Source organism: Cupriavidus sp. SK-4 (assembly GCF_000611125.1).
GTDB lineage: Bacteria > Pseudomonadota > Gammaproteobacteria > Burkholderiales > Burkholderiaceae > Cupriavidus > Cupriavidus necator.
The window spans coordinates 1-55,450 of sequence record NZ_JFJW01000081.1; the positions used below are offsets into that span (position 1 = coordinate 1).

General features: G+C 67.9%; 56 protein-coding genes, 1 tRNA gene and 1 riboswitch. Of the genes, 31 read left to right on the forward strand and 26 right to left on the reverse strand.

Annotated elements, in window-relative coordinates; genetic code table 11:
- The 4 genes from CF68_RS17395 to CF68_RS17410 all read left to right on the forward strand — a co-directional run.
- Positions 1–641: acetate--CoA ligase family protein (locus CF68_RS17395; protein WP_035821011.1), on the forward strand; the 641-nt coding region annotated here is incomplete at its 5' end.
- 8 nt (positions 642–649) lie between these two features.
- Positions 650–1,651 carry a tripartite tricarboxylate transporter substrate binding protein gene (locus CF68_RS17400; RefSeq protein ID WP_235205799.1) on the forward strand — a complete coding sequence of 334 codons (1,002 nt, stop codon included), beginning with the start codon at positions 650–652 and terminating at the stop codon, positions 1,649–1,651.
- A gap of 14 nt (positions 1,652–1,665) precedes the next feature.
- Complete coding sequence (locus tag CF68_RS17405; protein ID WP_035821123.1) at positions 1,666–2,550, forward strand: SDR family oxidoreductase; 885 nt, start codon at positions 1,666–1,668, stop codon at positions 2,548–2,550.
- 8 nt (positions 2,551–2,558) lie between these two features.
- Positions 2,559–3,710: an acyl-CoA dehydrogenase family protein gene (locus CF68_RS17410; protein ID WP_035821014.1), complete on the forward strand. Its 1,152-nt coding sequence runs from the start codon at positions 2,559–2,561 to the stop codon at positions 3,708–3,710.
- A 47-nt stretch (positions 3,711–3,757) separates the two neighbouring features.
- On the opposite strand, the gene CF68_RS17415 is transcribed toward CF68_RS17410, so the two are convergent.
- Genes CF68_RS17415 through CF68_RS17440 form a run of 6 tightly spaced genes read right to left on the reverse strand, consistent with a single transcriptional unit; the run spans position 3,758 to position 12,382 of the window.
- Positions 3,758–4,768, reverse strand: a complete 1,011-nt coding sequence (locus CF68_RS17415) for a tripartite tricarboxylate transporter substrate binding protein (RefSeq protein WP_035821016.1) — start codon at positions 4,766–4,768, stop codon at positions 3,758–3,760.
- A gap of 53 nt (positions 4,769–4,821) precedes the next feature.
- Complete coding sequence (locus CF68_RS17420; RefSeq protein ID WP_051591568.1) at positions 4,822–6,627, reverse strand: acyclic terpene utilization AtuA family protein; 1,806 nt, start codon at positions 6,625–6,627, stop codon at positions 4,822–4,824.
- On the reverse strand, positions 6,624–8,627 hold the full coding sequence (locus CF68_RS17425) for an acetyl-CoA carboxylase biotin carboxylase subunit (protein ID WP_035821017.1): 2,004 nt from the start codon (positions 8,625–8,627) through the stop codon (positions 6,624–6,626). The genes CF68_RS17420 and CF68_RS17425 overlap by 4 nt, the downstream gene beginning before the upstream one ends.
- A gap of 41 nt (positions 8,628–8,668) precedes the next feature.
- Entirely contained in the window at positions 8,669–9,514 is an 846-nt protein-coding gene (locus CF68_RS17430; RefSeq protein ID WP_035821019.1) for an enoyl-CoA hydratase/isomerase family protein, read from the reverse strand.
- A 34-nt stretch (positions 9,515–9,548) separates the two neighbouring features.
- Positions 9,549–10,709 (reverse strand): acyl-CoA dehydrogenase family protein, encoded by a 1,161-nt coding sequence (locus CF68_RS17435; RefSeq protein WP_035821021.1) that lies wholly within the window; start codon positions 10,707–10,709, stop codon positions 9,549–9,551.
- Positions 10,710–10,762: 53 nt separating this feature from the next.
- The gene (locus CF68_RS17440; RefSeq protein WP_035821023.1) at positions 10,763–12,382 is read right to left on the reverse strand and encodes an acyl-CoA carboxylase subunit beta; all 1,620 of its coding nucleotides are present in this window, start codon (positions 12,380–12,382) and stop codon (positions 10,763–10,765) included.
- Between the two features lie 159 nt (positions 12,383–12,541).
- Here CF68_RS17440 and CF68_RS17445 point away from each other — a divergent pair, with 159 nt between their 5' ends.
- The gene (locus tag CF68_RS17445; RefSeq protein ID WP_035821025.1) at positions 12,542–13,288 is read left to right on the forward strand and encodes an IclR family transcriptional regulator; all 747 of its coding nucleotides are present in this window, start codon (positions 12,542–12,544) and stop codon (positions 13,286–13,288) included.
- A gap of 35 nt (positions 13,289–13,323) precedes the next feature.
- Here the strand turns inward: CF68_RS17445 and msrA are convergent, their stop codons facing one another.
- From msrA to CF68_RS17470, 5 genes are all read right to left on the reverse strand, one after another.
- Positions 13,324–13,866, reverse strand: coding sequence for a peptide-methionine (S)-S-oxide reductase MsrA (gene msrA / locus CF68_RS17450; RefSeq protein ID WP_035821027.1), 543 nt, complete (start codon positions 13,864–13,866; stop codon positions 13,324–13,326).
- Between the two features lie 78 nt (positions 13,867–13,944).
- Positions 13,945–15,480 carry a class I adenylate-forming enzyme family protein gene (locus tag CF68_RS17455; protein ID WP_051591569.1) on the reverse strand — a complete coding sequence of 512 codons (1,536 nt, stop codon included), beginning with the start codon at positions 15,478–15,480 and terminating at the stop codon, positions 13,945–13,947.
- Positions 15,477–16,730, reverse strand: coding sequence for an acyl-CoA dehydrogenase family protein (locus CF68_RS17460; protein WP_035821028.1), 1,254 nt, complete (start codon positions 16,728–16,730; stop codon positions 15,477–15,479). The genes CF68_RS17455 and CF68_RS17460 overlap by 4 nt, the downstream gene beginning before the upstream one ends.
- 88 nt (positions 16,731–16,818) lie before the next feature.
- On the reverse strand, positions 16,819–17,640 hold the full coding sequence (locus CF68_RS17465) for an alpha/beta fold hydrolase (RefSeq protein ID WP_035821030.1): 822 nt from the start codon (positions 17,638–17,640) through the stop codon (positions 16,819–16,821).
- Entirely contained in the window at positions 17,637–18,707 is a 1,071-nt protein-coding gene (locus CF68_RS17470; protein WP_035821033.1) for a hypothetical protein, read from the reverse strand. The genes CF68_RS17465 and CF68_RS17470 overlap by 4 nt, the downstream gene beginning before the upstream one ends.
- A gap of 169 nt (positions 18,708–18,876) precedes the next feature.
- On the opposite strand from CF68_RS17470, the gene CF68_RS17475 reads away from it, so the two are divergent.
- Both CF68_RS17475 and CF68_RS17480 read left to right on the forward strand, forming a co-directional pair.
- Positions 18,877–19,434, forward strand: coding sequence for a flavin reductase family protein (locus CF68_RS17475; protein ID WP_035821035.1), 558 nt, complete (start codon positions 18,877–18,879; stop codon positions 19,432–19,434).
- Between the two features lie 17 nt (positions 19,435–19,451).
- Positions 19,452–19,907, forward strand: coding sequence for a MarR family winged helix-turn-helix transcriptional regulator (locus CF68_RS17480; RefSeq protein ID WP_035821036.1), 456 nt, complete (start codon positions 19,452–19,454; stop codon positions 19,905–19,907).
- 1 nt (position 19,908) lies between these two features.
- Here CF68_RS17480 and CF68_RS17485 read toward each other — a convergent pair whose 3' ends face one another.
- A complete protein-coding gene (locus CF68_RS17485; protein WP_013957609.1) occupies positions 19,909–20,394 on the reverse strand; it encodes an Lrp/AsnC family transcriptional regulator in 486 nt (161 codons plus the stop codon).
- A gap of 158 nt (positions 20,395–20,552) precedes the next feature.
- Between CF68_RS17485 and kynB the strand changes: the two genes are divergently transcribed.
- The 3 genes from kynB to kynA are packed head-to-tail and all read left to right on the forward strand — an operon-like array spanning position 20,553 to position 23,393.
- Entirely contained in the window at positions 20,553–21,203 is a 651-nt protein-coding gene (kynB, locus tag CF68_RS17490; protein WP_035821038.1) for an arylformamidase, read from the forward strand.
- 35 nt (positions 21,204–21,238) lie between these two features.
- Positions 21,239–22,495 (forward strand): kynureninase, encoded by a 1,257-nt coding sequence (kynU, locus tag CF68_RS17495; protein ID WP_035821041.1) that lies wholly within the window; start codon positions 21,239–21,241, stop codon positions 22,493–22,495.
- Positions 22,496–22,508: 13 nt separating this feature from the next.
- On the forward strand, positions 22,509–23,393 hold the full coding sequence (gene kynA, locus CF68_RS17500) for a tryptophan 2,3-dioxygenase (RefSeq protein ID WP_035821043.1): 885 nt from the start codon (positions 22,509–22,511) through the stop codon (positions 23,391–23,393).
- A 25-nt stretch (positions 23,394–23,418) separates the two neighbouring features.
- On the opposite strand, the gene CF68_RS17505 is transcribed toward kynA, so the two are convergent.
- Positions 23,419–24,228 carry an IclR family transcriptional regulator gene (locus tag CF68_RS17505; protein ID WP_035821045.1) on the reverse strand — a complete coding sequence of 270 codons (810 nt, stop codon included), beginning with the start codon at positions 24,226–24,228 and terminating at the stop codon, positions 23,419–23,421.
- Between the two features lie 248 nt (positions 24,229–24,476).
- On the opposite strand from CF68_RS17505, the gene CF68_RS17510 reads away from it, so the two are divergent.
- Complete coding sequence (locus CF68_RS17510) at positions 24,477–25,670, forward strand: acyl-CoA dehydrogenase (RefSeq protein ID WP_035821047.1); 1,194 nt, start codon at positions 24,477–24,479, stop codon at positions 25,668–25,670.
- A gap of 164 nt (positions 25,671–25,834) precedes the next feature.
- On the opposite strand, the gene CF68_RS17515 is transcribed toward CF68_RS17510, so the two are convergent.
- Positions 25,835–26,473, reverse strand: coding sequence for a peroxiredoxin (locus CF68_RS17515; protein WP_035821049.1), 639 nt, complete (start codon positions 26,471–26,473; stop codon positions 25,835–25,837).
- Positions 26,474–26,729: 256 nt separating this feature from the next.
- On the opposite strand from CF68_RS17515, the gene CF68_RS17520 reads away from it, so the two are divergent.
- From CF68_RS17520 to CF68_RS17530, 3 genes are all read left to right on the forward strand, one after another.
- Positions 26,730–27,056, forward strand: coding sequence for a YqjD family protein (locus tag CF68_RS17520; RefSeq protein ID WP_340526281.1), 327 nt, complete (start codon positions 26,730–26,732; stop codon positions 27,054–27,056).
- A gap of 169 nt (positions 27,057–27,225) precedes the next feature.
- A complete protein-coding gene (locus CF68_RS17525; RefSeq protein ID WP_035821052.1) occupies positions 27,226–27,606 on the forward strand; it encodes a phage holin family protein in 381 nt (126 codons plus the stop codon).
- Positions 27,603–28,109, forward strand: a complete 507-nt coding sequence (locus CF68_RS17530; protein ID WP_035821054.1) for a DUF3318 domain-containing protein — start codon at positions 27,603–27,605, stop codon at positions 28,107–28,109. Before CF68_RS17525 ends, CF68_RS17530 begins: the two co-directional genes overlap by 4 nt.
- A gap of 21 nt (positions 28,110–28,130) precedes the next feature.
- Here CF68_RS17530 and CF68_RS17535 read toward each other — a convergent pair whose 3' ends face one another.
- From CF68_RS17535 to ybgC, 11 genes are all read right to left on the reverse strand, one after another.
- A complete protein-coding gene (locus CF68_RS17535) occupies positions 28,131–31,031 on the reverse strand; it encodes an EAL domain-containing protein (RefSeq protein ID WP_035821056.1) in 2,901 nt (966 codons plus the stop codon).
- Positions 31,032–31,148: 117 nt separating this feature from the next.
- Positions 31,149–31,224, reverse strand: a tRNA-Lys gene (locus CF68_RS17540).
- 56 nt (positions 31,225–31,280) lie between these two features.
- Positions 31,281–32,396, reverse strand: a complete 1,116-nt coding sequence (locus CF68_RS17545) for a YeeE/YedE family protein (protein ID WP_013957622.1) — start codon at positions 32,394–32,396, stop codon at positions 31,281–31,283.
- Between the two features lie 26 nt (positions 32,397–32,422).
- A complete protein-coding gene (queC, locus tag CF68_RS17550) occupies positions 32,423–33,106 on the reverse strand; it encodes a 7-cyano-7-deazaguanine synthase QueC (protein ID WP_035821058.1) in 684 nt (227 codons plus the stop codon).
- A 127-nt stretch (positions 33,107–33,233) separates the two neighbouring features.
- Complete coding sequence (gene ybgF, locus CF68_RS17555) at positions 33,234–33,992, reverse strand: tol-pal system protein YbgF (RefSeq protein WP_035821060.1); 759 nt, start codon at positions 33,990–33,992, stop codon at positions 33,234–33,236.
- A gap of 17 nt (positions 33,993–34,009) precedes the next feature.
- Positions 34,010–34,516: a peptidoglycan-associated lipoprotein Pal gene (gene pal / locus CF68_RS17560; RefSeq protein ID WP_035821062.1), complete on the reverse strand. Its 507-nt coding sequence runs from the start codon at positions 34,514–34,516 to the stop codon at positions 34,010–34,012.
- 15 nt (positions 34,517–34,531) lie between these two features.
- Positions 34,532–35,905 (reverse strand): Tol-Pal system beta propeller repeat protein TolB, encoded by a 1,374-nt coding sequence (gene tolB, locus CF68_RS17565; RefSeq protein WP_035821064.1) that lies wholly within the window; start codon positions 35,903–35,905, stop codon positions 34,532–34,534.
- 208 nt (positions 35,906–36,113) lie between these two features.
- On the reverse strand, positions 36,114–37,136 hold the full coding sequence (gene tolA / locus CF68_RS17570; protein ID WP_051591570.1) for a cell envelope integrity protein TolA: 1,023 nt from the start codon (positions 37,134–37,136) through the stop codon (positions 36,114–36,116).
- Positions 37,137–37,172: 36 nt separating this feature from the next.
- Positions 37,173–37,616: a protein TolR gene (gene tolR / locus CF68_RS17575; protein WP_035821068.1), complete on the reverse strand. Its 444-nt coding sequence runs from the start codon at positions 37,614–37,616 to the stop codon at positions 37,173–37,175.
- Between the two features lie 71 nt (positions 37,617–37,687).
- Positions 37,688–38,371 carry a protein TolQ gene (tolQ, locus tag CF68_RS17580; protein WP_035821070.1) on the reverse strand — a complete coding sequence of 228 codons (684 nt, stop codon included), beginning with the start codon at positions 38,369–38,371 and terminating at the stop codon, positions 37,688–37,690.
- On the reverse strand, positions 38,368–38,772 hold the full coding sequence (gene ybgC, locus CF68_RS17585; RefSeq protein ID WP_010813741.1) for a tol-pal system-associated acyl-CoA thioesterase: 405 nt from the start codon (positions 38,770–38,772) through the stop codon (positions 38,368–38,370). Before ybgC ends, tolQ begins: the two co-directional genes overlap by 4 nt.
- Positions 38,773–38,927: 155 nt before the next feature.
- Positions 38,928–39,073, forward strand: a riboswitch (ZMP/ZTP riboswitch).
- Positions 39,074–39,200: 127 nt separating this feature from the next.
- Here ybgC and glyA point away from each other — a divergent pair.
- From glyA to CF68_RS17665, 17 genes are all read left to right on the forward strand, one after another.
- The gene (gene glyA / locus CF68_RS17590; RefSeq protein WP_035821072.1) at positions 39,201–40,448 is read left to right on the forward strand and encodes a serine hydroxymethyltransferase; all 1,248 of its coding nucleotides are present in this window, start codon (positions 39,201–39,203) and stop codon (positions 40,446–40,448) included.
- A 156-nt stretch (positions 40,449–40,604) separates the two neighbouring features.
- A complete protein-coding gene (gene nrdR / locus CF68_RS17595) occupies positions 40,605–41,072 on the forward strand; it encodes a transcriptional regulator NrdR (RefSeq protein WP_010813743.1) in 468 nt (155 codons plus the stop codon).
- Positions 41,073–41,203: 131 nt separating this feature from the next.
- Positions 41,204–41,833 (forward strand): type IV pilus modification protein PilV, encoded by a 630-nt coding sequence (gene pilV, locus CF68_RS17600; RefSeq protein ID WP_035821074.1) that lies wholly within the window; start codon positions 41,204–41,206, stop codon positions 41,831–41,833.
- 1 nt (position 41,834) lies between these two features.
- Positions 41,835–42,869 carry a PilW family protein gene (locus tag CF68_RS17605; protein ID WP_035821077.1) on the forward strand — a complete coding sequence of 345 codons (1,035 nt, stop codon included), beginning with the start codon at positions 41,835–41,837 and terminating at the stop codon, positions 42,867–42,869.
- On the forward strand, positions 42,866–43,474 hold the full coding sequence (locus CF68_RS17610) for a PilX N-terminal domain-containing pilus assembly protein (protein ID WP_035821080.1): 609 nt from the start codon (positions 42,866–42,868) through the stop codon (positions 43,472–43,474). The genes CF68_RS17605 and CF68_RS17610 overlap by 4 nt, the downstream gene beginning before the upstream one ends.
- 35 nt (positions 43,475–43,509) lie before the next feature.
- Positions 43,510–47,352, forward strand: a complete 3,843-nt coding sequence (locus CF68_RS17615; RefSeq protein WP_035821083.1) for a pilus assembly protein — start codon at positions 43,510–43,512, stop codon at positions 47,350–47,352.
- Positions 47,349–47,804 (forward strand): type IV pilin protein, encoded by a 456-nt coding sequence (locus CF68_RS17620; protein WP_035821085.1) that lies wholly within the window; start codon positions 47,349–47,351, stop codon positions 47,802–47,804. Before CF68_RS17615 ends, CF68_RS17620 begins: the two co-directional genes overlap by 4 nt.
- Complete coding sequence (locus CF68_RS17625) at positions 47,804–48,337, forward strand: GspH/FimT family pseudopilin (protein WP_035821129.1); 534 nt, start codon at positions 47,804–47,806, stop codon at positions 48,335–48,337. The genes CF68_RS17620 and CF68_RS17625 overlap by 1 nt, the downstream gene beginning before the upstream one ends.
- 128 nt (positions 48,338–48,465) lie before the next feature.
- Entirely contained in the window at positions 48,466–48,858 is a 393-nt protein-coding gene (locus CF68_RS17630) for a hypothetical protein (protein ID WP_035821088.1), read from the forward strand.
- Positions 48,855–49,769 carry a PilW family protein gene (locus CF68_RS17635; protein ID WP_035821090.1) on the forward strand — a complete coding sequence of 305 codons (915 nt, stop codon included), beginning with the start codon at positions 48,855–48,857 and terminating at the stop codon, positions 49,767–49,769. The genes CF68_RS17630 and CF68_RS17635 overlap by 4 nt, the downstream gene beginning before the upstream one ends.
- Positions 49,763–49,951, forward strand: coding sequence for a hypothetical protein (locus CF68_RS38435; RefSeq protein WP_235205801.1), 189 nt, complete (start codon positions 49,763–49,765; stop codon positions 49,949–49,951). The genes CF68_RS17635 and CF68_RS38435 overlap by 7 nt, the downstream gene beginning before the upstream one ends.
- Entirely contained in the window at positions 49,899–50,366 is a 468-nt protein-coding gene (locus tag CF68_RS17640) for a pilus assembly protein (protein ID WP_235205802.1), read from the forward strand. The genes CF68_RS38435 and CF68_RS17640 overlap by 53 nt, the downstream gene beginning before the upstream one ends.
- The gene (locus tag CF68_RS17645) at positions 50,363–52,213 is read left to right on the forward strand and encodes a PilC/PilY family type IV pilus protein (RefSeq protein ID WP_035821092.1); all 1,851 of its coding nucleotides are present in this window, start codon (positions 50,363–50,365) and stop codon (positions 52,211–52,213) included. Before CF68_RS17640 ends, CF68_RS17645 begins: the two co-directional genes overlap by 4 nt.
- Positions 52,210–52,668 (forward strand): prepilin-type N-terminal cleavage/methylation domain-containing protein, encoded by a 459-nt coding sequence (locus CF68_RS17650; RefSeq protein WP_035821094.1) that lies wholly within the window; start codon positions 52,210–52,212, stop codon positions 52,666–52,668. The genes CF68_RS17645 and CF68_RS17650 overlap by 4 nt, the downstream gene beginning before the upstream one ends.
- Positions 52,669–52,675: 7 nt before the next feature.
- Positions 52,676–53,224, forward strand: a complete 549-nt coding sequence (locus CF68_RS17655) for a GspH/FimT family pseudopilin (protein ID WP_035821096.1) — start codon at positions 52,676–52,678, stop codon at positions 53,222–53,224.
- Between the two features lie 52 nt (positions 53,225–53,276).
- On the forward strand, positions 53,277–54,392 hold the full coding sequence (ribD, locus tag CF68_RS17660; RefSeq protein WP_035821098.1) for a bifunctional diaminohydroxyphosphoribosylaminopyrimidine deaminase/5-amino-6-(5-phosphoribosylamino)uracil reductase RibD: 1,116 nt from the start codon (positions 53,277–53,279) through the stop codon (positions 54,390–54,392).
- A gap of 60 nt (positions 54,393–54,452) precedes the next feature.
- Positions 54,453–55,073: a riboflavin synthase gene (locus tag CF68_RS17665; RefSeq protein WP_035821100.1), complete on the forward strand. Its 621-nt coding sequence runs from the start codon at positions 54,453–54,455 to the stop codon at positions 55,071–55,073.
- 9 nt (positions 55,074–55,082) lie between these two features.
- Here CF68_RS17665 and CF68_RS17670 read toward each other — a convergent pair whose 3' ends face one another.
- Entirely contained in the window at positions 55,083–55,325 is a 243-nt protein-coding gene (locus CF68_RS17670; RefSeq protein ID WP_035821103.1) for a hypothetical protein, read from the reverse strand.
- Between the last annotated feature and the right edge of the window lie 125 nt (positions 55,326–55,450).

Genomic DNA, 55,450 nt, shown 5'->3' on the forward strand with positions numbered 1-55,450 from the left:
TCGGCGTGCCGGTCGGCGCGGAGGCGGCCGCGGCCACACCCGAGGACGCCGCGCGCGCCGCCGCAGCCATCGGCTTCCCGGTCGCAGTGAAAGTGCTGAGCCCGGACATCGTGCACAAGACCGAGGTCGGCGGCGTCCGGCTGGGACTGGCCAACGCGCAGCAGGTGCGCGAGGCGGCGGCCGATGTGGCTGCCGCCGCCTCGCAAGCCCTGCCGCAGGCACGACAGCGCGGCGTGCTGGTGCAGCAGATGGCGAGCGGCGTGTGCGAGCTGATCGTCGGCGTGACGCGCGATCCGGTCTTCGGCCTGGCCATGACGGTAGGCATGGGCGGGATCTTCACCGAGATCTTCCACGACGTCGCGCACCGGCTGCTGCCGGTGGACCGCGCCATGGCGCGCGACATGCTGGCCAGCCTGCGCGGCTACCGGCTGATGACCGGCTTCCGCGGCAAGCCCACGGCCGACATCGACGCGGCGGCCGACACGATTGCCGCGCTCTCCGACGCCGCCATGTCGCTGGGCGACAGCCTCGCCGAAATGGAAGTGAATCCCCTGCTGGTGCGCGCTGCCGGGCGCGGTGCCGTCGCCCTCGATGCGCTGGTCCTGATGCAGCCTCCGAATCCCGAGGGAGGTGCGCAATGACGCGGGATATGACCAACCCCGGGATCGTGGACGGCCGGCGCCGCGACACGCTCACGCTGCTGGCAATCGGCGCCCTGGCCCCGCTGGGTTCCCTGGCATCGCGCAAGGCACTGGCGGACAGCTTCCCCACCCAGCCGGTCACGCTGATCGTCCCCTTCGCGGCGGGCGGCGCCACCGATACGCTGGTGCGCACGCTGGCCGATGGCGCGGCCAGGACGCTGGGCCAGCCTGTCGTCGTGGAAAACCGCCCGGGCGCGGCGGGCGTGCTGGGCGCCAATGCCGTGGCGCGGGCCAGGCCAGACGGCTACACCCTGACCGTGATCCCGGAACCGGTGTTCCGGCTGCCGCACCTGCAGAAGACGCAGTTCGACCCGCTGCGGGACTTCACCTATGTGATCCACCTGACCGGCTACACGCTGGGCGTGGCGGCGCGCGCCGACGCGCCATGGAAATCCTGGCAGGACATGGTCGAGGATGCCCGGCGCCGTCCCGGCAAGATCAGCTATGGCAGCACCGGCACCAACGGCACCATGCATGTGACGATGGAAGAGATCAGCAGGAAGCTCGGCATCGAACTCAACCATGTGCCCTACAAGGGCGAGTCCGAGATCATCACCGCAATGCTCGGCGGCCATATCGACCTGGCGGTCACCGCCGGCGGCATCGGTCCCTACGTCGACAGCAGCAAGGCACGCTGGCTGGTGCTGTGGACCGCCGAGCACTCGCGGCGCTGGGCCCGCGTGCCAACGCTGCGCGATGTCGGCATCGACTTGGTGTCGACCTCGCCGTTCGGCATCGCCGGGCCGCGCAACATGGAACCGCAGTCCGTGCAGGTGCTGCACGATGCGTTCCGCAAGGCCTTGAACGACCCCGCCATGCAGAAGGTGCTGGAGCGGTTCGACCAGGAAAGCGCCTACCTGAACAGCGCCGACTACGCCGCCTTCGCGCGCCAGCGCTACGAGAGCCAGGGCAAGCTGGTGAAGCGCCTCGGCCTGACGGCCAATCCATGACCGCGGAGACCATCATGTCCTATCGTTCCGTATTCCATCGCGGCCTGTTCGTCGGCCGCACGGTGCTGGTAACCGGCGCCGGCAGCGGCATCGGCCGTTGCACGGCACACGAACTGGCCAGTCTTGGCGCGCGCGTTGCGCTGGCCGGCCGCAAGCTGGAGAAGCTTGAACAGGTGAAGGCCGAGATCATCGCCGTCGAGCCCGAAGCCGCCAGCCGCATCACGCTGCACAGCTGCGACATCCGCGACGAAGCCCAGGTGCGTGAGACCGTAGCCGCCGTGCTGGCCGCGCACGGCGCCATCAACGGCCTCTTCAACAACGCCGGCGGGCAGTTTCCGTCGCCGCTGCGCGATATCAGCCTGAAGGGCTGGGAAGCCGTGGTGCGCAACAATCTTACCGGCGGCTTCCTGGTGGCACGCGAGTGCTTCACGCAATGGATGGAAGCCAACGGCGGCGCCATCGTCAACATCATTGCCGATATGTGGAATGGCATGCCGGGCATGGGCCATTCGGGCGCCGCACGCGCCGGCATGTTGTCTTTCACCGAGACCGCCGCCTGCGAATGGGCCGCCGCAGGCGTGCGCGTGAACGCGGTGGCGCCAGGCTGGATCGCTTCCAGCGGCTTTGACACCTACCCGCCGGAATTCCAGGCCAAGATCCGCCAGCTGGCGCGCAAGGTGCCGCTGCAGCGCCTCGGCACCGAAGCCGAAGTCTCCGCGGCGGTGGTGTTCCTGCTCTCGCCGGCGGCGGCCTTCATCACCGGCTCGACCATCCGTGTCGACGGCGGCGTGCCCAACGCCAAGCACACCTGGCCTCAGCCCGAGCACCAGCGCTCGGAGCCTTTCAACGGCTTCCCGCTCTACACGCTGCCGCAGTGCCTCACGCCAGCCACAGAATAAGCGACACCATGATCCTGCAACCGCCAAATCCGCGCTACTACAGCGCCGACCACGAAGCCTTCCGCGCCAGCGTGCGGCGCTTCTTCGATAAAGAGGTGGCACCCAACGCCGACGCCTGGGACGAAGCCGGCAGCTTCCCGCGCGAGCTGTACCGGAAGGCCGCCGCAGCCGGCCTGCTGCAGCCGGGCTTTCCTGAAGCATACGGTGGCGCCCCATGCGATGCCTTCTATCGCATGATCCTGTTCGAAGAGCGCGCCTGGGGCGGCTCGGGCGGAATCGCCTCGGGGCTGTTCTCGCACACCATCGGCGCGCCACCGATCGCCGCGGTGGGCAGCGAGGCGCTGAAGGCGCGCGTGCTGCCGCAGATCCTTGCCGGCGAGAAGATCTCCGCGCTCGCCATCACCGAGCCCGACGCCGGCTCCGATGTGGCGCAGCTGTCCACCAGCGCGCGGCGCGAGGGCGGCCACTACGTGGTCAACGGCACCAAGCTCTACATCACCTCAGGCATGCGCGCGGACTATTTCACGGTGGCCGTGCGCACCGGCGGCCCGGGTTCCGGCGGCGTGTCGCTGCTGCTGATCGAGGGCGATACGCCGGGCCTGACGCGCACGCCGCTGAAGAAGATGGGCTGGTGGGCGTCCGACACCGCGCAGCTGTTCTTTGACGGGTGCCGCGTGCCGGTGGAGAACCTGATCGGCGAGGAAGGCAAGGGCTTTGCCGCCATCACGAAGAATTTCAACCACGAGCGGCTGGCGCTGGCCGCGGCCGCCTGCGGCTATGCGCAGGTCTGCTTCCATGACGCGCTGGCGTGGGCGCGCGAACGGCGCACCTTCGGCAAGCGGCTGGCCGACCACCAGGTGGTACGCCACCAACTGGTGGACATGGCCACGCGCATCGAATCCACGCGCGCCCTGCTGGACGACCTGGCCGCGCGCCTGGACGACGGCGCCGCGCCGGTGGCGCAGATCGCGATGGCCAAGAACATGGCCACGCGCACCTTCCAGTTCTGCGCGGACCGCGCGGTGCAGTTGCTGGGCGGGATGGGCTATATGCGCGGCAGCCGGGTGGAGCGCCTGTATCGCGAGGTCAAGGTGATGATGATCGGCGGCGGCGCCGAGGAAATCATGAAGGACCTGGCAGCGAAGCAACTGAGCCTGTAGCAGGCCGCGGACGGTGTCGCCAGGTGCCGTCCGCAACCGCCTTCCTCTTACTCCAGGCGCAGTCCGCTCTTCTTCACCACTTCATCCCATCGCACCGCTTCGGCCTTGATGAACGCCTGGAACTGCTCCGGCTTGCCTCCGACCGGATCAATCCCATAGTCGATCAGCCTTGCCCGTACGTCGGGCTGCTGCAGGACCGCTTCCATTTCCCGGGCCAGCTTTGCCTGCACCGCCGGCGGCGTCATCGCCGGTGCGATCAGGCCGATCCAGCTGCCTGCCGTGACACCCGGATAACCGGCTTCTGCCATGGTCGGAACCTCCGGCGCGGCCGGCCAGCGCGTCGGGCTGGAAATCGCCAGCGCGCGCACCTTGCCCGCCTTCACCTGCGGCATCATGGTCTGCACCGAATCGAAGATGATGGCAACCTGCCCCGAGAACAAATCAGGCAGCGCCGGCGCAATGCCCTTGTAAGGCACGTGCGTCATCTTCATGCCGACCGACTGCGCGAACAGCTCGCCCGCCAGGTGCGCGCCGGAGCCGTTGCCGCTGGAGGCAAAGGTCATCTTCGCGGGATTGGCCTTGCCCCAGCCCACCAGCTCTTTCACCGTGGTCGGCGGCAGCTGCGCGCTGGAGACCAGCAGCAGCGGAATCCGCCCGATCATGCTGACGCCGGTGAGGTCCTTGAGCGGGTCATAGCTCATCTTCGGATACAGGCTGGGATTGATGGCGTGCCCGGCCACCACCACCAGCAGCGAATAGCCGTCCGGCGCGGACCTGGCGACGTTCTCCGAGCCGATCATGCCGTTGGCGCCGGGGCGGTTCTCCACCACCACCGTCTGGCCGATGCGTTCCGCCAGCTTCTGCATCACCAGCCGCGTCACGGCGTCCGACACACCGCCTGGCGTGTACGGCACGACCACGCGGATCGGGCGGTTGGGATAGGCGTCGCCCTGCGCCATGGCGGGCAAGGGGCCGGCGAGGCTGCCTGCGGCCAGTCCTGCGAACAGGCCCAGGCATAGCTGGCGCCGGATGCGCGTGTCGGGCTTGGGTCGGGTCATGTCTCCTCCTGGTTGCGCGCGCCAGTGCCGGCGCGCAAGGTCTCTGGCCGGGTCTATGCCCAGCTGCGGGGTACGGAAAGCGGAAAGTCCAGCAGCATCTGCGCGTAGCTCTTGCCCAGCGGGTCCGAGCGCAGGCTCGCCACGCCGCCACCGCCCAACGCGCCGTGCATCAGGAAGTTCAGCGCATGCAGGCCAGACACGTCGAAGCGCTCGACCTCGCCCTGCACCAGGTGGGCAAAGTACGCGCCCACAGCTTGCGGGGTGAGCTGCTCGCGTAGCAGTGCCAGGTACTCTGGCTTGCGGGCGATCACGCCGATATTCTCGTCATCGCCCTTGTCGCCGCTGCGCGCATAGGCGAGCGTGACCAGTGGCCGCTCGACGCGCGGCTCGCGGGGAAGCGCAGGCGATGCCGGCGCGTCGAGCGCGACCGGTGGCTCCTGCGCCGCGCTCACTGCGGCGTTGGGCAGCAGGATCTCGCCGGCCTCGAACTCCACGCGCATCGGCACGTCCGACTTGGGCACCAGGAAGGAGAACACCTTCACCACCGGCTGGATGTCGACCCGACCCGCGAAGGAAGAGCGCGTGCCCGCCGCCATGGACGTCCCCGCAGAAGAGCATTCGCGCTGCAGGAAGCTCAGCCCCCTGGCGAGCGGATGGCGCGCGCCGATGCGCAGCACCACCTCCCGCGTCGGCAACGCACGCGCATGCGGGCCATACTGCGATTCGCAGCCGAGCAGCTCGACCACGGTCTCGGTGTAGTCCGGCATCTGTCGTTCGGCCAGCATGGCACGGGTGCGCGCCAGAAGCGCCTCCGCGGTGCGGCGCGCCTTGGCGGGGGCATCGATGCCGCGGATCGCCATCATCAGGCTGATCTGGTAGCCGTCCTGCCAGGTGGCATTGCCCTTGTAGTGCGTGCCGGGTGCCCGGCCACGCGCGCCATGCACGCGTACGCGCCCGGGCTCGACCAGTTCGGTGCGCACCATGCGGAAGTCGCAGGTCACGTCCGGCATCAGGTAGTTGGCGGGATCACCGACCTCGTACAGCACCTGTTCCGCGACCGCGGCCGGGTCGATCAGTCCCCCAGTGCCCTCTGGCTTGCTCAGCACGAAGCTGCCGTCGTGCGCGCAGTCGATCACGGGATAGCCCATGCGCTCCCACCCAGGCACGCGCTGCCAGTCGGTAAACAGCCCGCCCGTGGCCTGGGCGCCGCACTCGATCACGTGGCCCGCCAGCGTGCCGGCGGCCAGGCGGTCCCAGTCGGTCCAGTTCCAGCCGAACTCGTGGGCCAGCGCGCCCACCACGACGGCGCTGTCGACGCAGCGCCCGGCGATGACGATATCCGCGCCCAGCGCCAGCGCGCGGGCAATGCCTTGCGCGCCGGTGTAGGCGTTGGCCGACCAGGGCTCGGTGGTTGGCACCGGATTGCCGGCAAGGTCAGTCAGCCCCTCGGCGCACCACTGCGCGAAGCGCGGCTGCACGTCGTCGCCGCTGACCACCGCGATGCGCGGCGACAGCCCCTGCTGCTGCGCCACCTTCAGCAGCGCGTCGCGGCAGCCGTGCGGATTGAGGCCGCCGGCATTGGCAATGACACGGATGCCCCGCCGCAGGATTTCACCAAGGTTCGGTCCCATCGCCGCGTGCACGAAGTCGGTGGCGTAGCCCTGCGCCGGATCCTTGGCGCGGGCGCGTGCCAGGATCGACATGGTGGTCTCGGCCAGGTAGTCATAGACCAGGTATTGCAGGCCGGGCACTGCCAGCAGTTGCGGCGTGGCGATGGCGGAATCGCCCCAGAAGCCGGAAGCGCCGCCGATGCGCACAGTCTTGCCGGCGCGCGCTTCTTCTTGCACGGATCCGCTCATGCTTCTTCCTTTGCGGCCACATCGGCCTCCACCCGCGCCAGCAAGGAACCGGCACTGGCCTGCCCGCCGGCGCGCGCCGGCAGTTCCGCCACCACGCCGGCAAACGGCGCCACGATGGCGTGCTCCATCTTCATGGCCTCCAGCACCACCAGCACTTGGCCTGCTTGCACGTGGTCGCCCTCGGCCACATTGACCGCGACGATGCGGGCCGTCAGCGGCGCCTGCAGCACGCCGTCGGCGTCGCCGGCATCGCGGCGGCGGCGCGGATCGTGCAGCGGGAAGTGCCAGGCGCGGCCGGACTGGAACAGGTGCAGGGCGTGCTTTTCGGCGGCGAACACCAGCGGATAGGCCACCCCGTCGCATTCGACCAGGGCCGTGCCGTTGGCGGCATCGGCGCGCAGCACGCGCAGCCTGCATTCCACCGGCGGGTGGTCTTCACCGCGCTGACGCAGGCTGACGCGCCAGCCATCGGCGGACACGCGCAGGAACGCTTCCCAGGCCTTGCCGGCCGCATTCAGCACCACGCTGGAGGCCGCACGCGCAAGCGTGGCCGGCTTGCCGTTGCCGCCCAGCAGCCCCGACGCGGCCAGCGCGGCGCTTGCCGTCACATGCACCGGAGGTACCTGGGCCTGCAGCGCCGCCTGCATATGGGTGTCGACAAAGCCCGTATGCACGTCATTGCCAGCGAATGCCGGGTGCTCCAGGCACGCGGCCAGGAACCCCTGGTTGGTCGGCACGCCCAGCAGCGTGCAGTCCTGCACCGCGCGCAGCAGCTTGCGGCGCGCCTCTTCGCGGTCGGCGCCATGCGCGACCAGCTTGGCGACCATCGAGTCATAGTGGGTGGGGATGGCACCGCCCTCCTCCAGCGCATGGTCCACACGCACGTCGCGGCCGGCGGCAGGCGGGCGCCAGCGCAGCAGCGGCCCGCCCTGCGGCAGGAAACCCGCAGGCACGTCCTCGGCGGTGAGACGTACTTCGATGGCATGGCCGTTGAGCCGGACCTGGTCCTGCGTGACCGGCAGCGGCTCGCCTGCCGCCACGCGCAATTGCCATTCGACCAGGTCGAAGCCGGTGATGGCCTCGGTCACCGCGTGTTCGACCTGCAGCCGCGTGTTCATCTCCATGAAGTAGAAGCTGCCCTCGGCATCGAGCAGGAACTCCATGGTGCCGGCGCCGACGTAGCCGATGGCCTTGGCCGCGCGCACGGCGGCCTCGCCCATGCGCGCGCGCAGCACCGGGCCGACCGCGGGCGACGGCGCTTCCTCGATGACTTTCTGGTGGCGGCGCTGCACGGAGCAGTCGCGCTCGCCGAGATGGATGACATTGCCGTGGGTGTCGGCAAAGACCTGGATCTCGACGTGGCGCGGCGCGATCAAGGCGCGCTCGAGGATCAGCTCGTCGGAGCCGAAGGCAGCCGCCGCCTCGGAGCGTGCGCTCGACAGCGCCGCGGGCAGCGCCGCCGCGTCGCGCACCAGCCGCATGCCGCGCCCGCCGCCGCCCGCCGCGGCCTTGACCATCAGGGGGAAGCCGATGGACCCGGCCTCGGCCAGCAGCGTGGCGTCATCCTGCGCGGCCCCCTGGTAGCCGGGCACGCACGGCATGTCGGCAGCCAGCATCAGCCGCTTGGCTTCGGCCTTGTTGCCCATGGCGCGGATCGCCGCGGCGGGCGGGCCGACGAAGACCAGGCCGGCGGCGCTGACCGCCTCGGCAAAGGCGGCGTTCTCGGCCAGGAAGCCATAGCCGGGGTGCACCGCATCGGCACCGCTGGCGCGGGCCGCTTCGATGATGGCGGCAATATTCAGGTACGACTCGCGCGGCGCGGCGGCGCCGATGCACACGGCGCGGTCGGCGCAGGCAAGGTGCGGGCTATGGCGGTCCGCTTCGGAATACACGGCCACGGTGGCCAGCCCGAGGCGGCGGGCGGTGCGCATGATGCGCACCGCGATCTCGCCGCGATTGGCGACGAGCAGCGTATGGAAGGATCGGCGGGTAGCAGACATGGGAAATCCTGTGAATCTCTTGGAAGATGCGGCCGGCGCGGTCAGCCGGTTGACTGCGCGGCGCGCACCGTGTCGGCATCGAAGCGAACGGTCCAGGCGGCATCGCGCTTGTCGCGGAATGCCGCCACGCCTTCGGCGCCCTCGCGCCGCATGCATTGCGCAAACTGGCGCGAGGCCTGATCCAGCAGCGGGCCCAGCGGCTCGTGGCCGCAGCGGCCGACCAGTGCCTTGAACACGCGGTTGGCGTTGGGGCCGCAACGGCCGATGCGCGTCAGCCACTCGGCTATCAGGGCGTCCAGCTCCGCGCTGTCGGCCGCGAGCTGGTCGACCAGGCCGATGTCTGCCGCTGCATCGCCGCTGACGCGCTCGCCGGTCAGGCCCAGGCGGCGCGTGGCGGCAGCGCCCAGCCTCTGCACCACAAAGGGGGCGATCTGCGCGGCGACAATGCCCAGCGTGGTCTCCGACAACGCAAAGCGCGCATCGCGCGTAGCCAGCACGATGTCGGCCGCGCAGGCCAGGCCCATGCCGCCGCCCATGGCCGCGCCCTCAACCGCGGCGATCACCGGTACCGGCAGCACGCTCAGGCGCTCCATGAAGTAGCCGAACTGGCGGTTGCGCGTGGCGACCGGGTCTTCCTGGCTGGCGTCGGCATCGAGCCGGGCCTGGAAGCTGCCCACGTTGCCGCCTGCGCTGAAGCTGCCGCCGGCACCGCGCAGCACCAGCGCGCGGACTTCCGGGTCAGCTTCTGCCTGCGCCACGGCGGCGGCCAGCGCGGCCACCACTTCGGGCGCCAATGCGTTGCGGGTGGCAGGAATGTTGAGGGTGGCGAACAGTACCCCGCCGGCGCGGCGCACGATCACGGCATCGTTGCAAGAGCTGTCGGGCATGGCGATCCTGGCTGGTGGTTGGTTCAGGATCGCGTCAGCCGCGCGACATCAGGCCCATCTGCTTGGCAATGACCTGGAGCATCACCTCGTCCGCCCCGCCGCCGATCGAGCCCAGCCGGAAATCCCGATAGGCGCGCGACGCGTGGTTGTCCCAGGTGTAGCCCATGCCGCCCTGGAACTGCATGCACCAGTCGGCCACCTCGCGCGACAGGCGCCCGGCCTTGAGCTTGGCCATCGAGGCCAGTTCAATGACATCGCCCCCATCGATATAGGTCTGCGTGGCCATGTAGACCAGCGCGCGCAGCGCCTCCATCTCGGTCTTGAGCTCGGCCAGCTTGAACTGGATGAACTGGTTGTCCAGCAGCGGCTTGCCGAAGGCGATGCGCTGGCGCAGATAGTCGGCGGTCTCCTCGATCAGCGCGTTGCAGGCCAGCCGGCGCGCCGCGCCGTTCAGCCGCTCTTCCTGGAACTGCTTCATCTGGTAGATGAAGCCCATGCCCTCGTCGCCGATGCGGTTGCGCACCGGCACGCGCACTTCGTCGAAGAAGATCTGCGCGGTGTCGGAGCACCACATGCCGAACTTCTTGATCTTCTGCACTTCCACGCCGCGCACGCGCTTGCCGTCTTCCCTGAGCGGCACCACGATCAGCGACTTGTTCTTGTGGACCGGACCGTCGGAGGTATTGCACAGCAGGCAGATCCAGTCGGCCTGGGTGCCGTTGGTGATCCACATCTTGGAGCCGGAGATGACATAGTCGTCGCCATCGCGCACCGCGCGGGTCTTGAGCGAGGCCACGTCGGAACCGGCGCCGGCTTCGGACACGCCGATGGAGCACACCATGTCGCCGGCGATGGCAGGGGCCAGGTAGTTGCGCTTGAGCTCGTCCGAGCCGAACGCGGTCAGCGCCGGCGTCGCCATGTCGGTCTGCACCCCCACGCCCATGCCCACGCCCTGTGCGCGGGCATAGCCCAGCGCCTCGGCAGCGGCAACGGCATAGGAGAAGTCGAGCCCCATGCCGCCGTATTCGACCGGCTTGGTGATGCCGAGGAAGCCGAGGTCGCCCATCTTCTTGAACAGTGCATGCGCCGGGAAAATCTCGGCCGCTTCCCACTCATCGACGAAGGGATCGATCTCCGCCGAGACGAAGCGGCGGATGCTGTCCATGATGTTGCGGTGGTCTTCCGTGTAAAGCATGGTGGTCTCCTGGTGTCTTGTTCGTTTGGGACGTGTCGGGACGGCGCCGGCGCTTAGAAGCGCCCGACGCCAAACTGGATCGCATGCGGCTTGCGCAGGCTGGCCTCGCGCGCGGTGGCCAGCACGAAGGCCAGCACGGCGCGCGTATCGCGCGGGTCGATCACGCCGTCGTCCAGCAGCAGCCCGCTGGTGACGAAGGCGCTGGCCTGGCGCTCGAAGTTGGCGACGATATCGGCGGTCTGGCTGGCAAGCTGCGCCTCATCGACCGGCACGCCCTTGCGCGCGGCCTGCTGGCGCGCCACGATCTCAAGCGTCATGGCGGCCTGCTCGCCGCCCATCACGGCGGTGCGCGCGTTCGGCCACGAGAAGCAGAAGCGCGGCCGGAAGCCCCGCCCGCACATGCCGAAGTTGCCCGCCCCGAACGAGGCCCCGCAGTACAGCGTGATCTGCGGCACCGTCGAGTTCGACAGCGCCTGGATCATCTTGGCGCCATGCTTGATCATGCCGGCCTCTTCCGAGGCACGGCCGACGATAAAGCCGGTGGTGTTCTGCAGGAACACGATCGGCGTGTCCGACTGGTTGCATAGCTGGATAAACTGCGCGGCCTTGGTGGCGCCGGCCGGGTCGATGGGACCGTTGTTGGTGATGAAGCCGACCGTATTGCCTTCGATGCGGGCGTGGCCGCACACCGTGCCGGGACCATAGTCGGGCTTGAACGGCAGCCAGGCGGAGTCGTCGACGATGCGCGCAATCACCTCGCGCATGTCCACCGGGCGCTTCATGTCGAGCGTCATCACGCCATCCAGCTCCGACGGGTCGAGCCGCGGCGGGCGCGCGGGCTGCGCGGGCCCTGCCGCGACGGTCGGCCAGTCCAGGCTGGCGACAATGTCGCGCGCGGTGGCAAGCGCGTGCTCGTCGTCCTCGGCCAGGTATTCGGCCAGGCCGCTGACCGTGGCATGCAGGTCGGCGCCGCCCAGTTCCTCATCCGTGGCGATCTCGCCGGTGGCGGCCTTCAGCAGCGGCGGGCCCGCCAGGAAGGCGCGCGCGCGATTGCGCACCATCACCACGTAGTCGGACAGCCCCGGCATGTAGGCGCCGCCCGCCGTGGACGAGCCATGCACGACCGTGATCACCGGCAGCCCGGCCGCGGACAGGCGAGCCAGGTTGTAGAACAGCGCGCCGCCGCGCACGAACTTGTCCACGCGGTACTTGCGCAGGTTGGCGCCGGCCGATTCCACGAGGTGGATGAATGGCAGCCGGTTTTCCAGCGCGATTTCCTGGCAGCGCATCAGCTTCATGTTGCCGGCCTCGGTCATGGCACCGGCGTCGATGCCGGAATCCGTGGCCAGCACCATGCAGCGCACGCCGCAGACGAAACCGATGCCGGCCACCAGCGAACCGCCGGGGATGGAGGTCTCGGGGTCGGGGTCGTCCATGCCGAAGCCGGCCAGCGTGGCAATCGGCAGGAACGGCGCGCCTGCGTCCAGCAGGCGGCCGATGCGCTCGCGCGGCAGCAGCGCCCCGCGTTTGGCAAAGGTGGGCCGGGCGCGCTCCGAGGCGGCCACGGCACGCTGTTCGAGGCCATGGAGGCGGTCGATCAGGGCCTGCATGCCGGCGCGCTGGCTGGCGAAAGCGTCGGAAGATGAGTCGATGCGTGAGTCGATGGGAATCATGGCGCTTGCGTGGGGTTCCGTGATGCATGGATTGCAAACCACCACGCCGCCCGGGACAACCGCAATCGCTCAGTCTGTGCATAATGTGCACAGACCAGAAACCCAGGACGCGGGACGCGGCATCCGCCACCCCCAAAGCGCCCCCCGACGCACCTTCCCATGCCAACCAAGACCCCCTCGCCCGGCGGCGTGCAGAGCCTGTCCCGTGCCTTCGCCCTGCTCCGGCTGCTCGCCGAGCATCACGAGGCGGGACTGACCCTGCCGGAACTCGCCGCGATAGCGGAGATCGACCGCACCACCGCGCACCGGATGGCGCGCTTCCTGGAATCCGTGGGGTATATCGAGCGCGAGTCGGGGGGCAAGCGTTATCACCTGGGCACTGCCGCCATGGCGCTGGGCCTGCGCGCGATGAACCGGCCGCCGCCCAGCAGCGCGCTGGTGAGCAAGATGAAGGCGCTGGCCCGGCTCACGGGCGACGCGGTGTTCCTGACCGTGCGCATCGGCGACCACGGGCACTGCCTGCATACCGAGGAAGGCAGCCACCGCATCAAGACCTTCCACTTGCTGACCGGCACCTCCCGCCTGCTGGGCCAGGGCACCGGCAGCATGGCGTTGCTGGCGACAATGGACAACGAGGCGGTGCGTGCGCATTACGAGCGGCACCGCGCCGAGTACGCAGCCGGCGGCCTGAGCCTGCTCAGGCTGTTGCGCGGCGTAGAGCGCGCCCGCAAGCTGGGCTATGCGCTTGCCGGCGCGGAGGGGGTGGCAGGCGTGGGCATTGCACTGCCCCTGGAAATGGGCGCCGAGGCGGCCATCAGCATCATGTCGACTGCGTCGCGGATGCCGGCGGCGCGGCGGCATGAGATGGGAGCGATTGTCGGCGCGATGTTTGCGCAGGGAAATTAGGGTCGGTTTCTGGCGCCGACCCAGGCGCCCAGCCCCTACTTCCTCAACTTCCCCCCAAACTGCTTTCGAAACTTGGCCAGTTTCGGCGAGATTACAAAGGCACAGTACCCCTGGCTCGGATGGTCCTGATAGTAGTTCTGGTGACTAGCCTCGGCGCGCCAGTACGGCTGCTCCGGCTCGACCTGCGTAACGATCGGCGCATCGAAGACCTTGGCGGCAGCCAGCTCCCGCATCACGTATTCCGCCGTGGCCCGCTGCGCCTCCGAATGCGTAAAGATCGCCGAGCGGTACTGCGGCCCCACATCGTTGCCCTGCCGGTCCGGCGTGGTCGGGTCGTGGATGGCGAAGAAGATCTCCAGGATCTGGCGAAAGTTGATCACCGACGGATCGAAGGTGACACGCACCACCTCGACGTGCCCGGTATCACCGTCGCAAACCTGCTGGTAAGTCGGGTGGTCCACATGCCCGCCGGTATAACCGGACTCCACCGCCACCACGCCATCGACCTGCTGGTAGACCGCCTCCAGGCACCAGAAGCACCCGCCGCCCAGCGTGGCCGTTTCAAGTCCATGTTCCATTTGCGCCGCTCCCTTGCGTTGTCGTCTGTGGTGTCACGGCCTCAAGCATAAGCGCAGATCGGCGCCCTTGCAGCGGATTCAGCCAGGCTGGCGCTGTGCCTCCAGCATCGCGCGCAGTTGCGGCTTGAGCACCTTGCCCAGCGCGCTGCGCGGCAGGTCGTCCAGCAGCACCACCTCGCGCGGAAGCTTGAAGCGGGCAATGCGCGTGGCCAGCAGTTCGCGCAGCGGCTCCGCCCCCAGCGCGTCGCGCGGCGCGCCCGGCGCGGGCACGACCACCGCCACCGGCACCTCGCCCCAGCGCGCATCGGCCACGCCGACGACCGCGCACTCCTGCACCCCGGGCAGGCCGACCAGCACGTTCTCGATCTCGGCGGGATAGATGTTCTCGCCACCCGAGATGATCATGTCCTTGCTGCGGCCGACGACTTCGATGCAGCCGCCGGCATCGCGGTGCGCGAGGTCGCCGGAATGGAACCAGCCGTCGGCCAGGCCGTTATCAGGCTGGTTCCAGTAGCCAGCCATCACGTTGGCGCCGCGCACCCACAGCTCACCGACTGCGCCCTGCGCCACCTCGGCACCGTCCGGGCCAGCCAGCCGGACTTGCGCCTCCGGCTGCGGCCAGCCGGCATAGCCAGGCCGGGCCACCGCATCCTGCAGCTTCAGCACCACCGACACCGGACCGGTCTCGGTCGCGCCATAGACCTGCCCCAGCGGCACGCCGCGCGCATGGAAGGCGTCGATATACGACAGCGGGATGGTCGACGAACCTGCCATCACGCCGCGCAGCGCCGACAGGTCGGCGCCGGGCCAGCCGGGATGCTCCAGCACCGCGCGCAACGTTGCCGGCACCATCAGCGACAGGCTCGGCCGCGCCTGCGCGACCGCGCCGAGCCAGGCATCCGGCGCAAAGCGGTCGTGCAGCGTGACCTGCGCTCCGGCCAGCAGCGCCGGCAGCGTCTGGATGCACAGCCCGCCGACATGGAACATCGGCAGCACCGACAGCACGTGGTCGTCCGTGGTCATGCCGTGCGCCCACCAGCTGGCGCGCGCATTGGCCAGCAGCCCGGCCTGCGTATGCACCGCGCCCTTGGGCTTGCCGGTGGTGCCGGAGGTGTAGGCCAGCAGCAGCGGCGCATCGTCCGGCACCGGCAGGTGGGCCACGCCGAACGGCGCGGGATGGTCGACCAACCGGTCGAGAGGCGCGGCCTGGCAGCCGCCGCCAGCCTCCTGCGCCAGCCCTGCATGGCGCTCGTCATGAAACAGCGCGGCCAGTTGCGCGTGGGCGGCGATGGTACGCAACTCCGCCGGCGCCAGCCGGTAGTTCAGCGGCACGAACATCGCCCCGACACGCGCGCAGGCGAACAGCAGCACCAGCTGCAGCTCGTGGTTCAGGCACAGCGTGCCGACGCGGTCGCCCGCGCGGATGCCCCACGTCGCTGCCAGGTGGGCGCTGGCACGCTCGACGCGCCGCCACAGCTTGCCGTAGGTGAAGGTGCGGCCCAGGTAGTGCAACGCCGGCCGCCCCGGCGCCGCGGCGGCATGGCCATGCAGCATGGCCGGCAGCGCGCCCAGCCCGGCGGCGCCCGCACGCATGGTGCGGCTGGCGGCGCTCATTCGTCGCGCTCGCCGGATTCGTACAGGGTCTCGCGCCCCATGCGGTCCAGGATCAGCTCGGCGGTCCAGGGCAGCATCAGCGCGCCGCAGCGCGAGTCGCGGTAGAGCCGCTCCAGCGGCAGGTCCTTGAGCATCGACTGGCCGCCGCAGGTGCGGATCGCCAGCCGGGCGATGTCGTTGGCGCCTTCCATCACGGTGTAGTGCGCGGCGTACAGGCGCAGGCGCTCGTCCTTGGTCGGATTGGGCTTCGCCTCATGGATCACGCGCCAGAAGAGCGATCGCATGGTTTCCAGCTGGATGCGCATCTGCGCCACCGCGATCTGCTTGGTCGGGTACATGCGGCGCTTGACCGGCGGCTGGCCCGGCACCTCGCCGCGCAGGTACTGCACGGTAAAGTCGTAGGCGGCCTGGGCCACCCCCAGGTAGGTCGGCGACAGCGTGAAGAACATCGCCGGCCAGGTCTGCGCCGCGCGGTAGTAGACGCCGCGCGGCATCAGCTGCTCGTGGTCGGGCACGAACACGTCCTTGAGCAGCAGCGTGCGCGACACCGTGCCGCGCATGCCCATCGGGTCCCACTCGCCGGTCACGGTCAGCCCTTCCGCCTTGCCGGGCACGGCAATGTAGAGCGTGTCGCGCATGTCGGGATGCTGGTCGCCGCGGTCCTCGGTGCACAGGATGCCGTAGTAGTCGGCCGCGCCCGACAGCGAGGCGAAGATCTTGCGCCCGTTCAGTACCCAGCCGCCATCGACCTTGCGCGCGGTGGTGCCGAACGGCGCCTTGCCCGCGGCGGCGGCGGAGCCTTCGGAGAACGGCTGCGCATAGACGGCGCCGTCGCGCACCACGCGTGCGAAATGCAGCTCGCGCCGCGCCTCGTGCTCGGCGCGCTGGTCAGGCGTCATGTCGATGCCGTCGGACAGCACGCCGGTCCACATGGTCGAGCAGATATGCATGTTGTACGTCAGCGCCGTGGCCCCGCAGAAGCGGCCGATCTCGGCGCCCACCATGCAGTAGGTGGCAAAGTCCGCGCCCTCGCCGCCGAACGCCCGCGGCACGCACAGGGCCAGCAGGCCGGCCTCGCGCAGGTCGGCATAGTTGGCGAAGGGGAAGCTGGCCTCGCGGTCCCAGGTGGCTGCGCGCGCGGCAAAGCGCTCGCGGCCGAGGCGGTTGGCCAGCGCCAGCAGGCGCGCTTGTTGCGGGGTGAAGTCCGCCGTGCCGATGGCGGGAACGAAGTCGAGCTGGTCAGAGGGCATGTCGCGGTCTCCTGTTTTCCTGCTCGCGCCGGATGCGGTGGCGGCGCGGCGGCGGTTCTTGTGTTGCGTTGCCGGGAAGCGGCGTGGTTCAGTGCACGGGGAAGCGCCGCTGCAGGAAATCCAGCACCGCCTCGTTGAACAGCGCCGGCCGCTCCATGCAGGCCAGGTGGCCGACATCCGGCAGGCAGCGGTACTCGGCGCCGGGAATGCGCTGCGCCATGCGCTCCATCACCTCGGGCGCGGCATTGGTGTCGTGTTGCCCGGCCAGCGCCAGCACCGGCACCGCGATGCGCGGCAGCGCGTCGCGCTGGTTGAAGCGCACCAGCGCAGCCAGCGCCGCGCGGTAGGTGGGCGCCGGCACCGCTGCCATCACCGCCGTGGCAAAGGCCACGGCTTGTGGCTCGGCATCGGGTGCGACCATGGTGCGCACCAGCCCGGCGGCCATCTCGGCCATGGTCCTGCCGGCGTCCAGCGGCGCGGTGCGCGCGGCGATGAACTCGCGCTGCCAGGGCCCGTCCCCCTTGCCAAAGGCGGGCGAGGTGCCGGACAGCACCATGCCGTCGATCAGCGCGGGCGCGGCCGCGCAGGCCTGCTGCGCCACCATGCCGCCCATGCTGTGGCCCAGCAGCACCACGCGCCGGCCGGCGTCGCGCTCGGCCTGCAGCAGCGGCGCCAGCGCTTGCGCCAGCCCGTCGAAGTCATAGGGATCGATCAGGGCGCTGTCGCCGTAGCCGGGCATGTCCCAGGCCACGGCACGGTAGCCGGCCTGCGCCAGCGCCTCGCCCTGCGCGGGCCAGGCGGCCTTGCCGCCGCCGATGCCGTGCAGCATCACCACCGCCACCGGGCCATCGCCCCAGGCCAGCGTGGCAATGCCGTTGGCGTGGCGTTGCATCGTCGCGGCCGCGCTCATGCCGCCATCTCCACCAGCGTGCCCGCTTCGACCTCGTTGCGGCCATCCAGCGACACCGTGCAGTTGCGCAGCGGCAGGTCGAAATGGCCCAGCGTATGCCGCCCGGCGACCTCGTTGGCGCCGGTCGAGAACAGGAAGTTGCCGGCAAACGCGCGCAGCTCGGTGCCGTTGCAGTCGCGCTTGTCGTAGAAGGTCATCGCGTCCCAGCGCGCCAGCCGGTTCAGGCCCCAGCCCACGTGCGAGACCGCGTACGCATCGCGCGTGCCTTCGCGGTCGGCCCAGGCCTGGTAGTAGCCGCGCATCATGTCGGCATCCACGCCCTGCCCCTCGACGCCGGCGATGTAGTCGTCCTCGATATGGCAGACCACGGTATCGCGCAGGTAGGTCTTGAAGGTCAGGTTGACGTCGCCCGGCGCCAGCACCAGCGTGCCGTTGACCTGGCGGCTGGCCGGGAACGCCAGGCACAGCCCGCCGGGCCAGTGCGAGACCTGCCCGGGCTTGTTGCAGAAGCCCCAGACCCCGCCCACGCGGGCCTCGGCCAGGCCGATGCGCAGCTCGGTGCCGGCCGGCGAATGCACGCGCATCTCGCGCGCGCCGCGCAGGCGCTTCATGGCGGCGCGCACGGTGCCTTCCAGCGCCGGGTCGGGCTGGCAGCGTTCCAGGATCTCCGGATGTTCGTTGCTGACCATCAGCATGCGCGGCACGATGCCGTCGGCGCCGCGCAGGATCAGCGGCAGTTCCGGCGCGTGCAGCAGGCCTTCCACCGTGCAGTCCAGCACCAGGTGGCAGCGCGACAAGGCCGCCACCACCGGAGCGAGGCCCAGCAAGGCATCGCTGGCGCCGGTGGAGCGCACCGGCGCGGGCGCGCTAAGTGCGGGTGTCGGCACCTGGATGCGCACCGCGGTGGCGCCCAGCGACTGCACGGCCAGTTCGGCCAAGGCCACGTTGACAGGGCGGGATTGCGACTCCGTTACAATTCCAACGACTTCCGCACCCTGCAGGGCACAGAGTTCCAGCGTGCGCCGGAACGCCGCCAGCCAGCGGTGTTCGATCTGCTCGATGAGCATGACGTTTGTCTCCTGCTAGGTCCTGCTTGTTGTATCGGCGGCAGTGCCCGCCTTGTTGTGTGCGCCAGCCCAGCGCCGCGGCCGCAAATAAGCGCACGGCCGGGCTTGAACTTGCTGCCCCTGGCGCGAATAATATATATGAAATTTCATGAACTCCAGCGGAGCCCCCATGGGCATGCCTGAGGCCCAGCCACAGATCGCCAGCGCCGCCGCACCAGATTTCGATGCGCAGCACTTCCGCCGCACCCTGTCGCAGTTCGCGACCGGGGTGACGGTGATCACTACGCGCGCCAGCCCCGAGTCTGTCGCCGCCGGCGCGCCGCCGTTCATCGGCATCACCGCCAGTTCGTTCAACTCGGTGTCGCTGGATCCGCCACTGGTGCTGTGGAGCATGGCGTCGCGCGCCAACAGCCTGCCGATGTTCCGCGACGGCACGCACTACATCATCAACGTGCTGTCGGCCTCGCAGCTGGAGCTGTGCCAGCGCTTCGCCACCCTCAAGGGCGACCGCTTCGCCGGCGTCGACTACCGGCTCTCGGCCACCGGCCTGCCGATCCTGTCCAATGCGCTGGCCTGGTTCGAATGCCACAACCGCAGCCGCTACGACGAGGGCGACCACATCATCTTCGTGGGCGAAGTCGAGCGCTGCGGCGTGCTCGATGGCAGCGACGGCCCGTTGGTATTCCAGGGCGGCCAGTTCACCACCACCGCCCCACTCGACCTCTGAACAGCTCCGGGCCCATCATGGCGGACCTGCCTGCGCAATCCCCCCCGCCCTTTGTCGATGGCTACCTGGCCTACCTGCTGGCCCGCGCCAGCCACCTGATCTCGGGCGAATTCCACCGCGAAGTGGAAGCCAGCGGCCTGTCCGTGCAGGAATGGCGCGTGCTGGCCACGCTGGCCGACCGCCCCGACTGCACCATCGGCACGCTCGCCGAAATCACGCTGACCAAGCAGCCGACGCTGACCAAGCTGGTCGACCGCATGGCCGCCGACGGGCTGGTGACGCGCCGCGCCGGCCAGACCGACCGCCGCCAGGCGCTGATCTCGATCACCCCGCGCGGCCTCGCGCTGGCCCAGCCACTGCTGGCACGCGCCGCCCAGCACGAGCGCGCAGTGCTGGACGACTTTGGCCCGCGCCAGGGTGCGCTGCTCAAGGAAACCCTGCGGCAGCTGATCGCGCTGCATACGCAGCGCTAGGCTAGGCGCCCTCCGCACCCGCCTTCAGGATCGCCAGCGGCGAACTGTCCACCTTGATCCGCTGCAGCACGATATTCGAGCGGATATCCATCACGCCCTTGGTGCGGTACAGCCGGTTCACGATGAAGTCCGAGTAGTGCTTCAGGTTGCGCGCCTGCACCCGCAGGATGTAGTTGCTGTCGCCGGTGATGATGTACGCCGACAGCACTTCCGGCCACGACTGCACCGCGGCGATAAAGGTGTCGTGCCAGCCCTCCACGTCGTGCCGCATCGACACCTGCACGATCGCCTCAAGCTCCAGCCCGAGCTGCTCGGCGTCGAACCAGGCGCGGTAGCCGCCGATCACCCCTGACTCTTCCAGCAGGCGCACCCGCCGCAGGCATGCCGAAGGCGACAGCGCCACGCGGTCGGCCAGGTCCTGGTTGCTGATGCGGCCGTTCTCCTGCAGGCAGGTCAGGATGCGCAGGTCGGTGGGATCGAGGTTCATTCGAATTTCCTTCGACAAATCATCAATTCTTCGCATTTTATGCGAAAGATGACCTCATCGACGGTCCATTTAGCAAGCCTCTTGTCGGCAATTTTGACTATGATTTCCGACATCGAGGCAGACAACGACGGCGCCTTGCAAAGGCGCCGCGCACCCTTATGACCGCCCCCAATCACGACCCGCGCCGGCTGTGGGACATCAGCCCGCCGCTCTCTCCCGCCACCCCGGTCTGGCCCGGCGACACGCCGTTCCAGCAGCAGCCGGCCTGGCAGATCGACGAGCACTGCCCGGTGAATGTCGGCCGCATCACGCTTTCGCCGCACACCGGCGCGCACGCCGACGCCCCGCTGCACTACGCCGCCGACGGCGCGCCGATCGGCGCCGTGCCGCTCACGCCCTACCTCGGCACCTGCCGCGTGATCCATTGCATCGGCGCCTCGCCGGTGGTCGAGCCGCGCCATATCGAACACGCGCTGGCCGGCCTGCCGCCGCGCGTGCTGCTCCGCACCTATGCGCAGGCGCCGCTGGCGCAGTGGGACCCGGGCTTCTGCGCGGTCGCCGCCGACACCATCGCGCTGCTGTCGTCGCACGGCGTGCAGCTGGTCGGCATCGACACGCCTTCGCTCGACCCGCAGGAATCCAAGACCATGGACGCGCACAACGCGGTGCGCCGGCACGGCCTGGCCATCCTGGAAGGCATCGTGCTGGATGAGGTCGCCGAAGGCGACTACGAACTGATCGCGCTGCCGCTGCGCTTTGCCGGGCTCGATGCCAGCCCGGTGCGCGCGGTGCTGCGCAGCCTCGACTGAACCACTTTCGAACAACCCCTGGCCAATCCCACGACATGACGACATTTGACCGCGAGCACTGTATCCGGCTCGATCAGCAAGACCCGCTGCGCCCGCTGCGCGACCAGTTCGCGCTGCCCGAGGGCGTGATCTACCTCGACGGCAACTCGCTGGGCGCCCGCCCGCGCGCCGCCGCCGAGCGCGCCGCCCAGGTGGTGGCCGAGGAATGGGGCGAGGGCCTGATCCGCAGCTGGAACACCGCCGGCTGGTTCGAGCTGCCGCAGCGGCTGGGCAACAAGCTGGCCCCGCTGGTCGGTGCCGGCCACGATGAAGTGGTGGTGACCGACACCACGTCGATCAACCTGTTCAAGGTGCTGGCCGCGGCGCTGCGCGTGCAGCAGACGCGCGACCCGGCGCGCAAGGTGATCGTGTCGGAGGCCAGCAACTTCCCCACCGACCTGTACATCGCGCAAGGCCTGGCCGACCTGCTGCAGCAGGGCTATTCGCTGCGCCTGGTCAATTCGCCGGCCGAGATCGACGCCGCCGTGGGCGCCGACGCCGCCGTGCTGATGCTCACCCACGTCAACTACAAGACCGGCGAGATGCTGGACATGGCCGCGCTGACCGAGCTGGCCCATGCCCGCGGCGCACTCACGGTGTGGGACCTGTGCCACTCCGCCGGTGCCGTGCCGGTCAACCTGAAGGCGGCCGGGGCCGACTACGCCATCGGCTGCACCTACAAGTACCTGAACGGCGGCCCGGGCTCGCCCGCCTTCGTCTGGGTTGCTCCCGCGCTGCGCGATGCCTTCTGGCAGCCGCTGTCGGGCTGGTGGGGCCATGCCGCGCCGTTCGCGATGGATCCGCAGTACCGCCCGGTGGAAGGCGTGCGCCGCTTCCTGTGCGGCACGCAGCCGGTGACTTCGCTGGCGATGGTGGAATGCGGCCTGGACCTCTTCGCCCAGACCAATATGCAGGTGCTGCGCGCCAAGTCACTGCTGCTGTCCGACTTGTTCATCGAACTGGTGGAGGCGCGCTGCGGCCACCACCCGCTGACGCTGGTCACGCCGCGCGAGCACGCGCGCCGCGGCAGCCAGGTCAGCCTGGAGCACCCGGACGGCTATGCGCTGGTGCAGGCCCTGATCGAGCGCGGCGTGATCGGCGACTACCGCGAGCCGCGCATCGCCCGCTTTGGCTTCACGCCGCTGTACACCAGCTTCACCGAGGTGTGGGATGCTGTGGAAATCCTGCGCGATGTGCTGGACAGCGGCGCCTATCGCGACGCGCGCTTCCAGACGCGCGGCCAGGTGACCTGATCGGGAGCGCATCATGACTGAATTCAAGGGATGCCCCTTCTCCGGCGCCGCCAGCGAGGCTGGCACGAAAGCACAGGGCGATGGCTGGCACGGCGCGCAGATGGATTTCGCCAAGGACATGAGCTATGGCGACTATCTCGGCCTGGACCAGATCCTGAACGCGCAGCACCCGCTGTCGCCGGACCACAACGAGATGCTGTTTATCGTGCAGCACCAGACCACCGAGCTGTGGATGAAGCTGATGCTGCACGAGCTGCGCGCTGCGCGTGAATCGGTCAAGGCCGACAGCCTGCCGCCGGCGTTCAAGATGCTGACGCGGGTATCGCGCATCATGGACCAGCTGGTGCAGGCGTGGAACGTGCTGGCGACGATGACGCCGCCGGAATATTCCGCGATGCGGCCTTACCTGGGGATGTCGTCGGGCTTCCAGTCGTTCCAGTATCGCGAGATCGAGTTCATTCTCGGCAACAAGAACGCGGCCATGCTGAAGCCGCACGCGCACCGGCCAGAGCACCTGGCATTGGTGGAGACCGCGCTGAAGACGCCGTCGCTTTATGACGAGGCGATCCGGCTAATGGCGCGGCGTGGTTTTGCGGTCGATGCGGATTGCGTGGAGCGGGACTGGACCCAGCCGACTGCGTACAACGCCTCAGTCGAGGCGGCATGGCTGGAGGTCTATCGCAATCCGTCGGCGCATTGGGAACTGTACGAGCTGGGCGAGAAGTTCGTGGACCTGGAGGATTCGTTCCGCCAGTGGCGCTTCCGCCATGTGACCACGGTCGAACGCGTGATCGGCTTCAAGCGCGGCACCGGCGGCACCGAGGGCGTCAGCTATCTGCGCAAGATGCTGGATGTGGTGCTGTTCCCGGAGCTGTGGAAGCTGCGCACGGACCTGTAACGCCTGCGCACGTCGGACCTGGCCGTCAGCCCGCCGGGTCCGACAACCTTGCCGCCAGCGCCCGCAACGCCGGCGCCAGCGTCTGGTGGAACACCGCCTCATCCACCGCCCCATAGGAAGCGCTGCAACTCAGCATGTGTAGCTCCTTCTCCCCCACCGGCCGGAACGCCACCGCACAGGCATGGATTGCCGGATGCCAGTCGCGGAACGACGCCGCATAGCCGCGCTGCTGCGCCTCGGCCAGGGCCGCGCGCGTGGCGGTCTCCTGCTGCTTCCACTGCTCGGGGAACGCCTGGCTGAACTCAGCCATGACCCGCTCGCGCCGCGCCGCCGGCAACGCGGCCAGGTACGCCCGCCCCATCGAACTGGACACCAGCGACAAGCGCGAGCCCACGCCCAGCCCCAGCATCACGCCCGCATCGTTGCGGATCGATTCCAGGTAGATCACTTCCATGCGCTCGCGCTTGCCCAGCGAAACCGAGACCCCATACGACTGCGCGAACGCCAGCATATGCGGCCGCGCCAGCGTCACCACGTCTGACGCCGACAGGTAGGCGTAGCCCAGCGCCAGCACGCCGGCATCCAGCGCGTACTTGCCCAGGCTCTCGTCATAGCGCAGGTAACCCAGCTGCACCAGCGTGCCCGCCAGCCGGCTCACCGTGGCCTTAGGGAAGCCGGTTCGGCGCACGAAGTCCTGGTTGCCGAGCATCGCCTCGCCGGTGCGGAAGCAGCGCATGAGCTCCAGCCCGCGCGCCAGCGCGGTGACGAAGTTGGGATCGCTGTCGCGCACCGGCGCGGGCGGCGTGGCATCGGGAGAAAGTGACGGACTGGTCAAGGGCGGCTCCTCTCAGGTCGGCGGTTGTCCGCTCATCGCACAAAGGCATGGGTGTCGGGGGTTTTGCCTGTTGCACGGCAAACCCATTGCGATATACTAATTCAACGGAACACAGTTCCGCAATGCGGAACCACGAAAACCCTCCGCGAAGATCACCGAACCCGTCATGATTCCCGGAAGCGCCGGTGCGGCAAGCGACCATTCGCCCCGCCCCCGATGCTTCCCCCGCGCTATCGAAGGAGACCTGCATGGCTGCCAACGCCGAATTCCACTGGGCCGACCCCCTGCTGCTGGACCAGCAACTGACTGCCGAAGAACGCATGGTGCGCGACGCCGCCGCTGCGTACAGCCAGGATAAGCTGATGCCGCGCGTGCTTCAGTCCTTCCGCAATGAAAAGACCGACATCGAGATCTTCCGCGAGATGGGCGAACTGGGCCTGCTCGGCCCCACCATCCCGGAACAATACGGCGGCCCGGGCCTGAACTACGTCAGCTACGGCCTGATCGCGCGTGAAGTCGAGCGCGTGGATTCCGGCTACCGCTCGATGATGAGCGTGCAGTCGTCGCTGGTGATGGTGCCGATCTTTGAATTCGGCACCGAAGCGCAGAAGCAGAAGTACCTGCCCAAGCTGGCCACCGGCGAATGGATCGGCTGCTTCGGCCTGACCGAGCCGAACCACGGCTCCGACCCGGGCTCGATGGTCACCCGCGCCAAGAAGGTCGACGGCGGCTATGAGCTGAGCGGCGCCAAGATGTGGATCACCAACTCGCCGATCGCCGACGTGTTCGTGGTCTGGGCCAAGCTGCAGGGCGATAACGGCAAGGACGAGATCCGCGGCTTTATCCTGGAAAAGGGCTGGAAGGGCCTGTCGGCACCGGCCATCCATGGCAAGGTCGGCCTGCGCACCTCGATCACCGGCGAAATCGTGCTGGACCAGGTGTTCGTGCCGGAAGAGAACATCATGCCCGGCGTGAGCGGCCTGAAGGGCCCGTTCACCTGCCTGAACTCGGCCCGCTACGGCATCGCCTGGGGCGCGCTGGGCGCCGCCGAATTCTGCTGGCACACCGCGCGCCAGTACACGCTGGACCGCAAGCAGTTCGGCCGCCCGCTGGCCGCCACGCAGCTGGTGCAGAAGAAGCTGGCCGACATGCAGACCGAGATCACGCTGGGCCTGCAAGGCTGCCTGCGCCTGGGCCGCATGAAGGACGAAGGCACCGCCGCGGTGGAAATCACCTCGATCATGAAGCGCAACTCGTGCGGCAAGTCGCTCGACATCGCCCGCGTGGCGCGCGACATGCTGGGCGGCAACGGCATCTCGGATGAGTTCGGCGTGATCCGCCATGTGGTGAACCTGGAGGTGGTCAACACCTATGAAGGCACCCACGACATCCACGCGCTGATCCTGGGCCGCGCCCAGACCGGCCTGCAGGCCTTTTTCTGATCGCCATCCGCGACTGACGGACAGGCTCTCCGCAATAAAAAGGCCCGGCTGCAAAGCCGGGCCAAGCACACTACCAAGGAGACGACGAGGCTGCCCCCGTCGATAAAACACCTGTCGTTCACGCCGGCCCCCCCCCCCCCCCCGGGCGGGGGGGGGCCCGGCGTTCATTTGTTGGGTTGTGGCGTCAGGCGCAGGTACGGCCGCACCGCCTGGTAGCCCTTGGGGAATTTCTCTCGGATCACCGCCTCGTCCTTCAGCGAGGGCACGATCACCACGTCGTCACCGTCCTGCCAGTTGCCCGGCGTGGCCACGCTGTGGTTGTCGGTCAGCTGCAGCGAGTCGATCACGCGCAGGATCTCGTTGAAATTGCGCCCGGTGCTGGCCGGATAGGTGATGATCAGGCGCACCTTCTTCTTCGGGTCGATGATGAACAGCGAGCGCACCGTCAGGGTCTCGTTCGCGTTCGGGTGGATCATGTCGTAGAGCTGCGACACCTTGCGGTCGCCATCGGCCAGGATCGGGAAATTGACCTGGGTCGACTGGGTCTCGTTGATATCCTGGATCCAGCCGCGGTGCGAGTCCACGTTGTCCACCGACAACGCGATCGCCTTGACGCCGCGGCGTGCGAATTCCTCCTTTAGCTTCGCGGTCAGGCCCAGTTCCGTGGTGCACACTGGGGTGTAGTCGGCCGGGTGCGAGAACAGCACGCCCCAGCTGTCGCCAAGCCACGCATGGAAGCCGATGCGGCCTTCGCTCGAATCCTGCTCGAAGTCCGGGGCGATATCGCCAAGACGCAAAGCCATGTTCTGTTCTCCTGATTTCGGGGTGGAACCAGAGTATCCGGATTGATATCCAACCCAAACGAATATAAAGTCACTACAAAATCACTCGAAGTCATATAGACATTTTCTGACATTCATCACGCTTGCTTTCCGGCATGCTGACAATACTAGGCACCGAAGCGGCGCGCGCACTGGCTTGCAGCCTTGAAACCACGGCCGCCCGCCACATATGCTAAGTATCAGACCGACAAATGCCGTTAGCCTCGGAGCGTAGAAAATGTCAGAATCCGCACAAACCGAACCATCCGCCCGCAAACAGGAGAAACTGATGAGCGATGTCAAGACCGTTCTGTCCGACGCCGAGGAACTGCTGAAGCAAGCCGCCTCGACCACCGGGGAAAAGGCCGCCGAACTGCGCGAGCGTGGCATGGGCCTGCTCAAGCAAGCCAAGGAAAAGGCCCAGGACCTGCAAGACGCCGTCGTGACCAAGAGCAAGGCCGCGGCACGCGCCACCGACGACTACGTGCATGACCACCCGTGGCGCGCCGTGGGCGTGGCGGCCGGCGTAGGCCTGCTGATCGGTCTGCTGCTGAACCGCAAGTAAGCGATTCCAACCCGGCGCGGCGTGCTGGTGTGCCGCGCCTGAGCGGCAACCCGGTCATCGGGTTGCCAGTGGCCGGGGCTGGCGACACACCATGCCGCCACACCCGGCCCGCCTGCTGGAAAGGCGCGTACGGCCACGCCGTCGCGCCGCTCTTTCACGCCGGAGCCGCATGAGCGAATCCCCCCCTTCCCCCAAGTTCCTCGAATCCGTGCGCAACCTGGCCGGCTCGCTGGTGGCAATGATCCAGACCCGCCTCGAACTCGCCAGCGTGGAGCTTGCCGAGGAACGCACGCGCCTGATGAAGGTCGCGCTGCTGGCCTGCTTCGGCCTGGTGTTCTTTGGCATCGGGCTGGTCACCCTGACCGGGCTGATCGCCATCCTGTTCTGGGACACCTACCGCTGGCAGGCGCTGGGCGCACTGACGGTCTTCTACCTGGTGCTGTGCGCGATTTGCCTGGCGTACGCACGCAACCTGGTGCGCAACGCCCCGCCGATGCTTGAGGCCACGCTCGCCGAAATCGACAAAGACCGGGAGATCCTGCGCCGATGAGCCCCCTGGAACCCGACGACAGCGCTGCCGGACACAACCACCGCGATCACCCGCGGCGGGCCCGGTTCACGCAAGAGGTGCGCCTGCCGCTGGCGGTGCGCAAGGAACTGCTGCTGACCCGCGCCGCGCTGGAACGCTACGACTGCCTGCAGGCCCTGCACGAGGTGCGCGGTGGCGCGCACCGCCTGGGCACTATCGGCCACTGGCTGCCGCGCATCGCCCGCCCGGGGTCGTGGATGAAAGTGGTCGGCATGACCAAGGACTACCCGCTGCTGAGCACCGTATTGACGCTGGCGCTGCCGCTGGTCAAGCGCACGCCGGTGCTGCGCTGGACCTGGAAGCTGTCCAAGGTCGGCCTGGCAGCCGGCGCCGCCTACTGGGTGTACAACACCTGGCGCGAGGCCAGGCACCAGGCCGTGCCGCCCGCAACCGCGCCGACGCCCGCGCCGGCTGGCACCCCGCCCGGCGCCGATACCGGCTTCCGCGACCCGCTCGTTCCCTGACCCACGGCCGGGCCTGGCGGCTCAGCCCGCCAGCGCCAGCGCCGGCCGGTCGCCGGCCTTGGGATCCGCCGGGGCAAACGACACCGGCTGCGCAATGTGGTAGCCCTGCACCAGGTCCACGCCCAGCTCGCGCAGCCGTTCGAGCATGGCCTCGCTCTCAACGAATTCCGCAATGGTCTGCTTGCCCATGGCGTGGCCGATGCGCTGGATCACCTCCACCATCACCAGGTTGACCGGGTCGGCCAGCATGTCGCGCACGAAGCTGCCGTCGATCTTCAGGTAGGCCGCAGGCAGGTGCTTCAGGTAGGTGAACGACGACATGCCCGCGCCGAAGTCATCCAGCGCAAACTTGCAGCCCAGCTGCTGCAGCTGCAGGATGAACGCGCCGGCCTGCGCCAGGTTGGAGATCGCCGCGGTTTCCGTGATCTCGAAGCAGATGCCGTCCAGCGCGATGCCTAAGCGCTGCGCCTGCTCGCGCACGAAATCGGGAAACTGGAGGTCCGCCAGCGACGAGCCTGACAGGTTGATCGCGCAGGTGGCAATCTCCGCCTGCCGTCCCGCCAGCGTGGCAAACGCGGTCTCGACCACCCAGCGGTCGATCATCGGCATCAGGTTGTAGCGCTCGCAGGCCGGCACGAAGGCCATCGGCGGCACCAGCCGGCCACGTTCATCGACCATGCGCAGCAGCAGTTCCACATGGCGGCCCGTCTGCGGCAACGCGCCATCGTGCGCCGGCACGATCTCCTGCGAGTACAGGCAGAAGCGGCCAGCCGCCAGCGCCGCATGCACGCGGCTGACCCACTCCATCTCGCCATGGCGCGCCTGCACCACGCTGTCCAGCGGATGGTAGACCTGCACGCGGTTGCGCCCGCCTTCCTTGGCCACGTAGCAGGCCGCGTCGGCCGCGCTCAACGCCTCGGCTACGTTGACGGCCTGGCGGTCCAGCGTGACCAGGCCGATGCTGACGCCCAGCGTGAAGGTGCGCTGGCGATGCGCAAAGCGGAAACAGGCAATGGCGTGGCGCAAGGCCTCGGCCACGCGTTCGCCATCGGCGGTGCCGCAATGCTCCAGCAGCACGCCGAACTCGTCGCCGCCCAGCCGGGCCAGCGTGTCGCTGCGGCGCAGCTGGCTGCGCATGACCTCCGCCATCTGCCGGATCAGCTCGTCGCCGGCGGCATGGCCGCAGGTGTCGTTGACCACCTTGAACTGGTCCAGGTCCAGGTACATCAGCGTATGGGTGGTGCCCTGCACCCGTCCCCGCGTGATCGCCGCGTCCAGCCGGCGCTCGAACTCGGCGCGGTTGACCAGGCCGGTCAGCGCATCGTGGCTAGCCTCGTACGCCAGCCGCGCCGCATGGGCGCGTTCCTGGCTGATATCGTGCAGCACCACCACCACGCCGATGGCCTGCGCGGCACGGTCGCGGATCAGCGCCACCGATGGCTTGACCGCTAGCACCTGTCCGGGCAGCCCGGACCCATCGCGCTGCACCAGCTGCGCCGACCGGCTGCGCCAGCGCTGGCGCAGCGCCAGCGTGACAATATCGGGCAGCGGCGCCAGGCTTTCCTCGTCGCGCAGCACGCAGACGCTGCTCAGCGGCAGGCCGCGGGCGTCGGCTTCGCGCCAGCCGGTCAGTGCCTCGGCCGCGGGGTTGAGCGACTCCACGCGCCCCCACACATCGGCCGTCACCACCGCGTCGCCGATGGCCTGCAGCGTGACCTGGGCGCGCTCCTTCTCGGCAAAGAGCTGGGTCTCGTAGCGTTTGTGGTCGGAAATGTCCGTGAGCGACCCCGCCATGCGCGCGCGCCGGCGCCCCGCCCCGCGCACCAGCCGGCCGCGGGCGCGCACCCACAGGTAATCGCCGGCGCGGTTGCGCAGGCGGAATTCGGCGTCATAGGGCTCGCCGCTGCGCAGATGGTGGGCCAGCTTGGCCTCAAAGGCGGCCAGCTCGGAAGGATGCAGCAGGCCCAGCACGGTTTCGCGCGCATGCGGCAGCTCGGCATCCTGGTAGCCCAGCATCTGCGCGCAGCGCGGCGAGAAGTACAGCTCGCCGCGGCCGAGATGCCAGTCCCATAGGCCGTCGTTGCTGCCCTCCACCGCCAGCTGCAACTGCTCTTCGCGCTGCGCCAGCGCCTCGCGCAGCCGGCGCTCGCGCCGCAGCGGCGCCACCGACAGCAGGATCGCGGACATCAGCAGCGCTGCCGCCATCACCGCGCTGCCGGTGGTCAGCAGCCGCGTCACGCGGCGCGAGGCCTGGCCCAGATGGTCCGAAAAGGCCCGCTCCAGCGGCGTCAGCCTGGCGTCGATCTGCGCAATGTTGCGCAGCACCGGCGCCACGCAATCGTCCCCGCAGCCGGGCTGGCGGGTCAGCCGGCGCAGGGTCAGCGCCTGTTCGTGCAGGGCAGCGATCTCGATGTCGCCCGCGGCCCACACGCGGATCGCTGCATCGACCTCCTGGATATGGCGGAAATTCCGGTAGAGCCGCACCATCCGCGGAATGTCTTCGGGATGGTTGCCGCCGGCAAGGAGCCCTTCATGGATGCGCTCCAGGTCAGGCTCGTCGCGGTCGAGCTCCAGGCGCGCGCGATGGTCGCCCAGCGGAATCGCGATCGACTCCAGGTATGCCTCGAAATCCGCCGGATCGCGATCCTCGCCGTAGCGCAGCAGGTGCAGCACGGCGTTCTTCTGGCCCTTGGACCACTGGCTCTCGCCCGCGACAAAGGCGCGCGCGGCCGACAACAGGTCCAGGCTGGCGATGCTGAACAACGCCAGCGCAACGACCACCGGTACGAACGGCCAGATAATGCGCAGCACGTGCCCGCTGGCCGGCAAGGAAACGCCTGCTCGCCGCATAGGGTCTTGTTGGTGGGCCGTGTCTCGCGGCCGTTCTGATGGACCGCGGTCAATACGCCGCGGCTGACCCATTGTGCTGCGCAGGCAGGCCCAAGTCTCTACCTCGAACTAGTTAATGCATCCCCCTCTAGCGGGGCATGCCAGACGCAAAAAGGGCCTGTGACTTGCGCCACAGGCCCTTCGTAATACTGGTGGGTCGTGCGTGACTCGAACACGCGACCAACGGATTAAAAGTCCGCTGCTCTACCGACTGAGCTAACGACCCGAAAAAACAGAACCGCGATTATAGTAATGCGGCTCTCGATGTGTCAAGCACGCGCCTCAGGCCATGCGCTCCAGACGCCATATCTGGTAGCGGAATGCCAGCACTGCACCGGCCAGGATACCAGCCAGCGCGATAAACGAGCCAAGCGCCAGCGTCGACACGCCCGACAGGCCCTGCCCGACCGTGCAGCCCAGCGCGGTCACGCCGCCCGCACCCATCAGGATGCCGCCGACCATGTGGTTGGCGACGTCCTCGGCATTGCCGAAGCCTTCCCAGCGGAACGTGCGCGTGGCCAGGGCATAGGCCGCCGCGCCGGCGATCACACCGAACACACTGACGATGCCGACCGTCGCCACCTTGCTCTTGTCGCTGAACATCATCAGCCAGTCGAGCGTGTAGGCATAGGGGGCGACAAAGCTCAGGCTTTCCATGCGGCCGCTGTTGGTCGAGACGAACAGTTCCTCAAGCGTGTTGGGGTCTTCGGCCACGTAGCCGAGGTGGCCCGAGACATACCACATTGCCACGATGATCAGCCCGACGCCGATGCCGCCAAGTAGGTTGTCAAACGAGCGGAAGCCGCGGCCCGCCAGCGCCCACAGCACCAGCACGCCGCCCAGCGCCAGGCCCAGGCCCAGCTGCAGCGCGCCGCGCGCGAGCCCCGTGCCCTGCGCCAGCACGGACGGCAGGTCTTGCGTGGTGGGCAGCGTCAGCGCCACCGCGTCGACGGTATTCACGCGCACCACGCCGAACAGCCCGCGCAGCGTCATGTAGGCCGACAGGCCCAGGAAGACAAAGACCACCAGCGACTTCAGGTTGCCGGCGCCGATGCGCACCAGCGTCTTGCTGCCGCAGCCCGATGCCAGCACCATGCCGAAGCCGAACATCAGCCCGCCCGCGAGCGCCGACAGCCAGCCCAGCTTGCTCGCGGTGTAGATGGTCTTGGTGGGGTCGATCGCGCCAGTCCAGGCCAGCACGCCGGTGCCGATCATGGCCACGCCGATCGCCAGCACCCACATGCGCATGCGGCTCCAGTCGCCCATGTTGACGATGTCGGAGACCGCCCCCATGGTGCAGAAGTGCGTGCGCTGCAGCACGGCGCCAAACAGGAAGGTCAGGACGAACGTGCTCAGCAGCACGGTGCGCGAGAGCGCGGCGAGGTCGATTTCAGGCATGTGGGGGCGTGGACGTCGGCTGGTGATCAGGCAGCGGCCTGGTAGCGGGTCGGATCGGGCACACCGGCGGCTTCAAAGCCGGCCCGGCGGATGCGGCACGAATCGCACACGCCGCAGGCGCGGCCGTCGTCGTCGGCCTGGTAGCACGACACCGTCAGGCTGTAGTCCACCCCCAGCGCGATGCCGGCGCGGATGATCTCGCCCTTGGTCATGTCGATGATGGGCGCATGCACGCGGAAGCGGTCGCCCTCGACCCCGGCCTTGGTGGCGAGGTTGGCCAGCGTTTCATAGGCCGCGACGTATTCCGGGCGGCAGTCCGGGTAACCGGAGTAGTCGACCGCGTTGGCTCCAAAGAACAGGTCGCGTCCGCCGACGGCCTCGGCCCAGCCGAGCGCCAGCGACAGCATGATGGTGTTGCGCGCCGGCACGTAGGTGACTGGGATGCCGTCGGAAGCGCCGTCGGTCGGCACCGCCAGCGTGTCGTCGGTCAGCGCCGAGCCGCCGAAGCGGCGCAGGTCCAGGTCGATGATCTCGTGGCGGGTGGCGCCCAGCGCGGCCGCCACGCGCTTGGCGGCTTCCAGTTCAGAGGAGTGGCGCTGGCCATAGCGCATCGACAGCGCATAGGTCTCGAAGCCCTGGGCACGGGCCATGGCGAGTACGGTGGCGGAGTCGAGTCCGCCGGACAGCAGGACGATGGCGCGTTGGGTCATGATCGGGAGCGCGCCGTCTGGGCGCGCAAAAGATTCAGGCGAATCGCATATTTTAACGCGACCCAAGAAAAAGGCCCGCCAAAGCGGGCCTTGCAGACAGGACCGGGCGTGCCGGCCGCTTCCGGTGTTACTTCAACGTCTTCAGCCGGTTGCTGGCCGCCTGCGCGCCTTCGGTGCCCGGATACTTGGCCACCACCTGCTCCAGCGTCTTGCGCGCGGCCGCCTTCTGGCCGGACTCGAGCTGGTTGTTGGCGACCGCGATCATCGCGTCCGGCACCTTGGGATGCGTCGGGTTGTTATTGATCATGGTCTGCAGCACCGAGGTGGAGCCTTTGTAGTCGCGCTGCGCATACAGCGAATTGCCAAGCCAGTACTGCGCCAGCGGCACGTACGGGCTCTGCGGGTACTTCTTGACGAAGGCCGAGAACGAACTCCCGGCGCTCTTGAAGTCGCCCGCCTGGAACTGCTTGAGCGCGGCATCGTATTCGGGCTTTTCGCCCGGCTGCGACAGGCCTTCGCGGCCTTCGACGGTGACCTGCTGCGGCTCGAATTTCTTCAGGCGCGCGTCCAGGTCGGCGTAGTAGTCCTTCTGCTGCTTCTGCAGCGCGTCCACCGTGTTCTGCAGCACTTCGTTCTGGCCGCGCAGCCGCGCCACTTCCTGGCGCAGGCCCTCGAGCTGGTTCTGCATGTCGATCGTGGTGCGGCTGTTCTGCTCGATACGCTGCGTCGCGGTCGCCTGGAAACCGTTGAACTGGTCGCGCAGGGTGATGACCGCCTTGCGCGCCTCGTCATCGTCGAACACTCCGGCATGCGCCTGCGACAGCGGCAGCATGCCGCCGCCGGCGACGGCGGCGAGCCACAACAAGGTGGAAACGCGTGCTTTCATGGATGGCTATCCGCAGATCAGTAGTTGATGTCCGCGCGGCGGTTTTCGGCCCACGAGGCTTCATCATGGCCGGCGGCCTTGGGCTTTTCCTTGCCCAGGCTCACGGCTTCCATCTGGGTGTCGGGCACACCCATCGAGGCCAGCGAGCGGCGCACGGCTTCGGCGCGCTTCTGGCCCAGCGCCAGGTTGTACTCGCTGGTGCCGCGTTCGTCGGTGTTGCCCTGGATCAGGATCTTGCGGCCCTTGTTCGAGCCCAGGTACTTGGCGTGCTCGCCCAGCATGCCCTGGTAGTCGGACTTGACCGAGTAGCTGTCGAAGTCGAAGTACACGCTGCGCTTGGCCAGCGGGCTGTTCGGATCGTTCAGCGGATCGGCGGCCGTCACCGGGGTCACGGCGCGCGGATCGCCACCGGTGCCGGCGCCGGCGCCGGCCTTGGCGGTGTCGTCCAGCTTGACGCCGGAGCTGCAGGCGCCAAGGGCCAGCAGTGCGGCAACGGCAAGGGTTTTGCTCATCAGTTGGGGCATGGTGAATGACTCCTGTTATTGCATGAAAGGACCCCAGGACGGCTCGCGAACATCGCCGGACTGGAGGGACAGAACCTGCCGGGTACGCCCGTCAGTGGAAACCGCCGCCAGCACCGCGCGACCGCCCACGCGGGTGGCATAGAGGATGTACTTGCCGTTGGCGGCAAAGCTGGGCGCTTCGTCGTTGGCCGTATCGGTCAGCGACGTCACGTCGCCGTTGCTCAGGTCCTGCAGCTGCAGCTTGAAGCCGCCCGCGCGCGAGATGTACGCCAGGTACTTGCCGTCCGGCGAAATACGCGGGCTCACGTTGTAGCTGCCCTTGAAGGTGACACGTTGCGCACCGCCACCTTCCTCGCCGGAAGCGGGCATGCGGTAGACCTGCGGCGCACCGCCGCGGTCGCTGGTGAAGTAGATGCTCTTGCCGTCCGGAGAATACTGCGGCTCGGTGTCGATGGCGCTGCTGCGGCTCAGGCGGCGGATGCCGGAGCCGTCGGCATTGACCTGGTAGACCTGGGTATTGCCGTCTCGCGACAGCGCCAGCGCCAGGTAGCGGCCGTCAGGCGACCACGACGGCGCGCTGTTGTTGCCCTTCTGGTTCGACACCAGCGTGCGCTTGCCGCTGGCCAGGTCGTGCACATACACCACCGGCTTCTTGGCCTCGAACGAGACATAGGCCACGCGCGCGCCGTCCGGCGACCACGACGGCGAGATGATCGGCTCGTTGCTGGTCAGCGCCACCTGCGCGTTCTGGCCGTCCGAGTCGGAAATCAGCAGCTGGTAGCGGCCGCCCACCTTCGACACGTAGGACAGGCGCGTGGCGAACACACCGCGCTCGCCCAGCAGCTTTTCATAGATGTAGTCGGCGATCTTGTGCGCGGTCACGCGCAGCTGGGACTGGTTGACGGTAAAGGCCAGCCCGCCCAGGCTCTGGCCCTTGACGGTGTCGTACAGGCGGAAGCGGACCTCATACTTGCCGCCGGCGGCCGGGGTCACGCTGCCGGCGACGAAGGCATCGGCGCCGCGCGATTTCCAGCTGCCCAGGTCGACATTGGCGGATTCCGCCACCGTGGCGCCGCCCGGATCGACATTGCGCAAGCGCCCGCTGCGCGCCAGGTCGGCGCGGATGATTGCGGTCAGGTTCTGCGGGGCCTGGGCCTCGCCCTGGAAGTTGGCGGTCGCAACCGGGATCTGGCTGGAACCGACCCCGGAGATCTCAACGTTGAGTTGCGCGTGCGCGGCGCCGGCTGCCATCGTCATCGCGGCGGCCAGCCAGGCCATCAGCGCGCGGCGGCCGGCCAGGGGGACCGGGCCGATAGCGCGTTGGGATTCGGGTTGGGTTGCGTTGTGCCGCCTCGCGGACAGCCAGTTGGGGGCCCAAAGCTTTCGCATGCTGCTCCTCAGTCGATTTCAAGTTTCGTCGGGCACGGCAGGCAATCGGCAACACGGGCAAATGCGGCATTGCAGCGCGTGGCGCATGCCCCGTCTGCGTGCGTATTGCACACTGCCGGCCGCGTCAGGCAACCTGTCATGCTAGCGCTGGGACCAAGACCCGGCGATGAAGGTTGCATTATGTTGCAAATCATGCCGCCCAGGCCACTCAGTCCTTCGGCCGGAAGGTAATGGTGAAACTGGCCGGCGCCTTGCCGTTCTCATCACGCGGCAGCGGGTCGGAACGTTCCACCGCGCGCAGCACGGCATTATCCCAGCCCGAGTTGCCGCTGGACTTGGACAGCCGCGCCGACAGCAGCGAACCATCCGGTGCCAGCTGCACCGACACCACCGCGGTCGGGTTGCCCGGCACGTCCTCGGTAAAGACGATATTCGGCTTGACGCGGCGGCGCACGCGGTCGGCATAGCCCGGCGACGCCTTGCCACCGCCGCCGGCACCGGCGCCGGCGGTATTGCCCACGCCGCCACCGCCCGCGCCGGAGCCGCCGGCCAGCGCCTGCAGGCGCGCCAGCTCGCTCTTGCGCTGGGCATTGGCCGCAGCCTCGCGCTTGGCCTTGGCGTCGGCGTCCGCCTTGGCTTTGGCCTTGGTCTCGGCGTCAGCCTTGGCCTTGGCGTCCGCCTGGGCCTTGGCCTTGGCGTCCGCTTCCTTGCGTTCTGCTTCCTTGCGCTCGGCCTGTTCCTTGCGCTGCTGTTCCTGCTGCGCAGCCTTCTTCTTCGCGTCGTCCTTGCGCTGGGCTTCCCTGCGCTCGGCCTCGCGCTGCTCCGCTTCCTTGCGCTCGGCTTCCTTGCGTTCCGCCTCTTTACGCTCGGCTTCCTTGCGGGCAGCCACCTGCTTGCGCTCGGCCTCTTCGCGCGCTGCCGCCTCGGCACGGCGCTTCTGGCGTTCCAGCGCGATGTCGGCGTCGTCCTCGACCTTGCTCTTCACCTCGGGCAGCGGCGGGGCCGGGCGCGGCTGCACCACCGGCTCCGGTGGCGGCGGCGGGGGCGCGGTGGCGGCCGGAATCTCTTCCCACAGCTCGGCCTCGGCGCCGACGGGGGTGCTGCTCTGCAAGCGCACGCCGTAGTACAGCACGACGGCCAGCAGCATGTGCATGAAGAGCGCGAACAGGAAGGAACGCAGGGTTCCCCGCTCCTTGACCGGCTGGTAGGGATAGGCGGCGACGGTCTTCATCAGGCGCAACGGCAATCAGATAGGCGCTTCAATGCGTCAGGAGGTCTTGGACTTGACCATCAGGCCGACGCGCTTGATGCCGTCGGCTTTCAGGATCGACATCACGTCCAGCACCGCCTCGTACTTGACCGCGCGGTCGGCGGCAATCACCACCGGCTGGTCGGGATTCTCGTTCTGGCGCTGGTGCACGAAGTCGAGCAGGCCCTGCTTGTCGAGCTTGCGCTCAAAGGAGTTGCCGGCGTTGTCCTTGCCGCGCGCGGTGAGCTGGCCGCTCTCGTGCACGGTGACCACGATCGGCGGCGCCTTCTGCTGCGGCGTGGCGTTGGCCACGGTGGGCAGGTCGACGGTGGCGGGGCTCACGATCGGCGCCGCCACCATGAAGATGACCAGCAGCACGAGCATGACGTCGATATACGGCACGACATTGATCTCGGCGCTGGCCCGGCGGCGCGAGCCGCCGCGGCGCTGAATGGCTGCCATTGCAGGACTCCTGGAAACGCCGGCCCGGGCTTGCGCCCGGACCGTCTGGATTAGATTCGGTACGTGTGCAGTTAGCGTGCCTGCCGTTGCAGGATGTTCAGGAACTCTTCCATGAAGCTCTCGAACCGGATCGCCAGGCGGTCGATCTCCGTGGCGTAGCGGTTGTAGGCGATCACCGCAGGAATGGCCGCGAACAGGCCGATCGCGGTCGCCACCAGTGCCTCGGCGATACCGGGGGCCACCGATGCGAGCGTCGCCTGCTGCACATTCGACAGACCGCGGAAAGCGTTCATGATCCCCCAGACCGTGCCGAACAGGCCGATATACGGGCTCACCGAACCCACCGACGCCAGGAACGGCAGATGCGATTCCAGCACATCCATCTCGCGCTGGTAGGCCGCGCGCATCGCGCGCCGGGCCGCATCGAGCAGCGCGCCGGCTTCGTTGCCGCGCTCGCGCGCCTTCAGGAACTCGCCCATGCCGGATTCAAAGATCCGCTCCAGCGCGCCGGTGTTGTGGCGGTTGTTGACGGCACTGTTATATAGCGCCTGCAGGTCGCCACCGGCCCAGAAGTCGCGTTCGAACCCCTCGGTCTGGGTGCGCGCCGAGCGCAGCGCCAGGTGCTTGCGGAAGATATAGGTCCACGAAAACAGCGACATGACGAGCAACAGCACCATGACGGCCTGTGCCAGCAGGCTGGCGTGGAGCACCAGCGTTACGATCGACATGTCTTGCGTGACGGTCACGGGATTCATCGTGCGGACTTGATGGTAGCTAGAACGGGGTCGGGAATCGGGGCGGGACGGAAAGTGCTTCGATCGACACACCCAACACGGATCGCGCCGGAGGCCAGCATCAGCTCGCCACGCCAGGCTTCCTGGGTGAACTGGACCGACGCCGGGCCGACCCGGTCGATGCGCGTGCGGATCTCGAGCTGGTCATCCAGCCGGGCGGGCGCATTGTAGTCCACCGCCGTGCTGCGGACGATAAAGACCACGCCCGCCTCGTCGGCGAGCGACTGCTGCTCGATGCCGAGCGCACGCAGCCACTCGGTGCGGGCGCGCTCGAAGAACTTCAGGTAGTTGGCGTAGAACACTACGCCGCCCGCGTCGGTGTCTTCCCAGTACACCCGCAGGGTCCAGACAAAGTTTGTCATGGCCGCGATTGTAACGGAGAGCGCTAGCGGTTTCGTGTAAACCCGCATGACGACTTTGCAACAGCAAGTTGCTGGCCAGCCCTTGCCAGTGCTTGCCTGGCGGGGCCGACGGCTTGCGGCGGGCGCCCGCCTCGCGCTACACTGCGCGCAACCATTCCATCTTGCGCGACTGGCGAAGTCAGTGGGCACTACCACGAGGAAGCGCAAGTTCTCTGGCGTGACGTTCATTGCGCGTTCGCGTAACGTTCAGCACGCCTAGGCGTGAAGTTGCTTGCGCCTGCCGCTCGCCTGGGCAGCGAATGGGAAGCAGGGTGCGCCCTGCACCGACGGTTACAACGTGCCGCCGGTGCTGGTCGCCGCTAGCCTTCCCCGCGCGCCCTACCCCCGATGCGTGAATCGGATTCCCTATTTTTCAGACGAGTTTCGCCATGTTCGAACGCAGCCGTTTTACGATCGACCAGATCGACCCCGAGGTCTTTGCCGCCATCCAGCAGGAGAACCAGCGCCAGGAAGACCACATCGAGCTGATCGCCTCCGAGAACTACACCTCGCCGGCCGTGATGGCCGCCCAGGGTTCGCAGCTGACCAACAAGTACGCCGAGGGCTATCCCGGCAAGCGCTACTACGGCGGTTGCGAGTACGTCGACGTGGTCGAGCAGTTGGCCATTGACCGCGTCAAGCAGCTGTTCGGCGCCGAAGCCGCCAACGTGCAGCCCAACTCGGGCTCGCAGGCCAACCAGGGCGTGTACTTCGCCGTACTCAAGCCGGGCGACACCATCATGGGCATGAGCCTGGCCGAGGGCGGCCACCTGACCCACGGCATGGCCCTGAACATGAGCGGCAAGTGGTTCAACGTGGTCAGCTACGGCCTGAACGCCCAGGAAGACATCGACTACGACGCGCTGGAAAAGCTGGCGCAAGAGAAGAAGCCCAAGCTGATCATCGCCGGCGCCTCGGCCTTCGCCCTGCGCATCGACTTCGAGCGCATCGGCAAGGTTGCCAAGTCGATCGGCGCTTACTTCATGGTCGACATGGCCCACTACGCCGGCCTGATCGCCGCGGGCGTCTACCCCAACCCGGTGCCCCACGCCGACTTTGTCACCACCACCACGCACAAGAGCCTGCGCGGCCCGCGCGGCGGCGTGATCCTGATGAAGGCCGAGCACGAGAAGGCCATCAACTCGGCCATCTTCCCCGGCATCCAGGGCGGCCCGCTGATGCACGTGATCGCCGGCAAGGCGGTTGCGTTCAAGGAAGCGCTGACGCCTGAGTTCAAGGAATACCAGCAGCAAGTGGTGAAGAATGCCGCCGTGCTGGCCGAGACCCTGATCGCGCGCGGCCTGCGCATCGTCTCGGGCCGCACCGAAAGCCACGTGATGCTGGTCGACCTGCGCGCCAAGAACATCACCGGCAAGGAAGCCGAGCGCATCCTGGGCGAGGCGCATATCACCGTCAACAAGAACGCCATCCCCAACGATCCGGAAAAGCCGTTCGTGACCTCGGGCATCCGCCTGGGCTCGCCGGCCATGACCACGCGCGGCTTCAAGGAAGAAGAAGCCCGCATCGTCGGCAACCTGATCGCCGATGTGCTGGACAACCCGCACGACGCCGCCAATATCGCCAGCGTGCGCGAGCAGGCGGCAGCCCTGACCAAGCGTTTCCCGGTCTACGGCTGATGCATCGAGGCCGCCCATGCGGATTTCGCATGAGCGGCCGGCAGCTCCGCAAGCCGGCGCCCTCGGGCACCGGCTTGCGGGCCTCGCCAACCCGCCCCGCCTCCGCAGAACGACAACACGGACAAGGCGACGGGGTTCAACTGAAGGTGGTCCGGCATGAAATGCCCCTTTTGCGGTCATTCCAATACCCAGGTACTCGACACGCGCATGTCGGAAGACGGCGATGCCGTGCGCCGGCGCCGCCGCTGCGAAGCCTGCGACCGCCGCTTCACCACCTATGAGCGGATCGAGCTGTTCTTCCCCGCCATCGTCAAGAAAAACGGCTCGCGCGTGGACTACACCCGCGCCAAGCTGAAGGATTCCATGCGCCTGGCGCTGCGCAAGCGCCCGGTCTCGGCAGAAGCCATCGACGAAGCCATCACCCGCATCGAAGAAAAACTGCTGGCCCTGGGAGAGAAGGAAATCCCCAGCAGCCAGGTCGGCGAGCTGGTGATGCGCGAATTGCGCAAGCTCGACAAGATCGCGTATATCCGCTTTGCTTCGGTGTACCGGAGCTTTGAGGACGTGTCGGAATTCCGCGACGTGCTGGACGAGTTTGCGGCGTCCACCCCTCGGAAGGGGTAGCAAAAGTAACAAAATCGTTGTTTAATCCCCGTTGCATTTCCGCAAGGCCCGCTATCGCATATTAAAAGGGCCGGGATTGCAGACCAAAAAAAGAAGTTAACGAAGTCGGACGTCTTTTGACGGGGGTCAGAATGGGTCAACGCTGCCGCGGGGCAGCCGGCTTTGCCATGCTCGAAGCATTGGTGGCAATCGTCGTTCTGGCGGTTGGCGTGCTCGGCGTCGCCAGCCTGCTGCTGAATTCATCCCGCTTCACGCAACAAGCTTCCTACGACACCACTGCCATGCAGCTGGCCACCGAAATGGCCGAGCGCATGCGTGCCAATCCGGCCGTCTCGCAAACCGGCGCGGCGGCGGAAGCCATCACCCCGAACCGCTACTTCATCGACACGGCCACCGGGCAGCCACCCGCGCTCACGGCGGCAAATAGCCCGTACGCTGTCGCCTGCCCGGGCACGGCGGCCGGGTGCGCACAACAACTTGCGGATTTCGATGTCGCCGAGTTCTGGGAGCGTGTCAGCACAGGCCTGCCTGGCGGACGCGCCGTGATTTGCCGGGACATGGTCGCCTACGACCAGACCACCGGCTTCTCATGGGGATGCACGCCATCGGCCACTGGCCGCCCGGACGACGCACCGATTGTCATCAAGATCGGCTGGATCTCGCGGCTTGCCGCCAAAACCGTCGCGGCACGGGTCGACATGTCCGATATGGGCACGCGCCCCCAGGTGGTCATCGTGGCCACGCAGGGCACGGTGAACTGACATGCGGAACGCCAGGACGTATCTCAACGCCGGCCGGCATCGTCAGCTGGGGCTGTCGCTGGTGGAGCTGATGGTGACGATGACGCTGAGCCTGCTCCTGATCATGGCTGCCGCGGCGCTCTACCTGACCGGGCGAGCCAACTACAACAGCATCGACGACACCACTGCGCTGGACGAGAAAGGCCGCTTTGCGGTGGATACCGTGGTGCGGATCGTGCGCCAGGCCGCCTGGAGCAACTATGCAGGCAACAGCGCCGCGGCCTCGCCCGGCGCCAGCGGGCCGCCTGCGCCCAGCCCTGGAGGCGTCATGCTCACCACCACGAGCCTGTCGCCGACCATCAGCGGCCTCGACAGCTGCGGCGCCCCCACGCAAGACCTCGGCAACCCGGCGCAAAACCTCGCGTGTCCGGCCCAAGCGGGCGCCGTGAACAAGAGCGATGTGCTGCAGGTCCGCTTCTTCGGTTCCGGCACGCAGCAGGACCGCACCGTTCCGGACAACAGCATGATCGACTGCTCCGGCAACGGCGTCGCCGAGCCGCAGGCCTGGGAAGACGCAGATCTCGCGCGCGGCATGGCGGTCTTCTATGTCAGCAACGATGCCAGCGGCATGCCTCAGCTGATGTGCGGCTATCGTCCACGGGACGCCGCCAACAAGGAAATCCTCACGGCCGGCACGGCATACCAGGCTGTTTCGCTGATCTCGGGCGTCGAAGTCTTCCAGGTGCTCTACGGCGTGGATACGAATTTCGACCAGACCCCGGACCGCTTCCTGTCGGCCACCGAGGTGCTGGCCCTGCCCACCACCTGGCAGAACGTCGTCGCCATAAAGATGGCCATGGTGCTGATGGGCGATACCGCCAGCGCATCGCCTCAGGATCCGCCAACCTTCCGCCTGTTTGGGCGCCTGTTCCCTGGCTCGCCGGGCAACGACACGTCCTTCACGCCGGCCACGCAACTGCAGCGGATGCGACGCCTGTACACGGTCACCGTGCAGCTCCGGAACATGGCCACCTGCACCACCTGCTCGCCGACATGAACGCCCGCACCGCGCACCCCAACCCGCGTGGCATCGCGCTGATCACCGCCCTGGTGATGCTGCTGGTCATCAGCGTCATCGCCATCGCCGGTGCCCGGCTGGCCATTGGCAGCAAGCGCATGGCATCGAACCAGCGCGACCGGGACCTGGCTCAGCAAGCGGCCGAGGCAGCCTTGCTCGATGCGGAAATCGACATCCAGGGTGTCTCCGCCCCAAGCACGCGGTCGGCCATCTTCTCCGGCACAACGATGAATGTGCTGCCGTTCGTGGCGGGCTGCAATACGGGCGTCACAGGCGCCTCACCCTTCCAGGGATTGTGCGACCCGGTGCTCGACGGCACGCCGAACTGGCTTGCCGTTGACTTCAGCCAGGCTGGCGCCAACGCACGCACCACCGCCTATGGCACCTTCACCGGCCGCAGCTTCCCGACCGCGACCGGCGGGCTGCTGCCTGCCGCCCTGCCGCGCTACATCATCGAGCCGATCAGCGACATGTCGCCAGGCGCGAGCGAGGGCGCATACATCTTCCGCGTCACGGCCGTCGGCTTTGGCGCAAACCCGGCGACCCGGGTCATGTTGCAGTCGTACTACCGAAAGGGGGAATGAATGGCAACGTCCATGCCTGTCGCGGAGCTCGGCAAATGAGCCGCATCCGGAAATTCATTTTCGCGGCAATGGCTGCGTTTCTCAGCCTGCCCGCCGGCGCGCTGCTTGCCGCAACAGAACAGAGCAGCCTCGCGACCGTCAAGATCGCGCAGGCGCCGCTGTACGGCCGCAATCAGAATATCCATCCCAACCTGCTGCTGACGCTCTCGGTGGAGTTCCCCACGGTTGGGGCAGCCTATCGTTCCGGCACGTATTCGCCGACCACCGAATACATTGGCTACTTCAATCCGCTCAAGTGCTACAACTACAGCGGAGGCGCCAGCAATGGCTATTTTGTCATCGCTGGCGACGCCAACACGGCCGATCACACATGCACGGGCCAGTTCAGCGGCAACTTCATGAACTGGGCCACGGCCTCCGCCATCGATATGCTGCGATACGCGCTGACCGGGGGCGACCGCGTGGTTGATACCGCCACGCAGACCATCCTGCAACGTGCCGTGCTGCAGGAAAGTTTTTTCAACAGCAACTCCTACTTCCCCCGCAAGACTTACGACAAGGCGTCCTCGGTCACGCCTTTCAGCAGCAGGACCCTGTACATCACTTCATGTGGCAACAAGGTGTTCTTTGGGGACAGCACCGAGTCCGGCGCCAGTTGCGCGAGCCCCGGCAAATACAAGAACCAGGGCACCTACCTGGTACGGGTGCAAGTCTGCGATGCAAGCGAAGCCAAGTCCCGCACCGATCTCTGCAAGCTGTATCGCACCGGGTACAAGCCGACTGGTGAAATGCAGCGCAATGCGGACAAGGTCCGCTTTGGCGCGTTTGGCTACCTGAACGACAGTGCCAATACCCGTTATGGCGGCGTCTTGCGGGCGCCCCTGAAGTATGTGGGGCCAAACACCGTCGATAGCAATTTCAACCAAGCCAGCAACCTGCGCCGGGAATGGGATGACGACGGCGTATTCATCCAGAACCCCGAGAGCGCGTCAGAGAACATCAGCGGCGTCATCAATTACCTGAATCAGTTCGGGCGTTCCGGCGCCTACAAGTCATTGGATCCGGTCGGCGAACTCTACTACGAGAGCATCCGCTACCTGCAAGGCCGGCAACCAACGCCCGAAGCCATCGACAACGCCAGCGCCTACAAGGATGGATTTCCGGTCTATACGCAATGGACGGATCCCATCCTTGCCAGCTGCCAGAAGAACTACGTCCTTGCCATTGCCGATATCAATACGCACTGGGACCGATACATCCCTGGCAACACCAGGACGACCTACCTCTCCGGTGGCAAACAGGTCTCTGCCAACGACTCGGCAAGGCCGGCGGACGCGATATCGAAATACAGCAAGTACAGCTTCGATGTCACGAGCTGGACGCAGGCGGTGGCCGATCTTGAGAGTTCGGGAACATCCGGCAACAGCCGCCCCGACACCTCGCTCGCTAACCTGGCTGGCGCCGACACTGGCTCCGGCGGCCACGGCACCTACTATATGGCCGGCGTCGCGTATTGGGCCCATACCTACGGCTTCCGCCCGGACATGCCGGAATTGCGCGTCACCACGTTCAGCATCGACGTCAATGAGAACGGGAACGGCAGCGTTGGCGACGAACAGCGCCGCAGCCAGATGTACCTGGCGGCAAAATACGGCGGCTTTGACGACCAGAACGGTGATGGCAATCCGTTCCGCACCAAGGGCGCCAGCGGCGCCACCGTCACCAGCAATGCCGAATGGGAATCGTCGGGCGGATCGAATGTCCCCGCCAACTGGTTCCTGGCCGGGCAGCCGGCCGCCATGATCGCTTCCATCAAGAAGGTCTTCGCGCAAATCGTCAACGCAGCCGGCACTTTGTCTGGCGTGGCACTGACCTCGTCCCAGGTGGCGAGCGACACCCTTTTGTTCACTCCCGGATTCGACCAGCGATGGAACGGGCGCCTGTCGGCACTGGCGGTGACCAATGATCCCAACACCGGCGTTCAGGTCTCCAATACCGAAGCCTGGGAGGCCGGCAAGGTGCTGACTGCCCGCACCGTTGCCCGCAATCTGCTGACCTGGGTCCCGTCGGGCACGGCCGACAATTCAGGAACCGGCGCGGGTGCGGGCGCCACCTTCGAATGGAAATCTCTCAACGCCGCGCAGAAGGCTGCACTGAAGATCACGCCGACAGAGACTGACACCGTGGCCCAGGGCCGGCTCAGCTATCTGCGTGGCGAGCGCAGCCAGGAGCAATCCACCGGCAGCACGGGGACCATGCGCTTGCGCGACTCACTGCTGGGCGACATCGTCAACTCGGGCCCCGTCTACATGGCGGCCCCGTCCAGCACCATCGCCGAAAGCGACTACAGCGCGTTCTACAAGGCCCACAGCCAACGTACCGCCGCCGTTTACATCGGCGCCAACGATGGCATGCTCCACGCCTTCAATGCGGCCAATGGCTCTGAACTGTTTGCCTACGTGCCAAACGCAGTGTTTGCCAACCTGGCCCAGCTGACCTCGCCGAGCTATATCCATCGGCCGTACGTGGACGCCACGCCTGCCGTGGCGGAAGCCAGGGTGGGCAACGCCTGGCAGACCGTGCTGGTCTCTGGCATGGGTGGCGGCGCGCAAGGCCTCTTTGCGCTGAATGTCAGCGATCCCGCCAGCGTCGGAACCGGCAATGTTTTGTGGGAGTTCACGGACAAGGATGATGCCGACATGGGCAACGTCATGTCGCCGCCCCAGATCGTCAAGCTGTTTGCCGGCAAGGACTCCGACAACAAGCCCGTGTACAAGTGGTTTGCCATGACGGGCAACGGCCTGAATGCCAACGATGCGGATGGCGCGAGCAATCCGGCCGCGCCTTCGGTCTTGTTTGTCGTGGCACTGGACAAGCCGGCCGGGACGCCGTGGCAACTGGGCGTCAATTACTGGAAGATCTCGATGGCAGCGGACGCCACCGCCAGCATTGCCAACGGGCTGAGCTCGCCGGCGCTGGTGCGGCTTACCGACGGGCAGACCGTCGCCGCCTACGCCGGCGACCTCCAGGGCCGCCTCTGGAAGTTCATCCTGAATGGCGGCCCATCCACCTGGAACGCTGCCGGGGCCCTGCCCTACTACGGCGGCGGCAACTACGGCCGGCCGCTGTTCCAGGCCCGCGATGCCAGCGGAAAAGCACAGCCGATCACGGTCCAGCCCAAATGGGTCTACGCGCCCGGAGGCTACATGGTGGTGTTCGGCACCGGGAAGTACCTGGAGCCTGCCGACACCATCACCACCGGCACGCTGACCCGGAACGCCATGTACGGCATCTACGATGCGGGAGGCTCCCAGTCGATCGCAGACCGCAGCATGCTGAACCCGGTCACCTTGACCCGCAACAGCAAAGGCGCTTACGAATATTCGTCACGCAGCTATAGCCTCGGCTCAAAGACTGGGCAGAAGGCGGGGTGGTACTTTGATTTCCCGGGCAACGGAGAACGCCAGGTCACCGCACTCGTGCCAGCCTACGGAAAGATCTGGTTCAACTCGCTGATGACCGGCGATGATCTTTGCGGCGCCTCCAGCAACAGTGGCCGCTATCAGATCAATGCACTGACCGGCATGCCCGCCACGGGGACATCGACCGGCGATCTCTCCACCTTCGGCATCCTGGGTGCGCCAGTGCTGATCCAGACCAAGACCACGGTGGATCCACAACGCAATGCGGTTGGCCAGATCACTACGCTGAAGTTCATCGACGTGTTCTCGTTCGGCGCATCGGGTGGCGGCCGCAGCGGAGGCGCGTCGTTGTCCAGCAGGCCGCTTGTGTCCGGCAACACAGCCACCGACGGGGGGCACCCCACCACCGGGCGCCTTGGCTGGCGCGAGATTCGTAATTTCGGAGCCGCAAAATGACGCTCTGCCACCGTGACTGGCGTCGCCACGCCAGCGGCTTCACGCTGATGGAGATGCTGATTGCCATCGCCATCCTTGGCATCCTCGCCGGCATTGCGTATCCCAACTACGCCGAACATGTTGCCCGCGGGCGCCGCACCGAAGCCAAGGCCGCATTGATGACGGCCATGCAGGCGCTGGAGCGTCGTTACGCACAGGCCAACTCCTATGTCGACCCCGCCGACAGCACGCGCGCCTGGCGCGGCTTCCCGCAAGCCTCGGAAAGCGGCAACTACACGATCGCATCCGGCGCGTGCGCAGCCCTGGCATTCACCGAATGCGTGCAGGTCAGCGCCACGCCCGTCATCGCCGACAACCGGTGCGGCACGCTGCTGCTGCGCAGCACCGGCGAGCGCGGCGTGCTGATCAACAATGTCACCGCCTTCGCGAACCTGCCCCAGGGGTGCTGGTGATGCGCGCTCAAGCCCCCCAACCTCAGACCGGGTTCACGCTGATCGAGCTGCTGGTCACGCTGGTCGTGCTGGTCATCCTCGCCGGCATGGCGGCACCCGCCTACACCTCCTTCATTCAGCGCAACACGCTTGCCACTGAAGCAGACGCGCTGGCTTCGTCGCTTTCCCTGGCACGGGCCAGTGCGCTATCGCGCAATAGCTGGGTCACCGTTGCGCCCGTCAGCAATGACTGGCGCAACGGCTGGACTGTCTGCCTGAACCCCAATCGAAACGCGGACTGCACCGGCCAAACCGTGCTGGTTCAGCATGTCCCCTCCGCCCAGGGATTGACCGTAGCATTCTCCAGCACGCCGCAGTCGGGGATCCTCTCCTACTCGCCCGTAGGCTATACACGCACGCTGGCAGATGCGATGCAGTCTGCCCAGGTGCTGATGGGACTGGGCACCGGCAACCAGAAACTCATCGATATCAGCCAGTTGGGCAGGGTCCGCGTATGCGCGCCCGTGCCGACACAAGCCACGGTGTGCCAGTAAGCGAGGCTGCCTGGTAGCTGCTCCCAGGAAGACCGAAACAACATTCCGCAATTCCTTCACGCTTAGGCACGTATTCGCCTGCCCGCGACAGCTAGTCTGACGGTCCCTGCCAGTCTCGGTGACCGTCCATGCCGGATCTTCGCAAGCCAGCACAGCAACCAGCCCGCCCGCACCGCGGACCGCGCTACGCCAACCGCCTCGCGGGCTTCGCGCTGCACGAAACGCTGTGCGCGCTGATCGTCCTTGGTGCCGGGCTGATGCCAATGATGGGGCTGGCGCCGAAGGCGCTGGCCCAGCTGCGCGAACTCGACGCGCTGGCCCAGGCCGCCCGCCTTGCCGTGGAAATAGCTGAGCTGGATGCTGCGCAGCCGGCACTGCAAAGCGGGCGGCCAGACCTCTGGTCGAGCCGGTGCGGAAGCAACCCGGCGTTTCCGTGCCCGGGAAATTCGCGACTGATCATGGCAGGACGGCTTGGCGGGCAGGCCGGCATACCCGCGGTCGCCTTGTGGATTCAGCCATGAGGCGGGACGCATCCAGGGCATTCTCGCTGGTCGAGCTGCTGGTCGGACTGATGCTCGGCCTGATCGTCACCGCGGCAGCCGTTGCGGCATTCCATGCCACACGTACCGCCTACCTCACCGCCACCGACCGCATCCTGCTTGAAGAGCGGGGCCAGCGCGCCCTGACGATCATCGCCTCGCTGCTGCGCCAGTCCGGCTGGCCGGGCGAGCCCGTATCCGCCGCCGACTACCCAGCGCTGCCGGCCGTCAGCGGGGCCGACGACTGCGGCCAGCCCGCCATCGGATCTGTGCCGTCCTGCGCCAAGACCGGCGTCGGCCGCAGCGATGCGCTGCTGGTCCGCTTCAGCGGCAGCGGCCTGCCGGCTGCGCCGTCGCAGCCGGATGAAACCATGACCGACTGCAGCGGCTACGCCGTCGCCGCACGCATGGCCGGTGCTGACGCAAACGGCGGCTACGTCGCAGCCAACCTGATCTATGTCGCGGCGGGCAGCGATGGCATGCCGCAACTGCTGTGCCGGTACCCGGCACGCCGCGGTGGCGTGATCGACGGCATTGGCTGGACCTCCGGCGCGCTGGTCCGCGGCGTTGAATCGCTGCAAGTGCGCTACGGCCTGGATACGGATCGCGACGGCCGGGCCGACCGCTTCGAGACGGCATCCGCGATCCATTCGCTGGATGAATCCGTCTGGCATCGCGTGGTGGCCGTGCAGATTGCCATTGCCGTGCGCGGCGACCGCCCTGGTTCGGCGGCGACAAGCCTGGGCAAAGGCGCCGACCCATTGCCAGCACCCGGCACCGCCGCCGGCGATCTGGCGCTGGCGCCGCCGTCGCAGGCCGGCACCGCCCGCCGCGTCTTCGCCACCACGGTGCGGCTGCGCAATGCGCCACGCTGCCAGGAGACGCTGTGCTAGCCTTCCGCCTTCCACGTCGCCGCAACGCGGGCGCCGTCACGCTGCTGCTCTGCGCCACGATGCTGCTGCTGGTGGTGCTGATCGCTGCCGGCACGCTGCACATGCTGCTGGGCGCGGCAACTTGCCGTCATGCAGCTCGAACGCGAAATCGCATTCCGGGCCGCCGAGGTCGCGTTGCTTGATGCCGAGTCGGACCTGCTTGCGGCGGCCGCATCGCAACACATGATGGTCCGGCTCGGCATTTGGCCGGCACCGGGACACTGCGGCAGCGGCCAGCAGGCTGGCGTGTGCCGGCCTGCCGTGACCGGCCCGCCCGTGTGGCAGCCCTGGCTGCTGGCCGACACCAGCGCGGACGCCGTCGGCGTGCCATTCGGCCGCTTCACCGGTGCGACGCTGCCGGTGCTGCCCGCGGGTGCCGCCGGCACGCGCGAACTGCCGCGGTATGTCGCCGATATCCTGGAAGAGGCACCGTCCGGCTACAGCGCTCCGGATGCCCCTTCCGCCACCACGCCGGCACCACGGATCCGGATCACGGCCATCGGCTTCGGCCGCAGCCGCGCCGTGCGTGCCGTGGTACAGAGCGTGATCCAGCCGTGAATCGCCTCGTTGCCGTTGCCCTCGCCTGCCTGGCCATCGCCATTGCACCGGCGTCTGCCGCCACCGGATCCGAGGCAGGCCGGCTGCCCCTGGCTTACCGGACCACGGCGGGCGCGTATCCGTGGACCGGGCGCTTGTTCGCTGTCGGCTGGCAAGGACCGGCGCCAGTGCTGTCGCCATATTTATGGGAAGCCGGCGCGAGCCTCGACCATCGGCCTGTTGGATCGCGTCGCATGTTCACGTCGTCAGCGTCGCCGCAGCGCGTCATCGCGCTGCAAGGGGATGCCATCGATGCTGCCTTCCGGAATACGGATAGCGCGGACATGCTGAACCGCCTTGACAGCGCTCGGCTCGAATGGCTGCGCGGCGACCGCACCCAGGCGGGCCTGCGCCAGCGCGACACGCGACTCGGCAATGCCGCAGGCGCGCGCGTGCGGGTGGTGGCGCCTCCGGCCTGGGCGCCTGGCAAACCCGGGCACGCCGGCTTTCGCGCGCGCTACAGCCTGCGCCCGCACGTCGCCTGGCTGGGCACCAACGATGGCCTGCTGCACGGATTCGATGCCGTGACCGGCGAGGAGCGCGCCGCCTATCTGCCCGGCGTGCTGTTGCCCTATGCCGCCGCCACGCCGGCGAACGACGCGCCGCTGGTGCCCGCGCCCTGCCCTCGCCCCGAAGCGCAGGATGTGACGATCCATGGCGAGTGGCGCACGGTCTTGTTGTGCGGCATCCCTGGCAGCGCCAGGGCCGGCAACCCCGCGGCGGCGTTCGCGCTCGACCTTTCGGATCCCGACGGTCCGATGCCCTTTGCATTGCTGTGGGAGATCGCCGCCACAGACACATTGCCACTATCTGCACGCGGCCCGGTGCGAACCGCCGGCATCCCTGGCCAGGACGGATTGCGCTGGTACGCAGTCGTGACGCTGGCTGCGGCGACCCATGACAAGTCGGAGTCAGCCCGTTCCGGCCTAGCACTGCTGCCATTGGACAAGCCTGCCGGGGCGGCATGGGCCGGGCAGTACGCTGTCCGCACGTTGCCATTGCCGGAGCACGACTGCCTGGGCCGACCGGCGACCGGCAACCTGGTGGCGGTCAGCGTGCTGTCCGACATGACAGGCACGGCACGCGCCGCCTATGCGACTGACGATGCCGGCCAGCTATGGCGCTTCCCGCTCGCCGACGCGCCCCAGCCGGGCGGTGCGCCTGCCGTGTCATGCCTCCACCGGATGCAGACGCCGGCGCAACCGCTCATGCCTGAAGCGCCCGGGCTGCTCGGATCGCCGACTGCGCCGGTCGTGGTCTATGGCGCGGGCAACGAACTTGCAGCGGTGCCCGACCTGTCGTCCTCGCGCGGCGCCACTGCGGTCCCGTTGGTGCAAGTCGCGGCGCAGGCCGGAGATGGCGGACACATCCTGCGCGCGCAGCCTGCCGGCGCCGGCGATGCAGGCTGGCACCTGACCCTGCCCCATGCCGGCGAACAGTTGGTGGAGGTCCAGCCGGTCTTCCCCGGCTATCTGCTGTTCGTGACGCGCACGCCCGATGGCGCGCAACGCAGCTACCTGGTGCTGGCGGCGACCGGGGAATCGGTCACCCAGAGCGGCACCGGCGAACGCCTGCACGTGGCCACCGGCCAACTGCTGCCTCCAGGCGCCAGCGTGCTCGTGACCGCTGCCGAATTGCCCGCCTCACCGCCACAGCCGGGCCGCACCGCGCGCCAGGCTTACGAGCTGTCGCTGTGGGCTGTCGATGGCAACACGGTCACGCGGGTGTCGCAAACCACGGGCAGCCGGCGCACCGGGCGCCTGCGCTGGCGCGAGCTCGTCGGACCGGCACGGGAGGATTTGCCGTGACTACCGCGGCGCCTGCCTCCCGTCCCCGGGCCGGGTTCAGCCTGGTCGAGCTTGCGGTTGCGCTGGCCGTCCTCGCCATCCTCGCGGCCATCGCCGTGCCCGCATGGCACGGCCACCTGATGCGGGGATGGCGGGCGCAGGCCCGTACCGCGCTGACCGAGGGCATGCTGCAACTGGAGCGCCACGCCGTCGGCGCCATGACGTTTGCCGCCGAACCCGGTGGCGAAGGGGCCGCCGGGGAATGGCCACTTCCCGTACCGGCCACCGGCACCGTGCGTCATATCGTGACAGCCGCGGCATGCCCGCAGGCTGGCCTGGATACCTGTGTTGAGTTGCGTGCCGTCCCGCAGCGGCCCGACCCGGAGTGCGGCGTGCTGATCCTGCGCAGCACCGGACAGTGGCTGACGCTGCCCGAAGGTGAGGCCGTGCCGCGACCGCTTCCGTCCAATTGCTGAAGGCACAATGAACAGCCACGCACCCCGCCGCCGCCATGGCCTGACCCTGGCCGAGCTGCTCGCCGGCCTGGCCATCCTGGCACTGCTGGCGGCGGCATCCCATCCGGTGTTCAGCGGCCTGCTCGCCCGGCAGCAGGTCACACTGGCGGCGGACCGGCTGGCGGCATCGCTGGCGCTGGCGCGGGCCACCGCGCTGGCGCGCCGCCTCGAGGTGACGCTGCAGCCGCTGCCGGGCGAGGCGACCCTGGGCCCTGGCTGGCAATTGGTCGCGGCAGACGGCGACCCGGAGCGCCGCGCGGTGCTGGCCGTGGTCGAACCGGGCATGCCCTGCCTGTGGGTGACGCTGCGCCAGACCGCCCGCGGCACGAATGTGCTGAAATTCCTGCCTGTGGGATACTCTCGATCTGAGCAGGGCGGTTTCCAGGCCGCCACTTTCACGCTCGGCTGCCGTGGCGAGCAGCGGCAAGTCAGGCTGGGCGCGCAGGGACGTATCCGACTCTGCACCCCCGGCCGCGACGCTGACTGCGATGCGACGGAGTCCTCCGGACCACCATAACCCGGCAGCCCTGTATTCCAGATCGCTGCGCCAAGGCAAACGCAACCGCCGAATGTTTTCCGATACCGACCACGCCGCCATGGAACAGGCACTCGCGCTCGCCGCGCGGGGCATGTTCATCACCACGCCCAACCCGCGCGTCGGCTGCGTGCTCGTCAAGGATGGCCAGGTCATCGGCCAGGGGTTCACCCAGCCGGCCGGGCAGGACCATGCCGAGATCCAGGCGATGAAGGACGCGCTGACGCGCGGGCTGGACCCGGCCGGCTCCACCGCCTATGTCACGCTGGAGCCGTGCAGCCATTTCGGACGCACGCCGCCGTGCGCCGAAGCGCTGGTGCGCGCGGGCGTGGCGCGCGTGGTGGCGGCCATGGAAGATCCCAACCCGTCGGTATCCGGGCGCGGCCTGCAGCGGTTGCGCGAGGCCGGCGTCGACGTGCGCTGCGGCCTGCTGGAAAAGGAAGCGCGCGACCTGAATATCGGCTTCGTCTCGCGCATGACGCGCGGGCTGCCATGGGTGCGCGTCAAGGTGGCGGCATCGATGGACGGCGGCACCGCGCTGCATGACGGCACCAGCCAGTGGATCACCGGCCAGGCCGCGCGCGACGACGGCCATGCCTGGCGCGCACGTGCGTGCGCCATCCTGACTGGCATCGGCACCGTGCGCGACGACAACCCCGCGCTGACGGTGCGGGCCATCGCCACGCCGCGCCAGCCGCAGCGGGTGCTGGTCGATTCGCGGCTGGAGGTCCCGCTGGACGCGCAGATCCTGACGCCGGACACCGGCGAGTTCGCCAAGCCGGTGCTGGTGTTCTGCGCGATGGAGGACCGGCAGCGCCAGCGCGCACTGGAAAGCCGCGGCGCCGAAGTCGTGGTCCTGCCCAACCCGCACGGCAAGGTCGAGTTGCGCCGCATGCTGGAAGAACTCGGCCGGCGCGGCATCAATGAGCTGCACGTCGAGGCCGGCTTCAAGCTCAACGGTTCGCTGGTGCGCGAGCATTGCGCCGACGAGCTGCTGATCTACCTCGCGCCCAAGCTGCTGGGCGATGCCCAGGGCATGTTCAACCTGCCGCCGCTGGCGCGGCTGCAGGACGCCGTGCAGTTCCGCTGGCATGAGATCCGGCAGATCGGCGACGACCTGCGGCTGATCGCCCGGCGTAACGACGCGTAGTGCGACACACACCGGCACCGCGTATCCTGATTCCAAATACCCAAAGCAGAAGACACCACCATGTTTACAGGCATTGTCGCGGCAGTCGGCCGCATTGAATCCATTACCCCACTGGGCGCCGCCGATGCCGGCGTGCGCTTGCGCATCGCCGCGGGCGGGCTGGACCTGTCGGACGTCATCATCGGCGACAGCATCGCCATCCAGGGCGCCTGCATGACCGTGATCGCCATGGCGCCCGACAGTTTCGACGTCGAAGTCTCGCGCGAGTCGCTGGACAAGACCGTGGGGCTGGAGAGCACCGGCCGCGTCAACCTAGAAAAGGCTCTGCGCCTGGCCGACCGCCTCGGCGGCCACCTGGTGTCCGGGCACGTCGACGGCCTGGGCGAGGTCGTGCACTTCGCGCCGGTGGGCGAATCGCATGAACTGCGCATCCGCGCCCCGCGCGAGCTGGCACGCTACCTGGCCTACAAGGGCTCGGTCGTGGTCAACGGCGTGTCGCTGACCGTCAACCGCGTCAATGACGAAGCCGACGGCTGCGTGTTCTCGATCAACCTGATCCCGCACACCGTGGAAGTCACCACGCTGCAGGAGCTCAAGCCGGGCGCGCGCGTGAACCTGGAGATCGACCTGATCGCCCGCTATGTGGAGCGGATGCTGTCGACCGCGCAGGCCCCCGCGTAATACCGCGGGCTACCTGCCCTCGTCGGGCACGTTATAGGTCTCGCGCAGCTTGTCGGTGAAGGGACGCAGCGCTTCCACGCAGGCGCTGCTGTTGCCGCCTTCCATCGTGGACAGGCTCCAGTTGCAGCCGCCGGCGTCCGGCGCGTGCCAGACCACGTCGCCAAAGCAGGTGCCTTCGCAAGCGGCAAACTTCGATTGCTCGGCGCGTACCAGGGCACGCAGTTCGGCCTTGTTCTTGATCTGCCTCGACATCGTTGTCTCCCTTTGTTGTGCAAAGTCTGCGGGCGCGATCAGGCCGGCGCCCTGATTTGAAGTCCGAGCCGCCGCTTGCCAGCGCGGCGGCATTCAGGGCGGGGCGTGCCCTTTTGTCCGGAGCA

Coding starts and splice junctions, on each gene's coding strand:
- CF68_RS17630 (WP_035821088.1), top strand. CDS start 48,466: ATGCCGGATCTTCGCAAGCCAGCACAGCAACCAGCCCGCCCGCACCGC.
- tolB (WP_035821064.1), bottom strand. CDS start 35,905: ATGCGAAAGCTTTGGGCCCCCAACTGGCTGTCCGCGAGGCGGCACAAC.
- CF68_RS17410 (WP_035821014.1), top strand. CDS start 2,559: ATGATCCTGCAACCGCCAAATCCGCGCTACTACAGCGCCGACCACGAA.
- CF68_RS17460 (WP_035821028.1), bottom strand. CDS start 16,730: ATGCCCTCTGACCAGCTCGACTTCGTTCCCGCCATCGGCACGGCGGAC.
- kynB (WP_035821038.1), top strand. CDS start 20,553: ATGACCGCCCCCAATCACGACCCGCGCCGGCTGTGGGACATCAGCCCG.
- ribD (WP_035821098.1), top strand. CDS start 53,277: ATGTTTTCCGATACCGACCACGCCGCCATGGAACAGGCACTCGCGCTC.
- CF68_RS17475 (WP_035821035.1), top strand. CDS start 18,877: ATGGGCATGCCTGAGGCCCAGCCACAGATCGCCAGCGCCGCCGCACCA.
- CF68_RS17635 (WP_035821090.1), top strand. CDS start 48,855: ATGAGGCGGGACGCATCCAGGGCATTCTCGCTGGTCGAGCTGCTGGTC.
- kynA (WP_035821043.1), top strand. CDS start 22,509: ATGACTGAATTCAAGGGATGCCCCTTCTCCGGCGCCGCCAGCGAGGCT.
- CF68_RS17470 (WP_035821033.1), bottom strand. CDS start 18,707: ATGCTCATCGAGCAGATCGAACACCGCTGGCTGGCGGCGTTCCGGCGC.
- CF68_RS17445 (WP_035821025.1), top strand. CDS start 12,542: ATGCCAACCAAGACCCCCTCGCCCGGCGGCGTGCAGAGCCTGTCCCGT.
- CF68_RS17520 (WP_340526281.1), top strand. CDS start 26,730: ATGTCAGAATCCGCACAAACCGAACCATCCGCCCGCAAACAGGAGAAA.
- CF68_RS17545 (WP_013957622.1), bottom strand. CDS start 32,396: ATGCCTGAAATCGACCTCGCCGCGCTCTCGCGCACCGTGCTGCTGAGC.
- CF68_RS17400 (WP_235205799.1), top strand. CDS start 650: ATGACCAACCCCGGGATCGTGGACGGCCGGCGCCGCGACACGCTCACG.
- tolQ (WP_035821070.1), bottom strand. CDS start 38,371: ATGAATCCCGTGACCGTCACGCAAGACATGTCGATCGTAACGCTGGTG.
- CF68_RS17515 (WP_035821049.1), bottom strand. CDS start 26,473: ATGGCTTTGCGTCTTGGCGATATCGCCCCGGACTTCGAGCAGGATTCG.
- CF68_RS17425 (WP_035821017.1), bottom strand. CDS start 8,627: ATGTCTGCTACCCGCCGATCCTTCCATACGCTGCTCGTCGCCAATCGC.
- CF68_RS17615 (WP_035821083.1), top strand. CDS start 43,510: ATGAGCCGCATCCGGAAATTCATTTTCGCGGCAATGGCTGCGTTTCTC.
- pilV (WP_035821074.1), top strand. CDS start 41,204: ATGGGTCAACGCTGCCGCGGGGCAGCCGGCTTTGCCATGCTCGAAGCA.
- CF68_RS17405 (WP_035821123.1), top strand. CDS start 1,666: ATGTCCTATCGTTCCGTATTCCATCGCGGCCTGTTCGTCGGCCGCACG.
- tolR (WP_035821068.1), bottom strand. CDS start 37,616: ATGGCAGCCATTCAGCGCCGCGGCGGCTCGCGCCGCCGGGCCAGCGCC.
- CF68_RS17430 (WP_035821019.1), bottom strand. CDS start 9,514: ATGCCCGACAGCTCTTGCAACGATGCCGTGATCGTGCGCCGCGCCGGC.
- CF68_RS17640 (WP_235205802.1), top strand. CDS start 49,899: ATGCAGCTCGAACGCGAAATCGCATTCCGGGCCGCCGAGGTCGCGTTG.
- msrA (WP_035821027.1), bottom strand. CDS start 13,866: ATGGAACATGGACTTGAAACGGCCACGCTGGGCGGCGGGTGCTTCTGG.
- CF68_RS17485 (WP_013957609.1), bottom strand. CDS start 20,394: ATGAACCTCGATCCCACCGACCTGCGCATCCTGACCTGCCTGCAGGAG.
- CF68_RS17510 (WP_035821047.1), top strand. CDS start 24,477: ATGGCTGCCAACGCCGAATTCCACTGGGCCGACCCCCTGCTGCTGGAC.
- CF68_RS17610 (WP_035821080.1), top strand. CDS start 42,866: ATGAACGCCCGCACCGCGCACCCCAACCCGCGTGGCATCGCGCTGATC.
- ybgC (WP_010813741.1), bottom strand. CDS start 38,772: ATGACAAACTTTGTCTGGACCCTGCGGGTGTACTGGGAAGACACCGAC.
- ybgF (WP_035821060.1), bottom strand. CDS start 33,992: ATGAAAGCACGCGTTTCCACCTTGTTGTGGCTCGCCGCCGTCGCCGGC.
- CF68_RS17455 (WP_051591569.1), bottom strand. CDS start 15,480: ATGAGCGCCGCCAGCCGCACCATGCGTGCGGGCGCCGCCGGGCTGGGC.
- CF68_RS17480 (WP_035821036.1), top strand. CDS start 19,452: ATGGCGGACCTGCCTGCGCAATCCCCCCCGCCCTTTGTCGATGGCTAC.
- CF68_RS17535 (WP_035821056.1), bottom strand. CDS start 31,031: ATGGGTCAGCCGCGGCGTATTGACCGCGGTCCATCAGAACGGCCGCGA.
- CF68_RS17620 (WP_035821085.1), top strand. CDS start 47,349: ATGACGCTCTGCCACCGTGACTGGCGTCGCCACGCCAGCGGCTTCACG.
- CF68_RS17625 (WP_035821129.1), top strand. CDS start 47,804: ATGCGCGCTCAAGCCCCCCAACCTCAGACCGGGTTCACGCTGATCGAG.
- glyA (WP_035821072.1), top strand. CDS start 39,201: ATGTTCGAACGCAGCCGTTTTACGATCGACCAGATCGACCCCGAGGTC.
- CF68_RS17465 (WP_035821030.1), bottom strand. CDS start 17,640: ATGAGCGCGGCCGCGACGATGCAACGCCACGCCAACGGCATTGCCACG.
- CF68_RS17440 (WP_035821023.1), bottom strand. CDS start 12,382: ATGATTCCCATCGACTCACGCATCGACTCATCTTCCGACGCTTTCGCC.
- CF68_RS17605 (WP_035821077.1), top strand. CDS start 41,835: ATGCGGAACGCCAGGACGTATCTCAACGCCGGCCGGCATCGTCAGCTG.
- CF68_RS17665 (WP_035821100.1), top strand. CDS start 54,453: ATGTTTACAGGCATTGTCGCGGCAGTCGGCCGCATTGAATCCATTACC.
- CF68_RS17415 (WP_035821016.1), bottom strand. CDS start 4,768: ATGACCCGACCCAAGCCCGACACGCGCATCCGGCGCCAGCTATGCCTG.
- queC (WP_035821058.1), bottom strand. CDS start 33,106: ATGACCCAACGCGCCATCGTCCTGCTGTCCGGCGGACTCGACTCCGCC.
- CF68_RS17530 (WP_035821054.1), top strand. CDS start 27,603: ATGAGCCCCCTGGAACCCGACGACAGCGCTGCCGGACACAACCACCGC.
- pal (WP_035821062.1), bottom strand. CDS start 34,516: ATGCCCCAACTGATGAGCAAAACCCTTGCCGTTGCCGCACTGCTGGCC.
- CF68_RS17435 (WP_035821021.1), bottom strand. CDS start 10,709: ATGCTTTACACGGAAGACCACCGCAACATCATGGACAGCATCCGCCGC.
- tolA (WP_051591570.1), bottom strand. CDS start 37,136: ATGAAGACCGTCGCCGCCTATCCCTACCAGCCGGTCAAGGAGCGGGGA.
- CF68_RS17420 (WP_051591568.1), bottom strand. CDS start 6,627: ATGAGCGGATCCGTGCAAGAAGAAGCGCGCGCCGGCAAGACTGTGCGC.
- nrdR (WP_010813743.1), top strand. CDS start 40,605: ATGAAATGCCCCTTTTGCGGTCATTCCAATACCCAGGTACTCGACACG.
- CF68_RS17670 (WP_035821103.1), bottom strand. CDS start 55,325: ATGTCGAGGCAGATCAAGAACAAGGCCGAACTGCGTGCCCTGGTACGC.
- CF68_RS17525 (WP_035821052.1), top strand. CDS start 27,226: ATGAGCGAATCCCCCCCTTCCCCCAAGTTCCTCGAATCCGTGCGCAAC.
- CF68_RS17655 (WP_035821096.1), top strand. CDS start 52,676: ATGAACAGCCACGCACCCCGCCGCCGCCATGGCCTGACCCTGGCCGAG.
- kynU (WP_035821041.1), top strand. CDS start 21,239: ATGACGACATTTGACCGCGAGCACTGTATCCGGCTCGATCAGCAAGAC.